At 62.7% G+C, this 55,756-nt stretch carries 54 protein-coding genes and 1 tRNA gene (2 of these 55 running past the window's edge); 22 read left to right on the forward strand and 33 right to left on the reverse strand.

Annotated elements, in window-relative coordinates; genetic code table 11:
• From PSV26_RS21355 to PSV26_RS21370, 4 genes are all read right to left on the reverse strand, one after another.
• A protein-coding gene (locus tag PSV26_RS21355) for a hypothetical protein (RefSeq protein WP_300573937.1) crosses the window boundary here: on the reverse strand, positions 1-106 show its start. The gene continues 383 nt to the left of window position 1, outside the view; 106 of the gene's 489 nt are visible here — the first part of the coding sequence; it begins with the start codon at positions 104-106; its stop codon lies off the left edge, out of view.
• A 66-nt stretch (positions 107-172) separates the two neighbouring features.
• Positions 173-313 (reverse strand): hypothetical protein, encoded by a 141-nt coding sequence (locus tag PSV26_RS21360; protein WP_300573940.1) that lies wholly within the window; start codon positions 311-313, stop codon positions 173-175.
• A gap of 73 nt (positions 314-386) precedes the next feature.
• Positions 387-776 carry a hypothetical protein gene (locus PSV26_RS21365; RefSeq protein ID WP_300573943.1) on the reverse strand — a complete coding sequence of 130 codons (390 nt, stop codon included), beginning with the start codon at positions 774-776 and terminating at the stop codon, positions 387-389.
• Between the two features lie 164 nt (positions 777-940).
• Positions 941-1,504 (reverse strand): hypothetical protein, encoded by a 564-nt coding sequence (locus tag PSV26_RS21370; RefSeq protein ID WP_300573946.1) that lies wholly within the window; start codon positions 1,502-1,504, stop codon positions 941-943.
• A gap of 781 nt (positions 1,505-2,285) precedes the next feature.
• On the opposite strand from PSV26_RS21370, the gene PSV26_RS21375 reads away from it, so the two are divergent.
• The 3 genes from PSV26_RS21375 to PSV26_RS21385 are packed head-to-tail and all read left to right on the forward strand — an operon-like array spanning position 2,286 to position 7,366.
• A complete protein-coding gene (locus PSV26_RS21375; protein WP_300573949.1) occupies positions 2,286-3,206 on the forward strand; it encodes a DUF4007 family protein in 921 nt (306 codons plus the stop codon).
• Positions 3,199-6,534 (forward strand): ATP-binding protein, encoded by a 3,336-nt coding sequence (locus PSV26_RS21380; protein ID WP_300573952.1) that lies wholly within the window; start codon positions 3,199-3,201, stop codon positions 6,532-6,534. Before PSV26_RS21375 ends, PSV26_RS21380 begins: the two co-directional genes overlap by 8 nt.
• Complete coding sequence (locus PSV26_RS21385; RefSeq protein WP_300573955.1) at positions 6,527-7,366, forward strand: phosphoadenosine phosphosulfate reductase family protein; 840 nt, start codon at positions 6,527-6,529, stop codon at positions 7,364-7,366. The genes PSV26_RS21380 and PSV26_RS21385 overlap by 8 nt, the downstream gene beginning before the upstream one ends.
• A 39-nt stretch (positions 7,367-7,405) precedes the next feature.
• Here the strand turns inward: PSV26_RS21385 and PSV26_RS21390 are convergent, their stop codons facing one another.
• Genes PSV26_RS21390 through PSV26_RS21415 form a run of 6 tightly spaced genes read right to left on the reverse strand, consistent with a single transcriptional unit; the run spans position 7,406 to position 20,758 of the window.
• The gene (locus PSV26_RS21390) at positions 7,406-8,488 is read right to left on the reverse strand and encodes a hypothetical protein (RefSeq protein ID WP_300573959.1); all 1,083 of its coding nucleotides are present in this window, start codon (positions 8,486-8,488) and stop codon (positions 7,406-7,408) included.
• 2 nt (positions 8,489-8,490) lie between these two features.
• A complete protein-coding gene (locus tag PSV26_RS21395; protein ID WP_300573962.1) occupies positions 8,491-10,254 on the reverse strand; it encodes an ATP-binding protein in 1,764 nt (587 codons plus the stop codon).
• 8 nt (positions 10,255-10,262) lie between these two features.
• Positions 10,263-11,849 carry a hypothetical protein gene (locus PSV26_RS21400; RefSeq protein WP_300573965.1) on the reverse strand — a complete coding sequence of 529 codons (1,587 nt, stop codon included), beginning with the start codon at positions 11,847-11,849 and terminating at the stop codon, positions 10,263-10,265.
• 46 nt (positions 11,850-11,895) lie between these two features.
• Complete coding sequence (locus tag PSV26_RS21405) at positions 11,896-17,343, reverse strand: FtsK/SpoIIIE domain-containing protein (protein WP_366946022.1); 5,448 nt, start codon at positions 17,341-17,343, stop codon at positions 11,896-11,898.
• Positions 17,340-18,869, reverse strand: coding sequence for a hypothetical protein (locus PSV26_RS21410; RefSeq protein ID WP_300573967.1), 1,530 nt, complete (start codon positions 18,867-18,869; stop codon positions 17,340-17,342). The genes PSV26_RS21405 and PSV26_RS21410 overlap by 4 nt, the downstream gene beginning before the upstream one ends.
• A complete protein-coding gene (locus PSV26_RS21415; protein WP_300573970.1) occupies positions 18,866-20,758 on the reverse strand; it encodes a hypothetical protein in 1,893 nt (630 codons plus the stop codon). Before PSV26_RS21415 ends, PSV26_RS21410 begins: the two co-directional genes overlap by 4 nt.
• A 263-nt stretch (positions 20,759-21,021) precedes the next feature.
• On the opposite strand from PSV26_RS21415, the gene PSV26_RS21420 reads away from it, so the two are divergent.
• The gene (locus PSV26_RS21420) at positions 21,022-21,819 is read left to right on the forward strand and encodes a hypothetical protein (protein ID WP_300573973.1); all 798 of its coding nucleotides are present in this window, start codon (positions 21,022-21,024) and stop codon (positions 21,817-21,819) included.
• Positions 21,820-22,225: 406 nt separating this feature from the next.
• Here PSV26_RS21420 and PSV26_RS21425 read toward each other — a convergent pair.
• A tRNA-Arg gene (locus tag PSV26_RS21425) sits at positions 22,226-22,301 on the reverse strand.
• 205 nt (positions 22,302-22,506) lie between these two features.
• Between PSV26_RS21425 and PSV26_RS21430 the strand changes: the two genes are divergently transcribed.
• Positions 22,507-23,385 carry a c-type cytochrome gene (locus PSV26_RS21430; protein ID WP_300573976.1) on the forward strand — a complete coding sequence of 293 codons (879 nt, stop codon included), beginning with the start codon at positions 22,507-22,509 and terminating at the stop codon, positions 23,383-23,385.
• A 108-nt stretch (positions 23,386-23,493) separates the two neighbouring features.
• Here the strand turns inward: PSV26_RS21430 and PSV26_RS21435 are convergent, their stop codons facing one another.
• Genes PSV26_RS21435 through PSV26_RS21450 form a run of 4 tightly spaced genes read right to left on the reverse strand, consistent with a single transcriptional unit; the run spans position 23,494 to position 26,348 of the window.
• Positions 23,494-24,045: a DUF2946 family protein gene (locus PSV26_RS21435; RefSeq protein WP_300573978.1), complete on the reverse strand. Its 552-nt coding sequence runs from the start codon at positions 24,043-24,045 to the stop codon at positions 23,494-23,496.
• Between the two features lie 5 nt (positions 24,046-24,050).
• A complete protein-coding gene (locus tag PSV26_RS21440) occupies positions 24,051-25,055 on the reverse strand; it encodes an alpha/beta fold hydrolase (protein ID WP_300573980.1) in 1,005 nt (334 codons plus the stop codon).
• A 12-nt stretch (positions 25,056-25,067) separates the two neighbouring features.
• Complete coding sequence (locus PSV26_RS21445) at positions 25,068-25,514, reverse strand: nuclear transport factor 2 family protein (protein WP_300516998.1); 447 nt, start codon at positions 25,512-25,514, stop codon at positions 25,068-25,070.
• A gap of 24 nt (positions 25,515-25,538) precedes the next feature.
• Positions 25,539-26,348, reverse strand: coding sequence for a hypothetical protein (locus PSV26_RS21450; protein ID WP_300573983.1), 810 nt, complete (start codon positions 26,346-26,348; stop codon positions 25,539-25,541).
• Between the two features lie 43 nt (positions 26,349-26,391).
• On the opposite strand from PSV26_RS21450, the gene PSV26_RS21455 reads away from it, so the two are divergent.
• The 3 genes from PSV26_RS21455 (at position 26,392) to PSV26_RS21465 (ending at position 28,523) form a co-directional block, all read left to right on the forward strand.
• Positions 26,392-27,000 (forward strand): LemA family protein, encoded by a 609-nt coding sequence (locus tag PSV26_RS21455; protein ID WP_300516993.1) that lies wholly within the window; start codon positions 26,392-26,394, stop codon positions 26,998-27,000.
• A gap of 63 nt (positions 27,001-27,063) precedes the next feature.
• A complete protein-coding gene (locus PSV26_RS21460; protein ID WP_300573985.1) occupies positions 27,064-27,975 on the forward strand; it encodes a TPM domain-containing protein in 912 nt (303 codons plus the stop codon).
• A 5-nt stretch (positions 27,976-27,980) separates the two neighbouring features.
• Complete coding sequence (locus PSV26_RS21465; protein ID WP_300574317.1) at positions 27,981-28,523, forward strand: TPM domain-containing protein; 543 nt, start codon at positions 27,981-27,983, stop codon at positions 28,521-28,523.
• A 10-nt stretch (positions 28,524-28,533) separates the two neighbouring features.
• Here the strand turns inward: PSV26_RS21465 and PSV26_RS21470 are convergent, their stop codons facing one another.
• The 10 genes from PSV26_RS21470 to PSV26_RS21515 form a co-directional block, all read right to left on the reverse strand.
• A complete protein-coding gene (locus tag PSV26_RS21470) occupies positions 28,534-28,677 on the reverse strand; it encodes a hypothetical protein (RefSeq protein ID WP_300573988.1) in 144 nt (47 codons plus the stop codon).
• A gap of 293 nt (positions 28,678-28,970) precedes the next feature.
• Positions 28,971-29,396, reverse strand: a complete 426-nt coding sequence (locus tag PSV26_RS21475) for a F0F1 ATP synthase subunit epsilon (RefSeq protein WP_300516986.1) — start codon at positions 29,394-29,396, stop codon at positions 28,971-28,973.
• Between the two features lie 3 nt (positions 29,397-29,399).
• Entirely contained in the window at positions 29,400-30,803 is a 1,404-nt protein-coding gene (gene atpD / locus PSV26_RS21480) for a F0F1 ATP synthase subunit beta (protein ID WP_096668774.1), read from the reverse strand.
• A gap of 40 nt (positions 30,804-30,843) precedes the next feature.
• Positions 30,844-31,710 (reverse strand): F0F1 ATP synthase subunit gamma, encoded by an 867-nt coding sequence (atpG, locus tag PSV26_RS21485; protein WP_300516982.1) that lies wholly within the window; start codon positions 31,708-31,710, stop codon positions 30,844-30,846.
• Between the two features lie 53 nt (positions 31,711-31,763).
• Entirely contained in the window at positions 31,764-33,317 is a 1,554-nt protein-coding gene (gene atpA / locus PSV26_RS21490) for a F0F1 ATP synthase subunit alpha (protein ID WP_096668778.1), read from the reverse strand.
• A gap of 61 nt (positions 33,318-33,378) precedes the next feature.
• Positions 33,379-33,909 carry a F0F1 ATP synthase subunit delta gene (locus PSV26_RS21495; RefSeq protein ID WP_300573991.1) on the reverse strand — a complete coding sequence of 177 codons (531 nt, stop codon included), beginning with the start codon at positions 33,907-33,909 and terminating at the stop codon, positions 33,379-33,381.
• 13 nt (positions 33,910-33,922) lie between these two features.
• Positions 33,923-34,393 carry a F0F1 ATP synthase subunit B gene (locus tag PSV26_RS21500; protein WP_096668782.1) on the reverse strand — a complete coding sequence of 157 codons (471 nt, stop codon included), beginning with the start codon at positions 34,391-34,393 and terminating at the stop codon, positions 33,923-33,925.
• Between the two features lie 30 nt (positions 34,394-34,423).
• Complete coding sequence (gene atpE, locus PSV26_RS21505; protein ID WP_096668784.1) at positions 34,424-34,672, reverse strand: F0F1 ATP synthase subunit C; 249 nt, start codon at positions 34,670-34,672, stop codon at positions 34,424-34,426.
• 63 nt (positions 34,673-34,735) lie between these two features.
• Complete coding sequence (atpB, locus tag PSV26_RS21510; protein WP_300516974.1) at positions 34,736-35,593, reverse strand: F0F1 ATP synthase subunit A; 858 nt, start codon at positions 35,591-35,593, stop codon at positions 34,736-34,738.
• Between the two features lie 16 nt (positions 35,594-35,609).
• The gene (locus tag PSV26_RS21515) at positions 35,610-36,110 is read right to left on the reverse strand and encodes an ATP synthase subunit I (RefSeq protein WP_300574319.1); all 501 of its coding nucleotides are present in this window, start codon (positions 36,108-36,110) and stop codon (positions 35,610-35,612) included.
• A gap of 235 nt (positions 36,111-36,345) precedes the next feature.
• Between PSV26_RS21515 and PSV26_RS21520 the strand changes: the two genes are divergently transcribed.
• The 8 genes from PSV26_RS21520 to PSV26_RS21555 all read left to right on the forward strand — a co-directional run bounded on the left by PSV26_RS21520 (position 36,346) and on the right by PSV26_RS21555 (position 42,078).
• Positions 36,346-36,792, forward strand: a complete 447-nt coding sequence (locus PSV26_RS21520; protein WP_300573994.1) for a CopD family protein — start codon at positions 36,346-36,348, stop codon at positions 36,790-36,792.
• 64 nt (positions 36,793-36,856) lie between these two features.
• A complete protein-coding gene (locus PSV26_RS21525) occupies positions 36,857-37,432 on the forward strand; it encodes a DUF2062 domain-containing protein (RefSeq protein ID WP_300516970.1) in 576 nt (191 codons plus the stop codon).
• A gap of 55 nt (positions 37,433-37,487) precedes the next feature.
• The gene (locus PSV26_RS21530; protein ID WP_300518271.1) at positions 37,488-38,405 is read left to right on the forward strand and encodes a D-amino acid aminotransferase; all 918 of its coding nucleotides are present in this window, start codon (positions 37,488-37,490) and stop codon (positions 38,403-38,405) included.
• The gene (locus PSV26_RS21535; protein ID WP_300573997.1) at positions 38,402-38,704 is read left to right on the forward strand and encodes a DUF493 family protein; all 303 of its coding nucleotides are present in this window, start codon (positions 38,402-38,404) and stop codon (positions 38,702-38,704) included. Before PSV26_RS21530 ends, PSV26_RS21535 begins: the two co-directional genes overlap by 4 nt.
• Before the next feature lie 24 nt (positions 38,705-38,728).
• A complete protein-coding gene (gene lipB / locus PSV26_RS21540; protein WP_300573999.1) occupies positions 38,729-39,436 on the forward strand; it encodes a lipoyl(octanoyl) transferase LipB in 708 nt (235 codons plus the stop codon).
• A 24-nt stretch (positions 39,437-39,460) separates the two neighbouring features.
• Positions 39,461-40,465, forward strand: coding sequence for a lipoyl synthase (gene lipA, locus PSV26_RS21545; protein ID WP_300574002.1), 1,005 nt, complete (start codon positions 39,461-39,463; stop codon positions 40,463-40,465).
• Between the two features lie 4 nt (positions 40,466-40,469).
• A complete protein-coding gene (locus tag PSV26_RS21550) occupies positions 40,470-41,159 on the forward strand; it encodes an AraC family transcriptional regulator (RefSeq protein WP_300574005.1) in 690 nt (229 codons plus the stop codon).
• 79 nt (positions 41,160-41,238) lie between these two features.
• Positions 41,239-42,078, forward strand: a complete 840-nt coding sequence (locus tag PSV26_RS21555; RefSeq protein ID WP_300574007.1) for a DMT family transporter — start codon at positions 41,239-41,241, stop codon at positions 42,076-42,078.
• Between the two features lie 32 nt (positions 42,079-42,110).
• On the opposite strand, the gene PSV26_RS21560 is transcribed toward PSV26_RS21555, so the two are convergent.
• From PSV26_RS21560 to PSV26_RS21595, 8 genes are all read right to left on the reverse strand, one after another.
• Entirely contained in the window at positions 42,111-43,424 is a 1,314-nt protein-coding gene (locus PSV26_RS21560) for an ATP-binding protein (RefSeq protein ID WP_300574010.1), read from the reverse strand.
• Complete coding sequence (locus tag PSV26_RS21565; RefSeq protein WP_300574013.1) at positions 43,421-44,110, reverse strand: response regulator transcription factor; 690 nt, start codon at positions 44,108-44,110, stop codon at positions 43,421-43,423. Before PSV26_RS21565 ends, PSV26_RS21560 begins: the two co-directional genes overlap by 4 nt.
• Before the next feature lie 44 nt (positions 44,111-44,154).
• The gene (locus tag PSV26_RS21570; protein ID WP_300574016.1) at positions 44,155-44,619 is read right to left on the reverse strand and encodes a Spy/CpxP family protein refolding chaperone; all 465 of its coding nucleotides are present in this window, start codon (positions 44,617-44,619) and stop codon (positions 44,155-44,157) included.
• Between the two features lie 664 nt (positions 44,620-45,283).
• The gene (ptsP, locus tag PSV26_RS21575; protein WP_300516949.1) at positions 45,284-47,056 is read right to left on the reverse strand and encodes a phosphoenolpyruvate--protein phosphotransferase; all 1,773 of its coding nucleotides are present in this window, start codon (positions 47,054-47,056) and stop codon (positions 45,284-45,286) included.
• Between the two features lie 4 nt (positions 47,057-47,060).
• Positions 47,061-47,330: an HPr family phosphocarrier protein gene (locus PSV26_RS21580; RefSeq protein ID WP_300516946.1), complete on the reverse strand. Its 270-nt coding sequence runs from the start codon at positions 47,328-47,330 to the stop codon at positions 47,061-47,063.
• On the reverse strand, positions 47,299-47,742 hold the full coding sequence (locus tag PSV26_RS21585; protein WP_300516943.1) for a PTS fructose transporter subunit IIA: 444 nt from the start codon (positions 47,740-47,742) through the stop codon (positions 47,299-47,301). Before PSV26_RS21585 ends, PSV26_RS21580 begins: the two co-directional genes overlap by 32 nt.
• Positions 47,739-49,028, reverse strand: coding sequence for an MFS transporter (locus tag PSV26_RS21590; protein ID WP_300574019.1), 1,290 nt, complete (start codon positions 49,026-49,028; stop codon positions 47,739-47,741). Before PSV26_RS21590 ends, PSV26_RS21585 begins: the two co-directional genes overlap by 4 nt.
• Positions 49,028-49,567 (reverse strand): hypothetical protein, encoded by a 540-nt coding sequence (locus PSV26_RS21595; protein ID WP_300574022.1) that lies wholly within the window; start codon positions 49,565-49,567, stop codon positions 49,028-49,030. Before PSV26_RS21595 ends, PSV26_RS21590 begins: the two co-directional genes overlap by 1 nt.
• A 200-nt stretch (positions 49,568-49,767) precedes the next feature.
• Here PSV26_RS21595 and PSV26_RS21600 point away from each other — a divergent pair, with 200 nt between their 5' ends.
• From PSV26_RS21600 to PSV26_RS21625, 6 genes are all read left to right on the forward strand, one after another.
• On the forward strand, positions 49,768-50,973 hold the full coding sequence (locus PSV26_RS21600; protein WP_300574025.1) for a PAS domain-containing sensor histidine kinase: 1,206 nt from the start codon (positions 49,768-49,770) through the stop codon (positions 50,971-50,973).
• A 4-nt stretch (positions 50,974-50,977) separates the two neighbouring features.
• A complete protein-coding gene (locus PSV26_RS21605; RefSeq protein ID WP_300574028.1) occupies positions 50,978-51,637 on the forward strand; it encodes a response regulator transcription factor in 660 nt (219 codons plus the stop codon).
• Between the two features lie 108 nt (positions 51,638-51,745).
• Entirely contained in the window at positions 51,746-52,165 is a 420-nt protein-coding gene (locus PSV26_RS21610; protein WP_300516928.1) for a CBS domain-containing protein, read from the forward strand.
• Between the two features lie 299 nt (positions 52,166-52,464).
• Positions 52,465-53,880 carry a CmpA/NrtA family ABC transporter substrate-binding protein gene (locus PSV26_RS21615; protein WP_300574031.1) on the forward strand — a complete coding sequence of 472 codons (1,416 nt, stop codon included), beginning with the start codon at positions 52,465-52,467 and terminating at the stop codon, positions 53,878-53,880.
• Between the two features lie 120 nt (positions 53,881-54,000).
• Entirely contained in the window at positions 54,001-54,870 is an 870-nt protein-coding gene (ntrB, locus tag PSV26_RS21620; protein WP_300574034.1) for a nitrate ABC transporter permease, read from the forward strand.
• A protein-coding gene (locus tag PSV26_RS21625; protein ID WP_300574037.1) for an ABC transporter ATP-binding protein crosses the window boundary here: on the forward strand, positions 54,860-55,756 show its 5' portion. The gene runs 9 nt beyond the window's last position; only the first 897 of its 906 coding nucleotides appear in the window; its start codon is at positions 54,860-54,862; its stop codon lies off the right edge, out of view. Before ntrB ends, PSV26_RS21625 begins: the two co-directional genes overlap by 11 nt.

Genomic DNA, 55,756 nt, shown 5'->3' on the forward strand with positions numbered 1-55,756 from the left:
CTACGCGACGAGCCAGGTTGCGGTTGCGCCCGTCCTCATGGTTGCAGTTGGGGCAGATGGAGGCCAAAGGCCTGGTTCTGCGATTGAAGAATTGGAAGTAGCTCATTGAGGTTTACCTGGAAGTGGGTTGATGGAGGGGAAAGTGCGTGGAAGGCGGAATGAGAAGTGAAGATCAGGCGGCGGTGTAGCCGCGACGCGCGTCTTCGCGGACGTAGCGTCCGTAACGGACAAGGCCCAGGCCGCAGACGATGCCGCCAAAGAAGGCGATCGCAAAGGCAGCCAGGGTTTCGAGGGCAGAGCTGTTGATGAGCATGATTCCTTGCTTAAAAGTGGGGGTGGGGATACGGAATGAATGGCGGCAGGCGGACGGGGAAAGGGGTGCTGACTCAGTGCCGGGGGTAACCCATGCCCTGGCTGGCCATCTGGTTGGCCAGGGCATAGGCTGCCTGACGGCGGCCTTTGATGGTTTTGGTTTGCTCGCCTTGTAGCCAGGCGTGGCAGGTGCCGAGCAACGCAATGGCATTAGCGAGTTGGTCGCGCAACGCAGCCGCCTCCTGTGTCAGCCCGGAGATGGCGGCCTGAACGTCCTCGCCCAGGCCTTCGAGCTTTCCGGCTTCGAAGGCTTGGGTTTTGAGGGCATCCTGGCTGTTGAAGTATTCGAGGTTCTGCTGTTCAAGATCGTCGGCTGTTTCTGCCAGTGCGGCTGTCAGGCCGTCATCGGCAAGAAAGGCGTAACGTTCCAGTTCCTGGTGGCTGAGGTGGGGGGCGTATCTCACATTGGGTCTCCAAAGTTGGTGGTTGGGATGAATTCGGACATGACTGGGTCTCTGCGGGACACAGACGGTTGTGGTGCGGATTCGGAAGAAACGGGAATGAAAACGGAAAGAGAGAATGCCGACCGTTGCGGTGCGACAGGGAAATACCGAACCGGGGTCAGCCTTTAGAGGTGGACGGTGCTCAGTCCTGGATCCGTACGCGCATTCCGGATCAGTTCACGCATCACGGTCCCGAACGTTTGGGCCTGCGCCTGCAGTGGGAAGTCGGCAATGGTTTCGATGTGCCCGACTTCAAGGTGCAGGGCGACGCTCCAGAAATGCGGATGGGCATTCGCCGGATGTTCATTGGCCTCAAAACGCTCGATACCGTCCTCGCCTTCCACGCAGGGATACACCTCGACGGCGTCGTAGTGATGCAAGGTTAGCTGGGGGCTGGTGAGGCTGAAGTAATCGCCTGCCGCCTTGTCAGTTGCTGGAGGGAGGCGGTATGGCAGTTGGGGCTGCAAAACGGTGGCGCCGCCGGGTAGTTGGTGGTACTCCAGGCCGAGGCCGGAAAGTACCGCCTGGTGTTGACGATCCGAAATGGAGAAGTTGTTGCGCGCCCAGCAGACTGCGCCAATAACGGCTGGGGTTACCAGACCTCTGGGGTTGATGCGCCAGCAAAGATCGCGGTCCACGGTCTGGAGGCCTGCGCCTTCGTTGGGGGGCGCGTAGGGCTTGAAATTCATGGGTTTACTCCTTGAGTGAATTGAGGATGGGACGGCTTCCTTTGCGAAATGAACGGAAGACGATGATGCTTCGCACTGAAAACAGGCTTTACGCGCCGGGAAAAGCATGGTTTGTCTTGCCACTCATGCGTCCGTGCAGTAAGGGTGACCTGGGACCAGGCGATGCGGCATACAGCCCGACCCGGCCGTTGGCCAGTTCGGGAAAGGTTCAATCGAATGGGGCGCGCGATGGATTAGCGTCCTGGCATAGCCCGAACGGTCAATGCGGCTGCAATGAGGACTTGCCGTTGCGGATGGTTTAGACCACGGGACCAAGCCGTCGGATGACAATGAGAAGTTGCCGTCAGAGATAAGTCAAAGCTCTCTGATACATACCAGTGATATGGGCCTAAAAAAATCTGGGATCTGTCGTTGGCGTACCTACGAAAACACGCAATAAATGGCAAATGCTGACCCACCACTGGTCGCACAAAACGGACTGTGAGCGCCCGCGAAATGGGCCGCTGGATGGCATGACTTTGGAATTGCAAGCGCTTGCAAGAGAGTGCACACGCGTGCACAACAGCACCTTGAAATCGCGGCGATATACTGTATATAAATACAGTCTTCTATTTCGTTTTCACTTGTCCTCCGTGTTTCCCCTCTGAAAATGCTGCCTCTCCCACCCCTGCGCGGACCATTTCCGTTTTACTATTTCCCGACCGTGAAGACGTCCGCACAGTCAGTTGGAGGACTCGCGCGGCTCGCCCACTGGCGGGGTTCTCCAGTTTAGAATCTGAAAATGGGGAAAACCAAAAAAACTGCCGGTCCGTCGGCCCACTTCTCTGGGCATGAGACCTTCCCTCTGCGTCAGATGTGGCTCAAAAAGGTGGTCGAGCAGTCGCTCGGGCATGTCGTTTCAAAAAGCACTTTCGCGGATGAGAATGCCATCGCCGAATTCGGCGTGGGCAAAAACATGGTGGCATCGATCCGCCATTGGGCTTTAGCGTGCAACGTCATCACCGAGGGGCCGCCCGATGGCTACACCGTCACAGCCGATGCCGTCGCCATATTTGACGATGACGGCTTCGACCCCTACTCCGAGAATCCCAACACGGCTTGGTATGCGCATTGGTGGCTAGCCGGCAAGGGCAATCGCGCCACGACATGGCATTGGCTTTTCAATCATGTCACCTCCCCCATCTTTTCGCGCGAGGAACTCGAAGCTCCGCTCGCGGAATACGCCCGCGGCCTCGACGCCAATCGCAAGCTGTCGCCCGCGACGCTGTCGCGAGACATAGAGACGTGCATCCGCAGCTACGCGCCGCGCCTCTCGGGGGGCACTCCTGAGGATTACGCCGAGCCGATGCTCGCCGAGCTCGGCTTGATCTACGAGGAGCACCGTGGGCACTTCGCGTTTCGACGCGGTCCCAAGGCCACGCTCAGCGACGGCATGTTCGCATATGCCCTTCTGGATTATTGGGAGAAAGCCGCCCCCGGCCTGAGCTCGCTAGCGTTCGAATCAATCGCTTATGGAGAAGGCTCCCCCGGACGCGTGTTTAAGCTCGACGAAGACTCCGTGGCCGAGCGGCTATTCAACTTGGAAGCGCTCACCAAAAGCGCGCTGTCATGGACCGACACCGCCGGGCTCCGGCAAGTGCACCGCAAAGAAGAGAAGATCGCCGGGCTCAGCAAGGCCATGATCGAGAGGGCGTATGGCTGAGTCTCACGACAAACTCAGCGACATCGTTCGCATCGCTCGGCACTACCAACGCTCCATCCGCATCGACATCGACTATGGCCGGTCCGACGCGTTGGATGGCTACATCTGCCACGGGACCGCCTCAGGCGTCCTCGAAGGCATGTGCCGTCAAATATCAGAGACCAACCAACGGGCCTTTACGTGGACAGGCCCGTTCGGCGGGGGCAAATCCTCTCTCGCGATCGCGCTCGCGAGCGCGCTCGGCCCGAACAAAGCTTTGCGCGCGAAAGCGCGTGAAGTGCTGCGTCTTGATGCGCAGCCGTCATTCGACAAAGCATTTCCTTGCCGCAAAGGCTGGCTCGCCATCCCCATCGTCGGCAAACGGGCGAGCGTCGTCCAAGAGCTCTCGCGGGGCATGCGGAAGGCCCTAGAGGTTGGCAATGAAGGTAAGAAGGCCACAGCGACCGGGCTGATCGCGGATCTGTGCGAAGCGGCAGAATCGAAAGAGCATGACGGGGTCCTCGTCATCATCGACGAGATGGGCAAGTTCTTGGAAGCCGCCGCGCTCGGCGTCGGGGACGACGTGTATTTCTTCCAGGAATTAGCCGAGGCGGCGTCCCGCTCAAAGGGCCGGATCGTCGTGGTCGGCATCCTGCATCAATCATTCAGCCAATACGCCACGCGCCTTGGCATCGACACCCGTGACGACTGGTCCAAGGTCCAAGGACGGTTCACGGATATTCCACTTGTGGCGGCGAGCGACGAAGTGGTCGAGCTCATCGGCAGAGCCATTGTCGCGGACAAGCGTCCCTTCTGGATGCTCAAAGCGTCCAACGCCATCGCCGACTCCATCCGCGCGCGCCGACCTGCCGTGGGAGCCGATTTTGGCGAAGCTCTGAACTTGTGCTGGCCGCTGCACCCCACGATGGCCGCTCTTCTTGGCCCGATCTCGAAGCGCCAATTTGGCCAGAACGAACGGAGCACCTTTGGTTTCTTAGCCTCGGTCGAGCCCTTTGGTTTCCGCTCTTACCTGGAATCGACTTCGCTGGCGACCGCGACCTGGTATCGCCCTGACAACTATTGGGACTACCTACGGGCCAACCTCGAACCCGCGATTCTTTCTTCCCCCGATGGCCACCGTTGGGCGCAGGCCGTCGAGGCCGTGGAGCGGACTGAAGCGAAGACGAGCGACTCCACGTCGCTAGCCTTGATCAAAAGCATCGCCGTGATCGATCTTTTCCGCAACGGCTCCGGACTCGCCGCCGAAGCTAGCGTTCTGGTGTCTGTCCTCTACGACCACTCCAAGAAAAAAGTCGAAGACACGCTGGAGCAGTTGGCCGCGTGGAAGATCATCCTCTTCAAAAAGCACATCAACGCCTGGTCGGTTTTCGAGGGCAGCGATTTCGACATCGAGTCGGCGATTTCGCAGGCCCGTGGCGCGCTTCCCGGCGTTGACTTCGCACTACTGTCGAGCCTGACCAACCTCTACCCGGTCATCGCCAAACGCCACTATCACCACACCGGCACCATGCGTTGGATGAACATGGCGCTCTGCCGGCTGGAAGATGTTGAGAAAATCGCATCGACCTTCAAGCCGCAAAAGGGAGCGTTCGGACAGTTCCTCCTCGCTCTGCCGGGCCGCTCTGCCAATCACAAAACAGCGCTAGGCCAAGGGCAAGAGCAGTCGAGGATCGCGCCATGGCCTATCGCCGTAGGCGTGCCTCCGAACCACGCCCGCATCGAAGATCTCGGCGCGGAGCTCATCGCCCTGCAGCATGTGCAGGCGCGCCATGAGCTTGGCGGGGATAAAGTGGCCCGCCGCGAAGTGCAAGCGCGCCTGTCATCAGTGCGCGCCAACCTCGAAGAGCAACTTCGAGCGGCAGTGTCGCAAGCTACATGGGTGACCGGAGACATGGAGCCGGTGGCTGGGATCAGGCTGTCGCAAATGGCGTCCGACCTAGCTGACGTGGTCTATGAGTCGGCTCCTGAAATTTGGAGCGAACTGGTCAACCGCGAGAGCCCATCGAGCAACAGTGTCAAAGGACGGCGCGACCTTTTGCACCGCATGCTCACCCATGAGGAAGAGGCTGCTCTCGGTATCGAGGGCTTCCCGGCTGAACGCGGCCTCTATGAGACGTTGTTGAAGGCCACGGGGCTGCATCGCCAAGACGCCAACGGCATCTGGCGTTTCATGCCTCCGACCGAAGAGCACTCGCCCACCTTCGTGAAGCTCTGGGACGAGACAAAAAAGATGTTCACGAGCATCGACGCCCGCGTGAAGGCCGTCGAGGTCGCTGCGATGTGGGCGGCCGCGCCATTCGGCGTGCGCAAGGGTGTGGTGCCTGTCTTGTTCGCCGCTTTCTTGCTTGCGCACAAAGGCAACGTGGCGCTCTACAAGGACGGCATCTTCATCCCGAGGCTGACCGACGCCGACATCGACGAATACCTGCAAGACGATAAACGCTTCTCCATGCGCTGGATCGTCATCGATGCAGAAAAGACCGGCATCCTCTCGGGCATCTCCGAAATTCTTGCCCAAGTCGGCGCCGCCTCAGGCGCACGCGATCCGCTAGAAGCTGCTCGCGGGCTCGTGGCTCTGGTCGTTGGCCTTCCCGCGTGGAGCCAGCGGACGCATCGCATCAGCCCGGAAGCGAGGCTCGTGCGCGACACGCTGCTGAAGGCGCATGACCCCCACAAGGTTCTTTTCATTGACCTGGCGGCCATTTTGGAGAGCGCTGGGGGCGATTCCTACGTGAATGCCCTCCGAGGCCCCATCGTCGAGATTTCGGGGGCCTACGACGCCCTTTTGAAGGACATAGAGGCATCCATGCTCGCGGCGCTCGACGCTCCGACGGAGCGGCTCGACCGCCTGCAAGCCAGGGCCTTCGCCGTCGAAGGCGTCACTGGCGACCTGCGCCAAGACGCTTTCGCGGCCAGGCTGTCCAAGCACGATGGCACCAAGGAGAGCATGGAAGGCATCCTGAGCCTGGCCGCGAACAAGCCGCCTCGCGATTGGAACGATCGTGACATCGACGCAGCTCAGCTTGAACTCGCCCAGGCCGCTCTGCGGTTCAGGCAAGCCGAGGCCTTCGTCTCGGTCAAGGGCCGCAAGCCCACCAGCGAGGCTTTCGCGGTGGTCATGGGAGCGGGTGCCGAAACCATCACCGTGTCCAGGGCGTTCTCATTGTCGGAGCGGCACCGGGAAACTGTGGAAGCCATGGCCGACAAGCTGGCATTGGATTTGAAGGCTGGCGGCATGGACACCAACGTGCTCCTGGCCGTATTGGCCCGAGCTGGCATGAGGCTCACTGTCGATGACGACTCAAAAAAGGAGAAATCGCATGGCTGACAAACATGTCCTGGGCATCTCCGGCGGCAAGGACAGCGCGGCGCTCGCGGTCTTCGTCCGGCAAAACCACCCTGAGCTTGATGTCGAGTATTTCTTCACTGACACCGGCAAAGAGCTGCCCGAGGTCTATGAGTTTTTGGGCCGTCTTGAGGGATTTCTGGGCAAGCCGATCCTGCGTCTGAACCCGCGCCGCGACTTTGATTTTTGGCTGCGCGAATATCACAACTTCTTGCCCTCGGCTCAGACCCGTTGGTGCACCCGGCAATTAAAGCTGGCTCCATTCGAACAATGGATTCGCCCGATGCTCAATGCTGGCGACAAAGTCACGACCTACGTGGCGATCCGCTCCGATGAGGAATACCGCGAGGGCTACACCTCCAAGCATGACAATTTGAAAGTAAGCCTGCCATTTCGGGACGCCGGCATCGATAAGCGCGGCGTCATGGACATCCTCGACTCCTCAGGGGTGGGCCTGCCCAAGTATTACGACTGGCGCTCACGCAGCGGCTGCACGTTCTGCTTCTTCCAGCAGAAGATTGAGTGGGTCCGCCTTAAAGAGCGTCACCCTGAGGCTTTCGAAGAGGCGAAGCAGTATGAGAAGAACGCCCTTGAGCACGGCTCGCCCTTCACCTGGACGCAACGCGAATCACTGAGCGAGCTGGAAAAACCCGCCCGCGTCATTCAGATCGTCACCGACTTTGAACGCCGCAAGCAACGCGACATTGCCAGTCGGCCCGTGAACCCGCTACGGCCGGCCACTACCGTAGAAGACATCGACGAAATTTTCGGCGAAGACGAAGGCGGAGGCGCCTGCGTCGTCTGTCACAAGTGAGAAAGCAAAGTCGTCTTGCGCGCTGGGGCAGCAAGTAGGTCAGAGCAGACTCAGATACTTGTCTAAATTGGAGACAGTGATGGACCGAGTATGACCAGACGTTAGAACGGAGAACTCGTCCAGCCTGATGGTGATAGATGTTTTCTTGATCGATTGCAGGGTTGGGTGGGCCGCGTATTTGACGAACAGTTCCACTTGGTAGTCGCCGGAAGGCCACTCATCTGCCTGATACCCTGCCCGTTGAACTGGAACAAACAGAACGGCTTGGCAGACTGAGGACTGCGGAGAGATAGCGAAATCTCCAAATGGACGCCCCATCTGTCGTCGCGCGGCGAACTCCTCTCCTGGTTTCTCGGGAACAACGCGCTCGGGACGGTAGCGCATTTCCCGCGTAGTCGACCACACGCGTAGGAGAAATAGCTCCACGACGGCTGTGGAAGCTCCGCCGTTGACGACTGTAAGCGGGAGTACCAACTCAAAGGCTCGGTTCGAGGCTATCTCGGGTCCGGCGATCTCGATTACGCTCCACAAGACAGCACAGTTCGCGGTCAAGCGTTGACTGACCGCTTGCGGATAGGCGGCAGTGATTCCGCTGAGCAGCCACCCGTCGAACTCCCCGCGCAACATTCGCTTTCCACCTATTGCCGCCTGCAGCATGCGAGCAACGAGTTCGTAGATCAGAGACTCGCGAAGGGGAAGCGGAAGCGGATCGATGGACTTCGCGGTCAGATAGCGATCCACCTTCGTTATGGCTTGATCGAGCAGGGCCAGCGTGTCCATCGACGTGGGCGTTGGCACATCAACACCGTCAAAGGGCGCGTCGTCCAGCACGGCAGCTGCGATCGGTCCGGCCAGCAGCAGCTGGTATCTGTTTGCAGCGTTGGATGCCTTGAGCTCCTTGCACCATGCAACCACGTCGCCTCTTCCGATCTGATTCTTGGATGACTTGACCTGTTGAGCGCAAGTCGAACCATCGGCATACTCCCAGTGGATGTCTACCTTGTCGTTGTCGGAATCAGGCTCAAGCGTGACAGCCGTCCATTGTTCGCCCGCCCAGAACGAGTCGAGCAGGCAGATGAGGGTCTGGACCGCAAATCCGCGGATCGCTTCGCGCCCGCCCATGGCTAATTCTCAAACTCAAAAAAGTCCATGGCCATCCGACCCCACTGCGAACGCGTGTCCTCGATGCCTAGTCGCACCTTCTCGCTTGGGGCTTCGTCCTCCATTCGGGCCCATGCGGCGATGAGCGACAGGACCTCTCTGGCGTACTGAGCCTCTGGGCCCTCCTCCCCCTGGAGCGCCGCGAAGATGCGCGCGTGTACCGGGTGACGACTGTTGAGTGTGACCAAAATAACGCCTCCAGCTGTGGAGACGTCAAAGATGCTGGAGCCCGTAAGATCAGAGTGCCTGAAACGAAACTTAATCTTCTTGGTGACATAGTCCACGGCTAGGTCGTGAGCCTTCGCCTCCTCCACGCCGTCCTGCACGATATCCGCCGTCAGCGCTGACGCGCGATCGCTGGCGGATGCGTGCTCCTCTTTATCGCTCCTGCCGGTGTCACCAACCCTCTCTCTGCGTCTCATCACCGAGTCGGTCGCCGCCTTCTCGGCCTTGTTCTCGGCTCGTTCTTTCGCGGAGTGGATGCGCTCACCTTCTCGCATCTTGGCCACTTGCGTTCGCATGGAATTCAGCAGTTTCTCGATCTCGCGGCTGATGCGGTACATCGCAAGCCGCGGGTCATGATCTTCTTCGAGGGTCTCGTGGTACTCCTTCACATTGAGACCCTCTTCCAGCGCATCCTCCTCGATGCTTAGACGGTGGAATCCTGTAGCTGACTGCTTGTTATTAGTAACGCCAAAGACGTCATCCAAGCCCGGGTCGAACTGCACCTCGATCCCCCACCATCTTTCGCGAGTGTCATAGGAGTTCGTAAAACTGTGGTTAAGCTCCAGCTCTCGCCTTGACCTCACAACGGAGATGCCCTGATTTTTCTGCGCGTGTTGACCGATGGGTTTGGTTCCTCCTTCACGCCGTGTCTCCGGCTTGCAGATCGAAGCCATGATGGTCACAGGGTGTTCCGCGCCTCCATGAGCCACCGTGAGGACCAGCGGCTGTCCGAACGCTACGAAGGCCGGCTTCTGATTGAAGGGAGCGGGAGCGTTCGTTCCGGTCATCAGGTAGAGCGGATCGTTTGGTCTGACGAAGCTTTCGAAGACGCCCGCTTTGGTCTTGCTTTCATAGGCGGCGAGGCGAATTCGCACGGACTTGTCGTTAATGAAGTGTCGGTAGACCCGCCCGCTGATAAATTCGGTGTGTCGCAGCAGGGTCGTACTTTTCTTCCAGGAGATGCGATCCAATTTGCTCCAGACAACCAACGTCCCGTGCTCTTCGATATTGCCTGCGATCAATGAGCGCCACTCGGAGGGCAGTTCAGACGGTTGCGGCTCGGGGACCTCGGTCATCATGCCGTCCTGAATTTCCTGCACATCCAAATAGGCGTGATGAACAGATCCTTGCTGCCATGACCAGACGTCCACCCTCTTGCATTGCGAAATCGAGGAGTTCGGTAAGCCCATCCCGAACTTGCCGATTCCCTTTTGCTGAGCCTTATCAAGGCGCGACCCGTTGCCGAATTGCAGAGCTTTTCTCAGGAGAGAAGTGTTCATGCCACTGGCATTGTCATAAACAGCAAGTCGGGAAATTTGACTCCGGCCGCCGCTCGGCGCTTCGTCAATGCAGATGACCTCGACCTCAGTGCGGGACCCTGTATCTTCTCCGGCCTGAATGGAGTTATCGATGAGCTCTGCGAGAGCGTGAGCGGTGTCGCGATAGCCCGAGCTTCGCATCGCGGAGATCGACAGGTTTTGCGGAATGATGGGAAAGGACATGTGATCTCCTAGGAATCCAGCGTTGACCAAGTGCTCAACGACGTCACCAAGCCGGCGTCGGCCTGCGAGTCGGCTGCAACAATGAGTCTGAGCGTTGGAAGGTTGATATCTCGAGCTTGTACGAGCCGCCCGATCGTTGAAAGGAACGCGGCTCTAGACTTACCCGGTGACGCCATAACGCACAGGGCGATATCTGGGATGGCGCTGCCCACGAGTAGGAAGCCGTGGACGCACAGGACCTTTTCCCCTCTGGAGACAAACCTCTGAAGGGCAAGGGTGCGTGCTGCAGGAGAGTCCTCTAAGGTAATGGATGTGGCTGGCACACCTAGGACGGGTAGAAGGCCAGCAAACAGCCTCGCGCTCGCCGGGGTTGTCGCGTAGAAGACGATGCGTCCCCACTTCTTGGACTCGTCTTTAAGGATCGTCAGAAGGCGCTCATTGCGTTCAACGTTATTGCCGAGCTCGCTCACGTAGGTTTGATCGAAGTCAAGTAAGTCGTCGTCGATGACGTCGGGCGACGCACCTGCCGGGGCAACTGCAGGCGGCGCGATTGTCAGGTGGACAACCGAGCCTTCAATGTCCACGAAGTCGCCCACGTCGCGAAGCAACTGCAATTCGTCATCCGCCGCGACCGTGATGCGACCTCCCGTAAAAGCCGATATCAAAGCACTCCGCGCAGGTCCTGGTGGAATGGCAGCACCTGATGAGGCCAGAATCCCCACCAGGCTGAAGGGTCCGCCAGCCGACAATTTCCGCACGATCTCAGCGCCGACGGGGTGGACGAGGCTCTCAGCGTCTGCGAATACGGCCACCGATGTGACGCCGCCGAGTTTTTCGAGTGCCTGGTCATCCTTGCTGAGCCGGAGAATGTCAATAACCGCAATTGATCCCCCGAGTTGGTCTAAGTCTCGTGCGGGGTGGTCGCCATAAAGCTGAAGCAGGGTCGTGTCGCGCGACCCGAGTTGTTTCCAGACCTCCTGAAGCTCAAGAAAGGCTTCTTCACACATGGCCGCACCCGGTGCCAACCAAATGACAGACCGGTCATCAGCTTCGGAGCGGAAGAGATCGAGCGCTGCGGTGGCGACGAGGCGGAGCTTTCCAGCGCCGAACGGCATGTGCACAAGGATAGAAACTGGTGGATGCGCAATCGCTCGTCGAAGTTCGCGAAATGCGTTTAGTTGGTGCGCGTGGAGCTTGTGGGAAGCGACAGCTTTATGAGATCCCTCGGATGGTTGGGGAAGTACCTCGAGCTCCTCATTCGGCACGCCGTACCATCTACCCAAAAGCTCTAGATTACGTTGTTCGCCGAAGTTGAAGCCCCTCAGTGTTCGGACTGGGGAGATCACCGGCAACTGCAACAGGTCGCACAGGTCACTAGCCTCCGATTGGGTCAGTTGGGCAAGTAACAGACTTCGAATCTCCTGGCTTCGCAAGGCGCCACGATCGCCCTGCACGCTCACAATGAAATAGGCCAACCCCATTGGACTAGTAACATCTGCGCCCACCGTGCCGAGCAATGCCATCGTCGAGGGGGCTAGCAGGGTCGTGAGCGTGGCCGTGTCGTTTCTGGCCAGGTGTTGAACAAGTCGCGTCATCGTGGGTCCACGAGACGAAGCTGTGGGCAACGGGGTATCTGGAGTGTCAGGTGATGCCATGAGCTGGTATTGGCGAGTAGTCTAGGGAAATCGCTGTCACTGCGGCGGTAATGTCATCGTCAGATAAAAAAGGGGCTTGCGCAAAGACCAAGCCTTGTTCGCCATTTAGCTTTGCTGCCATATGCCCCTTGCCGAGTAGCATTTCTGCCCCAGCCCGGTCAAGAGCAATCTTTGAAGTCAGCTCGCTAGCTACTTTTAGGATTAGCCGATTGCCCAAGTTCTCTCGAAGCTGCATAGGCATCACGTCTTTGTCAGGGCGCTGAGCAGCAAAAATCAAATGAATGCCAGCGGCTCGAGCTTTGACACCAAGACGCTGCACGGCGGCGCTCACGGCCTGCTTGTAGCCGTCATCCATCATCCAGTCTGCAAACTCATCATGAACAAGGAACAGCATCGGGAGGCGAGCTTCGGCTTCGGCTTTCGCGTTAAATGTGGTGAGGTCGCGAGCCCTTGCGCCCGCAAAGAGCCGATACCTGCTCTCCATCTCCTCCACCAGCGCTTCGAGAACCACCGTCGCGCGTTCACGCGTCGTGACGATGGGCTCCCTCATATGCGGCAAGTCTTCCAACGCGGAGTAGTCCACGCCCATCTTGGGATCGATGAGGATGATCTGCGCAAGCTGCTTGGGGTTGGTTGCAGCGATGTCCAACAGGATCGCCTGGATGAGCACCGATTTTCCGCTGCCTGTGGTCCCGGCGACGAGCGAATGAGGATCGTGGGAAGACAGGCCGCCAAATTCGCCGCCGAGATTCAAATACAGAAGCGAACCGTTGATCTCTTGGAGACCCAGGACGAACGACGTGTTGATGCCTGCCGCGTTTCGGTTGATCTCGCGCTTTGCCCACAAATCCCAAAGCGACACAGACTGGCGTTTTTCGCCTGCCATGGTCACCACGATCTCTCCTGGCTTGGGCTGGACGGTCACGAGGTTGATCGCGTGTGTAGTGAGCAACTGCATTCGCTTGGCTTCGATGTCTTCCACGCGAAGTTTGTCCGAACCAGCCAGACGCACCAAGCACCCATTGGGCGTGAGCCGGGTTCCCAGCACGGCCGCTTGGAGCCCATAGCCATTGAGAGCTGTTTTAAGCTTGCGCGTCATCTCGTCGGCCCATGCCCCGCGCTCGTCGACTTTGCCAGCCAACGCGGCTGACTTGGATGCGATGAGCTCCGCGAGCGCTTTGGAGCCACTACTGGCGACTTCGGCAACGACGGGAACATCTACGACTGCTGGGACCACTGGGGCGTGCACGAGTGCTGCATCGGCCGGCTCGGCAGGCTTGGCCGCGGGTTCTGGCGACTCCTCCGGCGAAGAGTCGGCGTCGTGGGCATCGACCTCCACTACTTCCGGCATTGGCTCCACTCCGACAGCGAGCAAGTCCATCATCGCAGTCCATGTGACTCGCGCGGCGGGCTCCTTGGCGTCCAAAGCCAGCCATGGCTCCATGGGTCCGAGCTTTGCGCGCACGGACGCCGGATCACCTTTGGCCGCGTAGCTCTCCACGAGGTTGCGAAGCTCTGGGCGGTCGAAGACCTCTTGCCAGGCTTCGACGCCAAGGTCGCTTTCAATGAGGGACTGCTCCGACGCCGAGCCGCCCGTCCCAGCTTCGGCCGAATGAACAAACACGTGCGAATAGCCTCGCAGCGAAATCTTGGCCTTGCCTTCGCGTAGCTCGGAGCGCGCGCGCTCCAGCAGGCCCGAACAGCCAGGCGGAACGTCGGCATCGATGAGCAAGTCGGCCAGGCGCGAAAGCCACACGTCGCGGTCGAGTCGCCCGGGGTCGCCAAAAATGGCGGCGCGGAATGTGGACAGTGTCGTCAGGAGCTGGGCGCGCGAAGACTTCTTAGCCTCTGCGGCGCCCACGGCGGCCACATACTTCGACTCAACCACCGCGATGTGCAGATAGGGCACGCCGTCTCGCTCTTCGACGCAAAGCGCGAGGATGTCCGCGATGCGGTTTTCTTTCTGCGCGAGCCACCCGGCATAGTCGTCGAGCAAAAAGAAGACTGTGAAGGCTTGCGGAGACGAGCTCGACAGCGCCTTGAACTCGCTGTGGATCAGGTAACGGCTCATGACAAGGCCAAGCATCTCGCCAGCAGACACGCCACGCTTGGCCGCCCTCAACACAATGTCACCGGACACCGACAAGGCGTCTTTCTTGATCCTCGCGGCCAGGTCGTCGAACTGCTCAGGCGGCATCGCCAAGCCAAGCTCGGTCAGGCGCCTGCGGGTCAGCACGCTAAGCAAGCGCAGCTCCGACGTAGAGCTCACGATCATGTTGCGACCATTGGTCGAGGCGCGACGATAGCGGACTATGGTGACGCCATTCGCCTGCAGCTGGCGCTTGTCGAGCAGCTCGTCATACGTGGCGACCCACTCTGCGAGCGCATGCGCGTCGCTCAGCGTCTCGCTGAGCGCCTGGCTCTGCACTGAGATGCGTCTAGCCGGCAAGAAGCGCTGTCCATCGACCACGTCGGTTTGGCGAGCGACCGAGCCGACCGCGGCCACGTAGGCCCATCCCGTGGCGGTCTGCCTAGGGCAAGTCAGGAACGTGGTCGATTTCAGCTCGTTCTCGCCTGAGACGCTGCGGTAAGACCAGCGGGACGGCGCGTGTTCGAGGCTTGGCCGTTCGTTCGCCCAATCCACCGGAATCCATTCAGCTGCGGCGGTGCGGGAGACCACGTCGTGAAGGAACGCGATGTCGAAAGGCTTGAAGGTGGCGTTCGCCGTCGAGGGCGTGGCCGACGAGGGAACCACAGCGATGCGCAGCTTCGAGATGAAGTTTTCCGAAGTCTCGCTCACCACCGGCAAGTCGGGGTCGTCTCCGGCTTTGGTGACTAGCTCGGCATACACGCGCCGAAGCTTGGATGGGTCTCGGTGGCGGACAGCCACCGCGCACTGAAAATCCGACTCGGACTGAATCGGCGAGAGCTCGCGCACCACAGCCAGGGGCAGCTCGGCCGCGTCGGCGTTGTAGAGGAGCACGCTCAGATTGGCCGCCTCATGCGGCTGGAGGCCGACATAGCGGGCCAGAAGCTCCTGCACCTGCTTGGCCGCATCTCCGGGATCAACGTCGGTAAGCATGTCCTCGTCGCCACGCACGGGACGCTCGAGCAGGCTGTATCCATTCACGGTGCTGCTCTCGGAGAGAAGCACGGGAGCGCCGCTGCGCTGGACCACGGCGATTTCCGGATAAAACGGATGGGCCAGCTCCTCGGCGAACTCGCGGAAGAAGATGCCTCGGTCGCCAAACAGGACGTTTTGTCCCGCCAGCATGTGGGTGACAAGGCCCGCCACGCGGCGGGTCTTGACCGCCAGAGCCTTCATGCGCTCCGGGTGCCAAGGCGGGATGATGACGCATGGCTGATCGCCCGCGACCCTCACGGTCCCGATGGTGAGAATCTCGGCCACCAGTCGCGAACGGCATACGTCTCCGCGGGCGTGGACGGCAAGAGCCCGAAGCAGCGCCGCGAACGAGTCGGCTTGTTTGAGCACGGCCTCGCCGTGAAGCCCCACGGAAATGAAGTCGTCCATGGCCTTGATGTAGTCCGTTTCGAACTCATCCCAGACCGCGCGCAGCGTGTCGCGCTGATCCGGCGTAAGGCGGCCTTCGTCTGCCAAGTCCTTGATGCGGGACTTGATGTCGGCCCGCAGGCTCTTCATCTTGGCGGGAGGGGGCACAAGCGAACCGGCGTCCCGGGAGAACGTCGCCTCCAAGGTATTGGTGTCGAGCAGCGAAACGCTTTGCACACCACCCTTTTTGCTCACGAGCCGGCGCGGAACCTCGGTGCTTCCCACCGCGCCCTTCTCGCGAAGCCTGCCCATGTCATCGACCAGAGACAGCCCAATGGACTCCGGCTTGAACATCCACAGAAGCTGCGTCTTCTCGATCACCTCCTCCTTGTCGCCCTGGCGCTCCAACAGGGTCACTTCGAATTTGATCTGCGTGGACGCCTTCGCGATGGACACGACTGGTTTGGTGTTTCCCTTGAAGATCGACTGCTCTTTGGCGAAATAGGCAGGGTATTGGAAAAGCGGATCGGGCAAGTCGGCAGTCCCCATTTTCAGGACTTTCCAATCGACCTTGGACCCCATCAGCTCCTTCAAGCCTCGGTGCATTGCGGAGAAATAGGACCCGACGTCATGATTGAACCGCTCGCGCCACTCCTTGCGGCCCTTATTAACAGTGATGCGCAGGAATCGCTCGCCCTTCGGAGAGGCCGAACCCACGATCAAATGGTGGGCCGCGCTGGTAAAGCCCTCGAAAAAGTCCACGCACTCAATGGGCTTGCCATAGATGACTTTTTCCCAGCGAGACAGAAGCTTCGGATCCTGTTCGAGGTAGCGGCGATGAAGATTGAAAAAAGATTCATCCTCTTCATTCCAATCCGACCTCTTTTCGCGCGCCTTCAGGTCTTCAAGGTGCTTGAGCCACTGCGCGTCCAACGCGTCGTGCTCAGCGCAGACATGTTGGAAAAAATGAATCGTCGATTCCGCCAAGCCCTTGAGCTTCTCGCGCGGCTTCTCAAAAATCAGGTGGACGCCGTCGGATTCCCACTCCAACTCGGCCACGGCCCACGCCGTGTCCTTGTCGCCGACTGGAGCGTTGATGAACGCCTCCAAGACGACGCGCGCAGCGTCGGGGATCGCGGCGATGTTCTCCTCGAACCGCTGGCGCATGTCCTCAGGGTCGATGGGCTGGCTGTTGGGGCGTTGCCGCGCAAGGAGCGGCGAGCGGTTCTGATAAAGCTTCTCGAAGGCCTTGCGCCACGGCCCGACTTGCTGCCCGTAGGTCTTGTCGTTGCCGAAAAACGCCGTGTCTCTGGGCAAATCCACGCAGGGAAGAGACCACCCAATGGCGAGGCGGATGGGCAGCCCCTTGGAAGGATGCGACGCCTCCGCGATCTTGGAGCAGAACTCGCCGAGCTGGATAAGGGACATGTCGGTCACCGACACAAGGCCTTTGAGCGCGGCCTGGAACACTTTGCGATCTTCGAACGTGGGAGCGATCGACGCCACATGGCACGTCGCCTCGACCCAGGCCTCCTCATAGGCTCGTAACTCTTTGGCGCCCAACGCGGTGACGTGCCCTAGCGTGTCGGCGAGCCCCTGCTCGTTGCCGTTGGCTGTGAGCAAAGCCTCTTTGTCGGTCCCAGCGTTGCGGACAGCGCCCGCATTCATCAGCGTTAGGGCGGCCTCGGGCAAGTTCTCGCCATCGACCAGCATGCGCGGGATTTTTATGTCGATGCGCTCCGCAAGCTTCCCGTTGCCCAGGACCTCGCGCACGACAGCAGCGATTTGGCTGGGAGCCAACTTGTCAAGGCGAAAGATCGCGGCCGACTCCGGCTGGTCGTTTTGCCCTTGCGTCGCGTTATCGAGGCGGTCATCGAGGATAGTGGCCGCGACGCGCCCGATGATTCTGTCGGCGAGCATCATTGAGCGACCTCGAAAGTAAATGGGTTCTCAACGAATGAGCAGGAGTCCGAAAGGCGCCTCACGAGGCCAAGGCCGACTAGTCGCGCCTCGAGGTTCGCGCGGTTGTCGCTCAATGCCTCTTGGTCCACCAGCTTCTCTTTGACCAAGCGCGCGCCTTCCGCGTCGCCGATAACCATCCCGTAGCGATTTCGAATCTCGCTGAGGAATTCGTCGAACTGCATACGGTCGTCCACCATGGAGATGACCAGCGTTTTGAGCAGCCTGTCGTTGGGCGCGTAGCGGGTGCGCCGAGAAAGGCGACGGGAGCTGAGCCCCACCGCCCTAGACCACGCCGCATGGATCTTTCCGAAATGCTGCTCGTGGCGAGACTCAGCCATCTCGACCAAGATCCGGATCATCACTTCGCCCGTGGTGTCGCCCGTGACCTGCGCGTCCGACCCATTTTCGGGAGGCCACTGAAACCACGACCGCATGAGCGCGGCGCTCTGCGCATTCGGCTCTTCAGACGCGCCGGCTTGAGTCCACTCGTCGGTGAGCCGCACGCTCTCGATGGACGCTCTGATGGCCCGCAAAGACAAGCCCTGGTTGAATTGATACGACTCGCCCGAGAGCGCCCTCACCTTCGTGCGCTCTCGCGACACGATTTCGCAAATCAGCTCGACTGGTTCCACGTCGCCGGACTGCGCTTTGCCGCATTCCAGGAAATAGAGCAGCAGGTTGAGGCCCGCGCTCGCCATCAGATGTTCCAACGCATCGTAGACCGGCATGTCGCGCGAGAGGATCGCCAGCCAGTCTTCGCACAGCCTGTCGAATCTCGGATGCGAGGCGTGGGGCAGGTAGCCCACGGACCGGTCCGATCCGGCCGTCTGAGTCTCGCCTTGAAGCGCCCGGACCAACCTATTCATCGGAGCCTTGCTGTCGAACAGCCTATTAATCAATTGATCCCCAAGCGCGGCGCCATTTTTCGCCCGGCTCAGCATGAGATAGAGCAGCTCGCCCGTGCGGGCGAAGAACCGTCTGTCGTTGGACGCCCCACCGTCGGCGTCGATGCGCAAGTCCTCGTAGAGAGCGTCTGGACCGAAGGGAAAGACGAACTTGGAGCTCCACCGCTTGTTGCTGCGCGCCTCGAACGAAGAGGACCTGAGCAGCTCGACCGCTTTGGCGAAATCGTCGAACGTATTGAACACCTTGCGCAGGTAGCTCATGTCGCCGTTTTCCAACTTCGCGCAATCATCATTGAAACGGTCCGTCCACTGGTTCCACTTGTCTTCGTCGGACACCTCTTTGGAGCGGATCGTCTCGATGTAAGGATTGTTGAACAGCAAAGAACGCAGCCTGATTTGTCGCTGGGGGCGATACGTCACATCACCCGTCGCAGGCGGACGCAGGGGATTGGCCCGGTTGGAGGCAAGCACGCCCAGGAATTCCAGAACGGCCAAATGCGGGAGCTGCTCGTCGTAAAGACGGTGGCCCCAGATGTGCTCATCGACCGCGAATTTCTCGACCTCTTTGATCGGCGGCCTCATGACGCGGCCCTCACCGACACACGGCGCGACAACCCCAAGCCGCTTTGCTCCACGTCGATGAAGTTGAGCGCGAGCGAACCGTCGTCAGAGCCGGGCTCGTCCTCTTCAAGCAGCATGCGCTCGCGCAGCAGCTCCTCTTTGCGTAGAAGCTTAGCTTTGAATGCGAGCATGTCCTCCAAGCATTCGTTCGAAAAACTGCCCGGCAGAGCTCCTTCGGCGACCCGGCACAGGAACTCGAAGCGCACGGGCGTCAGAGCAAACGACGCGGGGTGGACTTCGCCTTGGGCAAGCGCGACATCGATGGTCGGCCTGGCCGTCAGCGGGTCGAGGCGGATGCGCATGCCTTTGCCGCCTTGCCTCTTGGCCGGAGCCTCGGTGTCACAGAGCACGCTCACTCGAGATTGGGAAAAGCCGCCGGAGCTGGCCACGAACAATTTGTCGTCGTTTTCAATTAGCAGTCCAGTCATCACTCGGTTGAGTCCTTTGACCAGCCGCGCCCTAACGCCATCGGACACCGCTCCGCCACCGGCGAGAAAGTCCACCATCGAGAGATAGTCTCCCGCGAACCTGAAGGCGGTCATGGGCCAGTGGCCGTATCCAGGCTCGCCATCGGGCACGGTGAAGAAGAACCGGCGCCTCTGCGTCTGGAGGCGCGCGAGGAACTCGGACGCACCGGACTCCAAACGCGCTGACTCCTCGCCCTCCAAATAGCTGTCGAGAGCCGCCAGGTAGCCTGGCGTTGCGCCGTAGACGGGATCGGACCTCATAAGCCTGTCGAACGTCGCTGTGAGCTGGGGATCATCCGCGCCATAGACCATCAGGCCGTCGGCCGCGTTTGTGGTCTCGGAGCCGATCCCAAACGCGGCAAGCGCCCGAAATACCGGCCGGCTCATAGCCCTTCGCAACGGCAAGTTCGCGCCGAACGCGTTGTCGTAGAGGCTCGCATGCTCGATCAGGTTCGCTTTTTGGATTTTGGGCACATCGGAACAGGTCATCAACCCTTCCTTGGCATCAGGGTGGCCCAAAACCATGTTCGCAGCCAAAGCGAGCATGTCCCGCACCGGCAAATGCCATCCATTGACGCGGGCGACCTCGACAACGTCGCCAAGCCGCTTTGAAAAGCGGCCTTTATCGTTAGCGCCCAGCAAGCGATTGCGATTTTCATAGATTGGGCAGACAGCGCCGCCCTCCTGCTGCGAGCATCCGCCGCAGTTGCCCCAATCGGGATGGTTCGCCACGGCGGACAGCACTTCGCCCAGGGTTTCCCGATGCGTTGCGCGGGTCAGGTCAAAGATAGCCAGGCGGGCCGGTGCCTCGCTAGCTTGAAGAAATGCGTCTTGAATCGGCTTGCGAAGCGGATGGGTCCTGCCCTGCCGGATGCCTAGATCGCGCAGCCGTTCCAGGATTTGCCCATGATTGGCGGCGACGACTAAGAATTTTGCGTCTTGCGAGCCCAGAACGGATTCCTCCAACAGCGCCAGGGCGGCGTCGCTTTGCTCCGGTGTCAACTCGCTCAAATCCTTGATGAAGGTGGCGACGCGGCCGTCAGCGAGAGTCACCTCTTTGACTGCGGCAGGACTGGCCCAATCATGGGGCGAGCCGCCGAGCTCTGTCCACAGGCTGCGGCAATGGTAAGTCTTACCATCCCCGGCGGTGCCGGCGATGAGGATGGAGCCACGGTCGTCAGAGGCGAGGCGCCTCTTGATCTTTTCAAGTTCCGGGCTAGAAAGCGTGATGGGCGCGACCTTGGCTTTGCCCAGCGCGCCGGTGACGTATTCGTCGAACAAAGTCGTGTTGTTCGGAGTGGGGCCATACGAGCGCAGGAATTTGATCCATGCGTTGGACGGCCCAGGGCTCGAAGCTTGGACTTCGCCCGGTGTTTTGATCATTAGCTTGCTCTCCATTCCAAGCTGGCGCAAAGTGCAGCTTAGCCTTCCTCTTGAGCCTCTCGGCCCTTTCATTCTGCGTTTACCACCATTATTGCTCGCAATGCCCCACGGATACGCAGATGAGTAGGAATGAGCCATGACCGAGATGACTCACCTGTCTCTAGTATTCTCCAGAGCTTCACCAATTCTGTAATGCTGTGCCTAGGTATTCACATGCCCTGGCTCTCAACAGTTGCGCAGTTAGGGACTAACCCGTATACCCCATGCCCAAATTCACTGGACTGCGATTTTTCCCCGACAGCACTAAAGTAATATTTCTCGACTTGGAATATTACGTCCCACCAAGCGACAGGGCGAGGAAGACACCGACAGGCATGCTGTTCTCACCGTTCCGGCCGGGACACCTGGTACTGGGCGGTACGTTCATGACCTATTTCCCCATGCATGATCGCTTCATACCGCCAGTCTCGATCTGGTCATGGAAAGAAGGCTCGGAAAAGGCTGCGCTTGCCAAAATCTTCGCCTTGCTTCAGAAAGAATGGCACGTTGTGGAATCTAAAGAGGGTCTCGGCTCCTTGATGCTGTCCGGAATTGGAATCTCGCACAGCGACGTACCGACCTTGATTTCCAAGCTGGTGATAAATCAGGTGGCCGACCCGGTTCGCATCACGGACGTGATGTGTGGCTTCCGGCAAATCGACCTGACGACGGCGACCTACTGCCAGTTCGCCTTCAACAACAGCTACTTCGCTTATCCCAAGACCAAATCGCAGCTTTATCAAAAATACCTTGATGGGAAAAGCCTGGAATCTGGCAAGTCGGTTTGGGAGCTTTACGAAGCCAAGAATTTCAGAGCTATAGAGGACCGATGCATAGAAGAAGTGACTGATGCACTAGCCATCTATCGGGCAATGTTTACGCTGAAGAAGAAGACAGACTCTGCACTGGATAAGCTCAAAGGGTTTCAAAAAAATCACCCTGAACTTTTTGGCACTCCCCGCGCGCTACCAGAAGCCGCGAAGCACAGTAACGGCGTGGACGATACAGCGTCCCGGTCCTGAGCCTCTGGACGAGCGCCGGATGTTATGGAACTATCCAAGCCCGCTCACCTCGCCGGATATCACTAATTGCGGCGCAGGGCCTGGGCGACCCGTCTGAGAAAAAACAATGGTGTGAGCATCGGTGGGTACACCTTCCGTTGAATAACGGCGTAAATAGATCTAGATCTGCCCCAACCGGATAGCTTGATGGTAGAAAGGTTGGTAGAAGAAATGAAAAAGCGCCCCGGAGGGCGCATGTTCATTAGCTTACTGGCGGAGAGGGTGGGAGCCGAATCCGGCCAAGCTTCTCCCGCGAGAGCCAACCGTCAAGCGCGTTCGAGGTACGCCCAACCAAGTTTGCTTACATGGGCGCTTACATGTGAGGCCCCGAATTTCAGACGGAGAGTCTAAATTGTGGATTTTCTATTGGTGCGGCTGGCGGGGATCGAACCCACGACCCTTGGCTTCGGAGGCCAATACTCTATCCACTGAGCTACAGCCGCAACGCTGAAAACATGGCCCCTGCCGGCGTTTTGCAACGGGTGGGTGACCGGCAAGTGCAAACGCCGGGCGAACTGCACTTGAGGAAGAGCACGATTCTATCAGTCGGATAGGGCGCGTCCGGGATTTACAGGGGTGACGGCTATAATCAAAGGTTGTCGAATATGAGTTGCTTTAGTTACCGATATTTAGTTTTTTGAGGAAGCCATGAGCGCAAACGATCCAACGACGGCCCACGAAGAAGACCACTCAGGCCCCATCAAAACCCCCAAGCAGCTCCTGCTTGCCGTCTTTTTCTCCTTTGTCGTCCCGATTTTTGCCATCATCGCGCTGGTGTATTACGTGACATCGGACAACAAGCCTGCCGCCGGCACCGGAGATCCTGAGAAAGCCGTGGCCCAGCGCATCCAGAAAATCGGCATGGTTGAAATCCGCGATGCCAACCGTCCGCTGAAAGCCGGCAGCGAAGTGTATGCAGCGCAATGCGCTGCCTGCCACGCCACCGGGGCAGCCGGCTCACCCAAGTTTGGCGACACAGCCGCCTGGACGCCACGGATCAAGACCGGCTTCGAAGCGCTTTGGAATTCCGCCCTCAAAGGCAAGAACGCCATGGGTCCCCAAGGCGGCGGCGACTTTGACGATGTCGAAATCGGCAGGGCCGTGGTGCACATGGCCAATGCGGCTGGTGCGAAGTTTGCCGAGCCGCAAAAAGCCGCAGCCCCCGCAGAGGCAGGCGCTGCAGCAGCGCCTGCCGCGCCCGCGGCACCTGTAGCGGCTCCCGCGGTGGCGGCTGCGCCCGCAGCGCCCGTGGTGGTGGCTGCCGCCGCACCTGCCGCAGCGTCCAAGGCCGGCGCCGGCGAAGCGCTGTACAAGCAGGCCTGCATTGCCTGCCATGCTTCAGGCGTTGCCGGTGCTCCCAAGTTCGGCGACAAGGCCGCCTGGGCGCCGCGTATCCAGACCGGTCTGGACATGCTGACGGCCAGCGTGATCAAGGGCAAAAATGCCATGCCGCCCAAAGGAGGTTCTTCTGCCTCCGACGCAGATATCCGGGCGGCCGTTGAGTACATGGTCAGCGCAGCCAAATAAGCGACATCAGCCTCTCCCGAAAAAGCCGGTCTTTGGCCGGCTTTTTTATGGACAAAACAGGCTCAAGCCCTTGATCTACAAGCGCAGGCAGCTACCAAAACAATAGCATCAAACGATCTGATGGTGATGCGCGGCCGGGCTGCGCACATAACCGAAACGGGACGGCAAGTCGCGGATGACCGCCTCCACAGGCACCCACAGGCCCTGCTCGATCGCCTCCGACGCCTGCATCATGTCCTGGGTATGCACCAGGCCAAAACCCAGGTCGGTTTCCAGATAGAGCCTGCCGTGTTCATCGAGAAAGCAGCGCTGCACGCGCGCGGGCCGGCCGGTGTGTGCCGTCACTGGAAAGTCCGGTGCACTGCCGATACGCCAGACCAGCGGCGTCGCCTCGAGTTCGACATAAACGCGTTGCGGACCGTTCTGGAAAAACCACTGGCCGGCAGCGTCACCTTCGTAGTTGCGGGCGATGAAGTCGATCAGCTTGTCGTGTTTGAGCAGCGAACCCTTGCCCGCCGCCGCTCCGCCGGCAAAAGGGCCTGCCGCCTGGGCCTGGTCATCGCGCATGTACCAGTTGCCGCGCGCGTCCAGGCCCAGCCAGCCGTAGCAATGCGGAACGTTGGGCCACTTGGCAATGGCCTGGCGAACAATGTCATCCATGCGGCCTATTTTGCCCCGCTTGCCGTTGCGCCGAGCTGCGCCGCGAAAAAACCGCACACCGCCTCGGGCATGGCGCGCACATGGCCCGGAAACGGCGCGGACGGGAAACCGACGTGGCCGCCCTCGCGCGGCTGCCACAGGGTCACCGCCGCGCTCACGTCGCCGGCCTGCGGCAGGCTGGCCGCCGGGATGAAGGGATCGTTGAGGGCATTGAGCGCCAGCGCCGCAACCGCGATGCGCCGCATGTGCGGTTTGGCCGAGGCGCGCGCCCAGTAGTCTTCGGTGTTCCTGAACCCGTGCAGCGGTGCCGTGACGATATTGTCGAAGGCATACAGGTCACGCGCCGCCAGCAGGGCTTCGGCACTGAAAAGGCCCGGGTGCTGCTCCAGCTTCTTCAGCGCCTTGGGCACCATGGAGTTCAGGAACATGCGGGTGTAGACCAGGCGGTTGAAACCCCGGCCGATCGCATGGCCGCTGGCCGCCAGGTCCAGTGGGGAGCAGACCGAGGCGACGGCGTCCACCACAGTGCCCGCCGAAGTTTCCATTTCGGCCGCCCAGCGCATCAGGGCATTGCCACCCAGCGAAATACCGACGGCAAACAGCGGACCGGCGTGGCCGGCCCGAAAGCGCCGCAGGATCCAGTCAATCTCCTCGAAGTCACCCGAGTGGTAGGCGCGCGGCGCGCGATTGAGCTCGCCCGAGCAGCCGCGAAAATGCGGCACGGCGCAGGCCCAGCCGCGCACGCGGGCGACATCGGCAAACGCCTCCGCATAGTGACTGGCAGAAGACCCTTCCAGGCCGTGAAAGATCACCAGCAGGGGTTCCTGCCCTGCCCCGGCGCCCGCGCTGGCATGGCGTGCGAAGTCCACATCGACAAAATCGTCATCCGGCGTGGTCCAGCGCTCCCGGCGAAAGCTCGGTGCCTCGGCCAGATAGCGCTGCGAACGCAACGCGGCATAAATGGTCTGCAGGTTGCCGCCGGGCAGCCACCACGGTGCGTCGTAAAACATCGTTCCCCGCCCTCAGTGCAACACTTGCGGGCTGTCCGAGACTTCCTGCATCTCGCGGGGCGTGCCGGGGCTGGCATGGTGTGCCACCAGACGCCAGCCCTGGGCCGTCTTGTGGTAAACGTTGGTCGCGATCACGTAGGCATGGCGCGGCCCTTCCTCGGTCATGACCTCGATGCGTTCAAGCACGCTGTGCACGCTGGCGCCCATGGCTTCGATCTTGCGGACTTTTTCGGGATGCGCCCGAATGCTGCCGTTGGCAAACATGGCGTCAAAGGCAGCGCGTATCGCACCCGCGCCCACGTGACGGGGCCCGCCGGGGTGGACACAGACAATGTCGTCTTCGTCAGCCCAGCAGGCCATCAGCCGGTCGATGTCACCGCCTTGCAGCGCCTCGTAAAAGGCCGTTTCGATGTCATCGGCGTTGCCGGTGCTGGCGGGGGAGACTTTGGGTTTTCGCATGGATGGCTATCAGGGTGTGCGTGTTCAGTGCGCCAGGGCGTCTTGCCCTGTATTAAGCCACGCCTGCACGACATCCTGCATGTGGGGCGCCTGCACGGCCTGCCACAACAGTTCAGGCGTCACCACGTGGATGCCCGCGGGCAACACGCGCAGGACCAGATCCAGAAATTCGGCCAGCCTGACGGGCCGCACAGGCTGCGCTGCGGCCGGGATCATGTACCTGAAGGTGGACAGCATCCAGACGGCGAGCTTTTCCGGCAGACTGCCGCCCCGCGGCGCCTGCTGCTTCTGTGCAGAACGCACGAGCAGCACCCGCTCGAACCCCAGCGCAGCCACCTGCTGCTCGTCGAGGCTGGCTAGGCCGTGGCGCAGCGCCTGCGGCAACCGGCCCGGCGCGTGGGGGAGCACCAGCACCAGGGTCTGGACGCCACACCGCCTGAACCACTGCGCCAGCGCCGGCAGCTGCGCCGGTTGCGGCGTCCAGAGCGCGCGCTCGCGGTCGTGGTACAGCCGTGGCGGCTCGAACATCACCACCCCGGTCTGCACCGGCAGCGGTCGCACCGGCCAGGCAGCGATGTCATCACCGCGCACCGCCGCGATCGTGACCTGCGCCAGCCCGGTACTCATCGGCTCGTGCGCCAGCACGTACGTGTGCGCAAAGCCGCCGCTACCGGCCAGCCGGCGCAGGACCTCGCTGCCCAGCGCACCCGTCGCGCCGGCCACGATCAGGCCGGGCCGGGCCAAGGCCGCAGCGGAAGCCGGCCGCAAAGAGGCCTGCAACACCTGTTGCGGATCAAGGGCCTGGAGGGAGTAGACGAGAGGGCGTGGCGACATTCGACTATGGTAGTGTTGCAGCTTGCACATTTGGAGGCTTGCCATGAAATCACACTTTTTCAGCCGGGGCCTTGCCGGCCTCTTCACCGTTGTGGCCCTGCTTCTGTCAGGCTGTGGCTACAACGATTTCCAGCGACTTGACGAGCAGACCAAGTCGGCCTGGTCGGAAGTTCTCAACCAGTACCAGCGCCGCGCCGACCTGGTGCCCAACATCGTTGCCACCGTCAAGGGTGAGGCCAATTTCGAGCAGGAAACCCTGACCAAGGTCGTGGAAGCCCGGGCCAAGGCAACCTCCATGCAGGTGACGCCGGAAACCCTGAACAACCCTGAGGCCTTTGCAAAATTCCAGGCGGCCCAGGGCGAGCTCAGTTCTGCCCTGTCACGCCTGCTGGTGGTGACGGAAAACTACCCCAACCTCAAGGCCAACCAGGGATTCCAGGACCTGCGCGTTCAACTGGAAGGGACCGAAAACCGCATCACCGTGGCGCGCAACCGCTACATCCAGGCGGTGCAGGCCTACAACGTGCTGGCACGCAGCTTTCCGAACAACCTGACGGCCATGGTGTTCGGCTACACCGTCAAACCCAGCTTCAGCGTGCAGAACGAGGCACAGATCTCGACGCCGCCGACCGTGGACTTCAACAAGAAATAAGCGAGCAGCGTCTTGCCTTCCTTGCACCGCCCTCTGCTTTGCTTGCCCGGCCGAGCCGCGGTCGTGGCATCAGCGCGCACCGCGCTGGGCCTGCTGCTGTCCACGGTCCTGCTGTTCATTGCCCCGGCAACGTGGGCTCAGGATGTGTTGCCTGTGCCCGCCTTGACGGCGCGCGTGATCGACAGCACCGGAACACTCGATGTCGCGCAGCGCCAGGCGCTGGAGGCCAAACTCGCGGCTTTTGAGCAGGCACGCGGCGCGCAGGTGGTGGTACTGATGGTGCCGACCACCGCGCCGGAAGACATCGCCGCCTACGCGCAGCGGGTCGGCGACAGCTGGAAGATCGGACGCAAGGACGTCGGTGACGGGCTGTTGCTGGTGGTGGCAAAAAACGACCGCAAGGTGCGCATCGAAACCACCAAGACGCTGGAGGGCGCCATCCCCGACCTGGCGGCGCGCCAGATCATCGACCGCGCCATCACGCCGCGTTTCCGTCAGGGCGACTTCGCCGGCGGGCTGGACGCGGCCGCCGACCAGATCATCGCCCTGATTAGCGGGGAGAACCTGCCTGTGCCCGAGGCCCAGGCCGGCAGCGCTGGCGGCAAAGGTTTCAACTGGACCGACATGGCGGTGTTCCTGTTTTTTGCGGTTCCGATAGGGGCCCGGCTGATGTCGGGCGTCTTCGGACGCAAGCTGGGCGCCATGGTGACCGGCGGTGCGGTCGGCGGCCTGGCCTGGTTTTTCACCAGCAGCCTGCTGATTGGCGGGGTCGCCACACTGATCGGCGCGGTGTTCGCGCTGATCGCCAGCGTGGGCTCTCTGGGCTCCGTCGGGCGGGCGGGACGCTCCTCCGGCTGGGGCGGAGGCGGCTTTGGCGGCGGCAGCAGCGGTGGTTGGGGTGGCGGCGGTGGCGGCGGCTTCAGCAGCGGCGGCGGCGGTAATTTCGGCGGCGGCGGCGCATCGGGGAGCTGGTGAACATCATGATCAGCAAGCTCAAGGTCCTGTTCCGGCACCTGTGGCTGGACGCCTCCGACACGGCACGCGCGATTCCGCCGGATCTGCAGGAGCGGCTCGCGCAGCGCGTGACCGCCAGCGAAAAGCGCCATAGCGGCGAGATCCGCATCTGTGTCGAGTCTTCACTGCCCGCCAGCTACCTGTGGCGGTTGGGCGGCAACACCCCCATCGGCGCCCTCATACGCGAACGCGCGTTGATGATGTTTGGCAAGTTGCGGGTCTGGGATACCGAGCACAACAACGGCATCCTGGTTTACCTGCTGCTGGCAGAGCATGCCATTGAAATTGTCGCCGACCGCAGTGTGGCCCGGCATGTCAGTCCGGACCAGTGGCAGGCGATGGTGGCACGCATGGCCAACGCCTTCCGCGAGCGCCGCTACGAAGACGGATTGACGCAGGCTCTGGAAGAATGTTCGGCCTTGCTGATGCAGCACTTTGCCGTGCCGACAGGCCCTGGCGGTGCCGAGCCGGGTCCCAACGAACTGCCCGACACCCCCCTGCTTCGTTAAGCTGGTGGGCTCAGGGCACCATGAGCACACCCAGGGCGGCGACCACAGCCACCAGCACGAGAAGCCGCTTCAGCCACACGTGGAGCAGACGCCTCACGTTGCGCCCGGGCTCCAACTTCTCCGCCCACGTCAAACTGTCCAGAATGCTGTCCATTGGTGTCGCCTTGTCTTCCGGTTGAGCTCCTCGAGACGATAGCGCCCGCCGGCGCACTTCGCCGGCCCTTCTGGTGTCCAGCTGTTACAGCAACTCCTGATTTGATAGCTGGCTACGCCTGCCCCATCTGGGGAAAGCGTCAATCCGGCAAGAAAACAAGTGCCTCAAGTGCAGCGCATCCACAACAGCCAGTCGCGCCCGGCGCCGGACCTCGGCCCGGGCAGGAAACGGGGCACACCCATGAAAAAAGCCCCGGCCTGGCGGACGGGGCTTTTGATGGGGGGCGATTCCGCTTATTTTTTCTGGCGGTACCTGCGCAAGGCTGCAATCTGCGCGGCCATCACGACCAGTTCGGACTGGGCCATCGCGATGTCAATATCGGTTTTGGCGTTTTTCAGTGCTTCCTCTGCGGAAGCCTTGGCGGCGGAGGCCTTGGCTTCGTCGAGGTCCTTGCCGCGGATGGCGGTGTCGGACAGCACCGTGACACAGTGAGGCTGCACTTCGAGCAGGCCGCCAGCCACGAAAACAAACTCTTCCGAGCCATCGGCCTTTTCAATACGCACAGCACCGGGCTTGATCCGGGTGATCAGCGGCGTGTGGCGGGGGTAGATACCCAGCTCGCCCGCCTCGCCAGGCAAGGCCACGAATTTGGCCTCGCCCGAGAAGATGGACTCTTCCGCGCTGACAACATCGACATGGATGGTGTGTGAGGTGTCCATGACTTAGACCTTCTTGGCCTTCTCGAACGCCTCGTCAATCGTGCCGACCATGTAGAAAGCCTGCTCTGGCAGGTGATCACACTCGCCGGCCACAATCATCTTGAAACCGCGAATGGTTTCAGCCAGGGTCACGTACTTGCCAGGTGACCCGGTGAACACTTCAGCCACGTGGAAAGGCTGCGACAGGAAACGCTGGATCTTGCGGGCGCGGGCCACGGCCAGCTTGTCTTCAGGTGCCAGTTCGTCCATGCCCAGAATCGCGATGATGTCGCGCAGTTCCTTGTAGCGCTGCAGCGTACCCTGCACGGCACGGGCCGTGGCGTAGTGGTCTTCACCGACGACGTTCGGGTCGAGCTGGCGGCTGGTCGAGTCCAGCGGGTCCACGGCAGGGTAGATACCCAGCGAAGCGATGTCACGGGACAGCACCACGGTGGAGTCCAGGTGGGCAAAAGTGGTCGCAGGCGATGGGTCGGTCAAGTCATCGGCGGGCACGTAAACGGCCTGGATGGAGGTGATCGAACCGACTTTGGTGGAGGTGATCCGCTCTTGCAAGCGGCCCATTTCCTCGGCCAGCGTCGGCTGGTAACCCACGGCGGAAGGCATGCGGCCCAGCAGCGCGGACACTTCGGTACCGGCCAGCGTGTAGCGGTAGATGTTGTCCACGAAAAACAGCACGTCACGGCCTTCGTCACGGAAGGATTCGGCAATCGTCAGGCCGGTCAGCGCGACGCGCAGACGGTTGCCTGGGGGCTCGTTCATCTGGCCGTACACCATCGCAACCTTGGACTCGCCGAGGTTCTCGAGATTCACGACGCCGGAGTCGGCCATCTCGTGGTAGAAGTCGTTGCCTTCGCGGGTACGTTCACCCACACCGGCAAACACGGACAGACCCGAGTGCGCCTTGGCGATGTTGTTGATCAGCTCCATCATGTTCACGGTCTTGCCGACGCCGGCGCCGCCGAACAGGCCGACCTTGCCGCCCTTGGCAAACGGGCACACCAGGTCGATCACCTTGATGCCGGTTTCCAGCAGTTCCTGCGAAGGGCTGAGTTCGTCGTAAGCCGGGGCCTTGCGGTGAATCGGGGCGGTGAGTTCCTGGCTGACGGGGCCACGCTCGTCGATAGGCGCACCCAGCACGTCCATGATACGGCCCAGTGTGGCCTTGCCCACCGGCACCGTGATGTTGGCGCCGGTGTTGTACACCACGTTGCCGCGGCGCAGGCCGTCGGACGTGCCCAGCGCGATGGTGCGCACAATGCCGTCGCCCAGCTGCTGCTGAACTTCCAGCGTCAGCGCGGAGCCTTCCATCTTGAGCGCGTCATAGATCTTGGGCATCTGGTCGCGCGCAAATTCCACGTCCACCACAGCACCAATACACTGAACAATCTTGCCTTGAGCCTGAGCCATGATTGAGTCCTTTTCCGTTCTTTAAATCTTGAATCGCGGTTTAAACCGCTGCGGCACCGGCGACGATTTCCGAAAGTTCTTTCGTGATCGCCGCTTGACGCGTTTTGTTGTAAACCAATTTGAGTTCGCCAATCACGCTGCCGGCGTTGTCCGTGGCGGCCTTCATGGCGACCATGCGGGCCGACTGCTCGGACGCCATGTTCTCGGCGACCGCCTGGTAAACCAGCGCTTCGACGTAACGGACCAGAAGGTCATCGATGACCGTCTGTGCATCAGGCTCGTAGATGTAGTCCCAGCCGTGCTGATCCTTGTCAGCCTGCAGCCGGTCTGCCGTCAGTGGCAGCAACTGTTCGACCACGGGCTCCTGGCGCATGGTGTTGATGAAGCGGGTGTAGCAAAGGTAAACCGCATTGATCTTGCCCTCGCTGTACGCATCCAGCAGCACCTTGACCGGCCCGATCAGCTTGTCCAGATGGGGTTTGTCGCCCAGCTGCGTCGCATGCGACACCACCTGCGCGCCGATCCGGTTCAGAAAGCCCAGGCCCTTGTTGCCGATGGCTACTGACTGGATGCCCTGACCCGCCGCCTGCATTTCCTTGAGCTTGACCGTGACCTGGCGCAGCAGGTTCGTGTTCAAACCGCCGCACAGGCCCTTGTCCGTCGTGACCACGATGAAGCCGCCGGCCTTGGCATCGTTGACCTGCATGAAGGCATGCGTGTACTCGGGGTTGGCCTGGGCCAGATTGGCCGTGATGTTGCGAATCTTGTCGCTGTAAGGTCGGGCGGCGCGCATCCGTTCCTGCGCCTTGCGCATTTTGGAGGCCGCCACCATTTCCATGGCTTTGGTGATCTTGCGGGTGTTTTCCACCGACTTGATCTTGCCGCGTATTTCCTTGCCTGCTGCCATATTGCTTCCTAAATGGTTTCTAAGCCCGGGGCTTTGATGTCTTCAGGTCCGGATCAGGCAAACGACTTCTTGAACGCAGCCACGGCCGTGGTCATTTCTGCCTCGGCGTCCTTGTCCATCGCCTTGGCCGCTTCGAGCTTGGCCATCAGTGCAGCGTGCTTGTCCTTGAGGTAGCTGTGCAGGCCGGCTTCAAAAGCCAGGACCTTCTTGACCTCGACATCGTCCATGAAGCCCTTGTTCACTGCGAACAGCGTGGAGGCCATGTTGGAGATGGACAGGGGCGAATACTGCGCCTGCTTGAGCAGTTCCGTCACGCGAGCACCGCGATCCAGCTGCTTGCGGGTGGCCTCGTCCAGGTCGGAAGCGAACTGCGCAAACGCAGCCAGCTCACGGTACTGGGCCAGGTCGGTACGGATACCGCCGGACAGGTTCTTGATCAGCTTGGTCTGGGCCGCACCACCGACGCGCGACACCGAGATACCGGCGTTGATGGCGGGGCGGATACCGGCGTTGAACAGGCTGGTTTCAAGGAAAATCTGGCCGTCGGTGATCGAGATCACGTTGGTCGGCACGAAAGCGGACACGTCGCCCGCCTGCGTTTCGATGATCGGCAGGGCCGTCAGCGAGCCGGTCTTGCCCTTGACTTCACCCTTGGTGAAATCTTCGACGTATTTTTCATTCACGCGGGCGGCACGCTCGAGCAGGCGGCTGTGGAGATAGAACACGTCGCCGGGATAGGCTTCGCGGCCTGGCGGACGGCGCAGCAGCAGCGAGACCTGGCGGTAAGCCACAGCCTGCTTGGACAAATCGTCATACACAATCAGCGCGTCCTGGCCGCGGTCGCGGAAGTACTCGCCCATGGTGCAGCCGGAGTAGGCGCTGACGTACTGCATGGCGGCCGATTCGGAAGCCGATGCTGCCACGACAATGGTGTAGTCCATTGCGCCGGCTTGCTCGAGCGAACGCACCACGTTCTTGATCGACGAGGCTTTTTGGCCAATCGCGACGTAGACGCAGGAGACGCCCTGGCCCTTCTGGTTGATGATGGCGTCAATCGCCACAGCCGTTTTACCGGTCTGGCGGTCGCCAATGATCAGTTCGCGCTGGCCGCGGCCGACGGGCACCATGGAGTCGATGGACTTCAGGCCGGTCTGCAGGGGCTGGTCCACCGATTTACGGGCAATCACGCCCGGTGCGACCTTTTCGATCACGTCGGTCATCTTGGCGTTGATCGGGCCCTTGCCGTCGATAGGCTGGCCGAGGGCGTTGACCACGCGGCCAAGCAGCTCGGGGCCGACCGGCACTTCCAGAATGCGACCCGTGCACTTGACGGTGTCGCCTTCGGCGATGTGTTCGTATTCACCCAGAATCACCGAGCCGACCGAGTCGCGCTCAAGGTTCAGCGCCAGGCCGTAGGTGGGGGTGCCGTCCGCCGTAGGAGGAAATTCCAGCATCTCGCCCTGCATCACATCGGACAGGCCGTGGACGCGGACGATGCCGTCGGACACCGACACAACGGTACCCTGGTTACGGATGTCGGCACTGACAGTCAGGCCTTCGATACGGCTCTTGATCAGTTCAGAAATTTCTGCGGGATTGAGTTGCATGACTCTTTCCTTCTTTCTATGTTGTTGGCTAAAAACCAGGGTGCTGCGTCTTGGCGCGAGCTCAGGAAATCAGCGCCACTTTCATTTGCTCTAAACGGGCTTTCACCGAGGTGTCCAGCACCTCGTCACCCACCACGACACGCACGCCTCCGATCAGGGCCGGCTCCAGCTCCACCGTGAGGTTGAGCTTGCGGCCAAAGCGCTTTTCCAGCGTTGTCGCCAGATCGGCCAGCGCACCACCGTCGAGCGCGAAGGCGCTGTACACGGTGGCATCGGACGAACCGCTCTTCGCATTTTTCAATGCACGGAACTGGCTGGCAATTTCCGGCAGAACGCTGATGCGGCCGTTGTCGATCACGGCGCGCAGGAAGTTCTTCGCTGCTTCCGGCAGCGTCGCCTTGACAACACCGGCGATCACGTCGAACGTCTGGTTCGCCGTCACGCTGGGGTTGCCGGCAAACTGCTGCAACTGGACATTGCTTGCTACAGTCGCCAGCTCATCGAGCCAGGTCGAGGTGCCGCCCAGGTCAGAGCCGGAAGCCTTGAACAGGGCTTCAGCGTAAGGTCGGGCAATGGTGGCTAGTTCGGCCATGGTGACACCCCTCTCAAAGTTCGGTCTTCAGGCGGCCCAGCAAGTCAGCATGCACGCCGGCATTGACTTCCTTGCGCAGAATCTGCTCGGCACCCTTGACAGCCAGTGCGGCGACCTGCTCGCGCAGGGTCTCACGGGCCTTGACGGTTTGCTGCTCGGCCTCGACCTTGGCAGCGGCAATGATCTTGTTGCCTTCTTCCGCAGCCTTGGCCTTGGCCTCTTCGATCATGGACTGGGCGCGGCGCTCCGCTTCAGCCAGGCGCACGGCCGACTCATTGCGCGACTTGGCAAGCTCTTCTTCCACGCGCTTGTTGGCGACGGAGAGTTCGGACTTGGCCTTGTCGGCTGCAGCGAGGCCTTCAGCGATTTTTTGGGCACGCTCGTCCAGCGCTTTCGTAATGGGCGGCCACACAAATTTCATTGTGAACCACACCAGGATCGCGAAAACAATCGCCTGGACGAACAGGGTTGCATTAATACTCACGGCAACGCCTTTCTGTCGGGGTTGTGACGATTACTTCAGCACAAAGGGATTGGCAAACGCGAACATCATCGCGATACCGACACCGATCAGGAACGCGGCGTCGATCAGACCTGCGAGCAGGAACATCTTGGTTTGCAGTTCATTCATCAGCTCAGGCTGGCGGGCAGCGGCTTCGAGGTATTTGCTTCCCATGATGCCGATGCCGATACATGCGCCGACAGCGCCCAGGCCAATGATCAGGCCAGCGGCCAATGCGACGAGACCGAGAACGTTTTCCATTTAAAGCTCCTATGGATTTAAGTTAACTAACAAACAAAAGAAAGAAAAACCAGACTGACAAACTCAGTGATGATCGTGGGCCTGGCCCACATACACCAGGGTCAGCATCATGAAGATGAAGGCCTGCAAGGTGATGATCAGAATATGGAAGATGGCCCACACGGTGCCGGCCAGCACATGACCGATCGGCAGCAGGATGCCCGGCAGCGACATGGCGGCAGCACCACCCATCAGGGCGATCAGCATGAAGACCAGTTCGCCGGCGTACATGTTGCCGAACAGTCGCATGCCATGCGACACGGTCTTGGCAATGAATTCGATGATCTGGAACACAAAATTGAAGGGCCACAGGATGGGATGCGCGCCAAATGGCGCACTGACCATTTCATGGAGCCAGCCGCCGAAACCCTTGATCTTGATGTTGTAGAAAATGCAGATCAGCAGCACGGAGACCGACAGGCCCAGGGTGACGGAAAGATCGGCGGTCGGCACGACGCGCATGTAGGCGTGGTGCGGATCGTGGCCGGTGGCTGCAAAGACCAGCTCCCAGATCTTGGGCAGGAAATCGACAGGCAGCAGGTCCATCGCGTTCATCAGGAAAATCCAGACAAACACGGTCAGCGCCATGGGCGCGATCACCTTGCGGCTTTGCGCGTTGTGGATGATGCCCTTGGCCTGGCTGTCGACCATCTCGACCAGGATCTCCACGGCAGCCTGGAAGCGGCCCGGCACGCCGGAAGTCGCCGCGCGTGCAGCCTTCCAAAGGAAAAAGCTGCCAACGATACCGAGCAGCAAGGCCCAGAAAATGGAGTCGAGGTTGTACACCGTGAAGTCAATGACACCGCTCATTGGCTTGTTCTGCCAATGGGTCAGGTGGTGACCAATGTATTCGCCGGCGGTAGGTCCGTTTGCAGAAGCCATCTATCTACTCGTCTCGTTAAGTTGGGTGGATACCGGGGCGCTTTGGCTTGAACCAGAGCACACCCCAATACACTTTCATCGTCACTATCAGGCCCGCCAACATGGCAGGCCAGCTCAAATCTTCAATCAACCGCGGCGCTGCAAACAACATCGCGATCGTCAGGCCAATCTTGACCATTTCCCATAAAAAGAACCCGAGTACCGCAGCGCCCGCATTCATGGAAGACACCTTGCTGGTCAGCCCTCGCACAAAAAGCGCCGCAGGGATCACCACCGCCAGCGCGCCGTAGAACGCCGACCATGCCACGCTTTGTCTTCCCGTCAGGGCCCAGGCAACACAGGCCACAAGGACTCCGGCTACCAGTTGCCCGGCCACCACCCACCAGGGCGACAGCGAAGGACTGGCTTCGCGCAGCTTCTGCGCTTCGTCGCGCGTCAGCGGCTTGAAATTTTCTTCGCCCGCCTCAGTTACCTGAGTCGGAGCCTTTGCCGCCGGAAGAACCACCGAATCTGTCATTTTGACCATCACAAATTACGAACAGGTTACGGGCCGGTTATTAGCAAAGCCCTTGATTATACGTAGAAACCCACCCATTCCCGAAAGCCCCTGCGCCAAACTGTGGCGACAGGCATGGCCGCATGGTCCGAAGGGGGACGTTTTGCAGGCGACAATCCGTTTTCCCGTTGCTGCCACTCCCGCCACAGACGGGGCATTCCCGCCCTTGCAGTACGCTTTTTTGAAAGTCCCTCGCATGCCTGCCTTGATGAAATTTCTCCACATCGCCGCCGCCATCGTGTGGCTGGGCGGCATCAGCTTCATGCTTTTTGCGTTGCGGCCCGCCGCCGCGGCGCAACTGGCGCCGCCGCAGCGTCTGCCGCTGATCGCACTGATCCTGCAGAAGTTTTTTGTGCTGGTCTGGCCCGCCATCGCGCTGCTGCTGCTGACCGGCCTGGCCATGCTGCTGCCGGTCGGCATGAAAAACGCACCGCCGGGATGGCACCTGATGTTCGGCATCGGCCTGCTGATGTTCGCGCTGTTCGGCCATCTTTATTTTGGTCCCTTCCGGCGCCTGAAACTGGCTGTTGCCGCCGCGGACTGGCCCGAAGGCGGGCGGCGTGTGGGCCAGATCGCCACCCTGGCCATGAGCAACCTGGTGCTCGGCGCGCTGGCGATTGCGGCAGTGATTTTCTGGGCCTGAGTGTGCGGGCATCCCGCGGGATGACAAGGCACGAAGCGCGATGCCCATCGGTCAAGGCCCGGCCATGAGAACGCACAAAAGAAAAGTCAGCCCGCCAACACCTTCGTGGACAGACCGCTTCACCAAGGGGATCAGCCGCGAGACACTGGCGGCCCACCCGTGGCTCAAGCCGGTGGCGCACCACCTGCGCGAGCCCGGGCTCTGGCATGTGCAGCACGAGGCCGTGGCCCGCGGGGTCGCCATCGGGCTGTTCTGGGCCTTTGCATTGCCGGTCGCGCAGATCCTGGTGGCCGCCGTTCACTGCATCTGGTGGCGCGGCAACATCCCGGTGGCAGCCGGCGTGACGCTGATCACGAATCCCTTCACCATCGGCTTCTGGCTCTGGCTGGCCTACAAGCTGGGCAGCCTGATGCTGGGGATGGCCCCCCACGAGGTGGCGGCGGGCAGCGCGGCGCTGGAAGCCGCTTCGGCGAGCGCCGGTTTCGATGTCATGGGCTGGCTGGAGCGCTTTGGCTGGCCCGCCGTGCTCGGCATGGGCATTTTTGCCGTGGCCGGCTCGGCCGGCGGCTATGTGCTGGTCAAGCTCATCTGGCGCTTTCGCGTCTGGTTCAAGCGGCGCGTCCAGCGCCATGGCCGCTAGCGCCGGACACGGTCTGCGCGACAATCCCTTCACCCCCTTTTTTTGGAACGACATGATGAGCACTTCCAGCCCCGCAGCGATCACGGCCCTGCCCGCCACACCGTGCTACCTCAACGGCGAATACACCGCCCTGCGGGACGCCAGGGTCAGCGTGATGGACCGCGGCTTCATCTTCGGTGACGGCGTCTACGAAGTGGTGCCGGTGTATGCCGGCCAGCCCTTCCGCTTTGCCCAGCACATGGCGCGGCTGGACCGCAGCCTGGCGGAGCTGCGCATCGTCAATCCGTTGTCCCATGCCCAGTGGCACGAGGTCACGCTCAAGCTGGTCGCCGACTACGCGCTGCAGATGCACACCGCGCCGGAAAAAACCGACCAGCTGGTCTACATCCAGATCACCCGTGGCGTGGCGCTGCGCGACCATGTGATGCCGCCCGACCTGACACCCACGGTGTTTGTCATGACCAACACCATGAAGCCCCCGACGCCCGAGCAGCGCGCGCACGGCGTGGCCTGCGTTACCGCTGACGACTTCCGCTGGAGCAAGGCCCATATCAAGAGCACCAGCCTGCTGGGCGCGGTGTTTGCGCGCCAGATCAGCGCCGACGTGGGCGCCGTGGAAACCGTGATGTTCCGGGACGGCTTCCTCAGCGAAGCCGCCGCCTGCAACGTCTGGGTCGTCCAGGGCGGCAAGGTGCTGGGCCCGCCCAAGGACAACCTGGTGCTCGAAGGCATTCGTTACGGCCTGATCGAGGAAATCTGCCGCGATGCCGGCATCCCGTTTGAACTGCGCCGGGTCAGCCGCGAGGAAGTTTTTGCCGCCGACGAACTGCTGCTGTCGTCGGCGACCAAGGAAGTGCTGCCCGTGACCTCGCTCGACGGCCAGGCCGTCGGCAGCGGCCAGCCCGGCCCGGTTTACACCAGGCTGCACGCGGCCTACCAGCGCGCCAAACAGGCGCAGACGGACAAGACATGAACACCCCACCGAAACCGCCCGCGCCAGGCGAAACACCGCGCCAGGAATCGCTGATCGAGTACCCCTCGCTGTTTCCCATCAAGGTCATGGGCGAAAAAGTCGACGGGCTGGTCCATGCCATCACCCTGGTCGCCCAACAGTTCGACCCCGCGTTTGACGCGACCACCATCGAGCTGCGCGAAAGCAAGGGCGGCAAATACCTGGGCGTGACCATCACGGTCACCGCCACCTCCAGAGAGCAGCTCGACGAGTTGTACCGCACGCTGTCCTCCCACCCTATGGTCAAGGTGGTGCTCTAAGGCACCCGCTTGCAAAGACCCGCCATGTCCTTTGATGTGCGCCAGCTCGGCCGGGTCGACTACCTGCCCACCTTTGCAGCCATGCAGGCCTTCACCGCCAGCCGCCGTGAAGTTGCGAGCCAAACAGGCCTCCAGCCCAATCAGGACTTGCGCGACCAGCTATGGATTTGTGAGCATCCACCGGTCTACACACAGGGGCTGGCCGGCAAGCCTGACCATCTGCTGGCGCCCGGCGACATTCCGGTGGTGCAGACCGACCGCGGCGGCCAGGTGACTTTTCACGGCCCGGGCCAGGTGGTGGCCTACCCCCTGATCGACCTCAAACGCGCCGGGTATTTCATCAAGGAATATGTCTACCGCATCGAAGAGGCCGTCATCCGCACGCTGGGGCATGTCGGCGTGACCGGCCACCGCGTCGCCGGTTCGCCCGGTATTTATGTGCGTCTGGACGATCCAGCCTCGCATGCAGCGCTGACCGGCCCGCGTGATCCGCTGGACCCGTTTCGCGGCCTCGGCAAGATCGCCGCGCTGGGCATCAAGGTCAGCCGGCATTGCACCTACCACGGGGTCGCGCTGAATGTGGCGATGGACCTCGAACCCTTTTCCCGTATCAACCCCTGCGGCTACGCCGGGCTGACCACCACCGACCTTTCTACAATCGGGGTATCGGCAAGCTGGCAAGAGGCGGCAGATGTGCTGGGCCAAAAGCTCATGACCTATCTGGCCCCCTGAAGCCACCCCCCAAGGCAAACACCCATGAGCACCCCAGAAACTGTCAATCCTGTTGTTCGCGACGTCCAGAGCCAGGAGACCTACAACCCGCTGGCCAAGCAGAAGGCGGCGGCCAAGCTGTCGCGCATCCCGGTCAAGGTGGTGCAGGGCGAGCTGCTCAAAAAGCCCGAGTGGATTCGCGTCAAGGCCGGTAGCCCGAGCACGCGTTTTTACGAGATCAAGCAGATCCTGCGCGAGAACAAGCTCAACACCGTCTGTGAAGAAGCGTCCTGCCCCAACATTGGCGAGTGTTTCGGCAAGGGCACGGCCACCTTCATGATCATGGGTGACAAGTGCACACGCCGCTGCCCGTTCTGCGACGTCGGCCACGGCCGGCCCGATCCGCTGGACGTCAACGAGCCCGAGAACCTGGCCAAAACGATTGCCGCGCTCAAGCTCAAATACGTGGTGATCACCAGCGTGGACCGCGACGACCTGCGCGACGGCGGCAGCCAGCATTTTGTCGACTGCATCACACGCATCCGCGAACTCTCGCCGGGCACTACCATTGAAATCCTGGTGCCCGACTTCCGCGGCCGCGATGACCGCGCGCTGGAGATCCTGAAAGCCGCGCCGCCTGACGTGATGAACCACAACCTGGAAACCGCGCCGCGCCTGTACAAGGAAGCACGCCCCGGTTCGGACTACCAGTTCTCATTAAACCTGCTGAAAAAATTCAAGGCCCTGCACCCCGGCGTGCCAACCAAGAGCGGCATCATGGTCGGCCTGGGTGAAACCGATGAAGAAATTCTGCAGGTCATGCGGGACATGCGTGCGCACAACATCGACATGCTGACCATCGGCCAATACCTCGCACCGTCGACCAGCCACCTGCCGGTGCGCCGCTACGTACACCCCGACACCTTCAAGATGTTTGAGGCCGAGGCCTACAAGATGGGTTTCACCCACGCCGCCGTGGGCGCCATGGTGCGCAGCAGCTACCACGCCGACCAGCAGGCCCATGCCGCAGGCGTGGCCGATACCCTCTGACACCATGACCTCGCCGCAGGGCCCGCTGTCGCTGCGCCACTACGGCGCCTCGCACGGCAGCCATGCGCACACGCACTTCCAGATCCTGCTGGGTCTCCACGGTGTGCTCGAGCTGGAAGTCCAGGGCCGCGGCCAGCGCATTGGCACGGGCCAGGGCTGCGTGATAACGCCCGGCGAACGCCACGACTTTGAAGCCCGCAGCGGCAGCCGCTGCCTGGTGCTCGACACGACACACGCCGGATGGGCGCATTGCCCGCCCCAGCCTGCTCAGCCGGCGCAGACCCTGGCGCTGGCCCACTACCTGGCGCAAGCCCTGCAGCAAACAGACAGCCTGGCGCAGCATTACGGCCCGCTGCTCCTGCTGGATGCCTGGCGCCTGCACAGCCCCGCAGCCAGGCGTCATGAGCGCCCGATTGACTGGGACCAGCTCGCCGGCTGGGTTCAACACCACCTGCACCAGGCACTGAGCGTGGCGCAACTGGCGCAACAGGTTTTTCTGAGCCCCTCGCGGTTTGCAGAGCGCTGCCGGCGGGAGACCGGGCTCAGCGTGATGCAGTGGCTGCGCAGCCAGCGGCTGACGCTGGCCGTGCAGCTGCGCGGCAGCGGCCTCAGCGTGGCCGAAACCGCGCGGCGTTGCGGCTACCAGTCGCCCTCGGCATTGACCGCCGCCTTGCGCCGCGTGCGGTCTCACTGAATAGCCAGACCGTGGCCTTGCGACGGCAAACCCTGCTTGCGCGACGATGCCGCAGGCGGCGCCCGACTATGCTTGCGCCATGCCCGCCAATCTCTACGCTTTGGGCGCCATCGCCCTGTGGGCCAGCCTCGCCTCGCTGGGCGTCTCGCTGCGCCACGTTCCGCCCTTTCTGCTGACCGGCCTCGCTTTGCTCGCAGGCAGCCTGCTGGCGCTGCCCTTTGTCCTGAAAGATCGGCAGCAGTGGCACATCCCGGCCAGCACGCTGCTGCTGGGCGTCTACGGCCTGTTCGGTTTTCATTTCCTGCTGTTCATCGCGCTGCGCCATGCGCCGCCGGTTGAGGCCAACCTGGTCAACTACCTGTGGCCGCTGTTCATGGTGGTGCTGGCGCCGCTGTTCCTGCCGGGTGTGAAGCTGCGCGCCGGGCATGTGGTGGCAGCGTTGCTGGGTTTTGCCGGTGCGGCGGTCGCCATTCTGGGCGCGCGCATGGGCGCTGCTGGCGGCGGCTGGGCCTGGGGCTACCTGCCGGCGCTGGGCTCGGCCTTCATCTGGGCCAGTTATTCATTGCTGACAAAACGGGTGCCGGCGTTTCCGACCGCGGCCATCGGCCTGTTCGGCCTGGTCTCGGGCCTGCTCTCGCTGCTGTGCCACTGGGCGCTGGAGCCGTCCGTGGCCCTGTCGGGGCGCGACGGGGCCCTGATCGCGGTGATGGGGCTGGGCCCGCTGGGCGCGGCCTTTTTTCTCTGGGACCGGGCGCTCAAGCTCGGTGATGCGCGGCAGATCGGCATTTTGAGTTATCTCACGCCGCTGGGCTCCACCGCACTGCTGATGCTGGTCAGCGGCCGTGCGCTGAGCTGGAGCATTGGCCTGGCGGCGGCCATGATCATCGGGGCCGCCGTATTGGGAACACGAAGCAAATAGGGCCGCAGCCCTTGCTGGTCGTGCGCCAGCAGCTACTCTTTCAGTAGCAACTGAACACACAGGCCGGGCGCTGCGTTGTCCACCTGCAGCCGGCTGCCGTGCGCCTGTGCCACCAGCTTGCACAAATACATGCCCAGCCCGACACCGCCGGTGGCGCGTTGGCGCGCGCTGTCGGTGCGAAAGAATGGTTCGGTCAGCTGCGCCAGCTGTGCGGCATCCACACCCGGGCCGAAGTCGCGCACCGCCAGCAACACGCCGCCGTCCTGGCGGGTGAGCGTGATGCGCGGCGGCTGATCGGCCTCCGCGCTGTAGCGCAGGGCGTTGTCGAGCAGGTTGCGCAGTAGCAGTCGCATGCGCATGCGGTCCAGCGCCAGCGTGGGCAACCCGGCCGGCAGATCCAGCGTCACCGTCGCAGCCTCGGGCATGTCGGCCACCACCTCGCGCACCAGCGCGGCCAGGTCCACCGGTTCGCGCTGCAGCGTCGCATGCGGGCTGGCCAGGCGTTCGCTTTCGAGCAGGTCGCTGATCAGGTCGCGCATGTCGCCCAGGTCACGCAGCAGCGCGGCGCGCTCGGGCTCGCCTGCGCCGCTGCCGTCGGGCGTGGTGGGCAGCAGTTCGGCATTGAGGCGCGCGCGGGTCAGCGGCGAACGCAACTCGTGGCTCAGCGCCAGCAGCAGGCCGCGTTTGGCGTCCAGCATGCCCTTGATGTCCTGCGCCATGGTGTTGATGCGCTGCGCCAGGTCGCCCAGTTCGTCGCGCCGGCGCAGCGGGATGGGGGTGTCGAAGTCGCCGTGGCCGAAGCGCTCGGCCCCCGCGCCTATGTCGTCCAGCGGCCGCAGCAGGCGCCGCACATACGCATAGGCCGCCGCAATCAGGGCCAGCAGCAGCGCCAGCGTGATCCAGCCGACCGGGCTGTGCGGCCCGCGCTGCCAGGGCACGGTGCCCAGGCCAAAACTCACGCGGTGACCGTCGGCTGTGGGGCGGCTGAGCCAGTCCCCTGCGCGGCCGCCAAAACCGGCGCGCTCACGGTGCTCCGGCCGGTCCGGGTGCGACTGCCAGTTCACCCGCGGCCCTTCGATGCGAATCGCAATCGGCAGACGTTCTGCCAGCGCCTGCGCTTTGGCCACGTCGGGCGGCGTGCCAATCTCCTGCACCAGCCGGTCCATGTAGTCCGCCACCAGCGGTCTGGCGGCATCGCGCCAGCCGGTGGAAAAAATCCGCTGCATGCCACCCATGAACACGGCCGCCATGGCCAGCGCCAGCAGCAGGAACACCGTCACCAGTTGCAGCCGCAGCGAATGACGCCAGCGCCGGCGGGTCACCGGCGCAGTCTCGGGGTGCGTCATGGCGCCGCCGCCTTGCCGACGGCCAGCGTGTAACCGGCGTTGCGCAGGGTCTTGATGCAGTCGAGCGGCTCCAGCTTCTTGCGCAAGCGGCTCACCACGATGTCCACGGCGCGGGTGTAAAGGTCCGCCTCGTGGCCGCGCAGCCGGTTCAGGATGTCGTCGCGGCTGAACACCTTGCCAGGCTCGGCCGCCAGCAGCGCGAGCAGCTCGAACTCGGTGCCCGTCAGGTCCACCGGCTGCCCCTGGCGCAACACCTCGCGCGCCTCCAGGTCGATGACCAGATCCTGGAACACCCGGCGCGGCTGGCGCGCCGGCCCGGGCGCCTTCCGCTGGCGCCGCAGGATGGTCTGCAGGCGCGCCACCAGCTCGCGCGGCTCGAAAGGTTTGGGCAGGTAATCGTCAGCGCCCAGCTCCAGGCCGACCACCCGGTCCATCACGTCGCCGCGCGCGGTCAGCATCACCACCGGAATGTCGCTTTCCTTGCGGATCTCGCGGCACAGCGCGAAACCGTCCATCTCGGGCAGCATCACGTCGAGGATGGCCGCGTCGTAAGCCGTGGCACGCAGCATGGCCAGGCCCTGTCCGGGTCGCAGCGCGCTGTCGAGCACCAGGCCGAAACGCGCCAGGTAAGTCGCCAGCGGCGCGGCCAGGTGTTCGTCGTCGTCGATCAGCAGGATGCGGGGCATGGGGCCATCATAAGAACTTTGTCCCCGGCCCCGCGTCCTGCAGCTCACCCATGGCGGCCCCAGCGGCGGCCACGCTCCATGAACTCGCGCACCTTCTGCTGCTGCTCGGGGCGCAGGTTGTCGAAGAAGTCGGCGGCAGCGGCAATCACCGCCGGGCTGCCCGCCTGCAGGGCAGCGGTTTTTTCGTCAATCAGCTTTTTGGCGCCAGGCTGGTCCAGCTTGCTGCCGGCAAACAGGGCGCGCATGTCGGCGCGCGGGTCGGTGGCGCCACGCAGCGCCGCGCGCTGGGCCTGCAGCTTGTCGGCCAGCACCGCCAGCTTCTGCTTTTGCGCCGCGTCCAGCTCCAGCCGGGAGCCGATTTTTTCGACCATGCGGGCGCGCGATTCCGGCGAAGCCTCGGTGCCGGACTGCCAGCCGCCGGGACCGCGGTGAGAACACGCCCCCAGGCTGCCGACGATGAGTGCGCCGCCGAAGAGGCCTAACAGGGTTTTCTTGATGAAGCGTTTCATGAGGTGCCCTTGCAAAGAAGTGAATGAAGACCTGCATGGTGCGCGTGTCGGCGGCGCGAGTGGTTTCACGCCGGTTGCGCTGTGTTTCGCTTTGTTTCGACATCGAAGTCGCTTCGGCATCACGCTGCGCCTGCGGTCCGCTGTGGACAGTAGGAGCGACTCCCCACTCCCTCCCCCCGCCCCTCCCTCGCCCCGCTGGGCGATGGAGGGGAGCTTCATTTGGCCGCGTGTGCTGCTGCCACGTGCATACATGACAGTCCCGTGAGTTAGCCATGACGCGCTTCGCGCGTCATGGCTCCCCGCATCCGCATCCGATCCCGATTCATTCCCCCACCCGTCGGGCTGGGCCGAGCAGCGCAGACGGAGGCGGGATGAGGGCGGCAGTTGTCCGAGCGAAGCGAGTTCTGCCGACCCCCGCCGGAGTCGAGCAGCGCAGGTTGCCTGGAGCGAAGCGGAAGGACCCGGACCATCGGGTCGCCTTTTCTTTGCTTCCTTTCTTTTGGCGACGCAAAAGAAAGGGAGTCGGCCGCCGGGCCGAGACCCGGCCAGCAGGCAAGCCTGACATGTTGAGGCAACGGCGGCTTCGGCAAGCTTAGCCTTCCCTACAAACAAAATCCGGCCGTAGCCAACACCCCACAAGCGCCAGCAGCTATTATTTCAATAGTTAAATCGACTGCAACATGGACGCCGGGTCTTCGCTGTCCAGCACCTGCGCGGCCCAGGGGGCGAGCTTGCTGGCGTCGGCACGCAGCACCTGCTGCTTGACGGCCAGGATCTGCGAGGGATGCATCGAAAAGCTGCGCAGGCCCAGGCCCAGCAGCAGCCGCGTCATGCTGGTGTCGCCGGCCATCTCGCCGCAGATGCTGACGCCCTTGCCCTGCGCGTTGCACTCGGCAATGGTGTCGGCGATCAGGCGCAGCACCGCCGGGTGGCAGGGGTCGTACAGGTGCGAGACGGCTTCGTCGGCGCGGTCGATCGCCAGCGTGTACTGGATCAGGTCGTTGGTGCCTATCGAGAGGAAGTCAAAGTATTTCAGGAACAGCTTGAGCGTCAGTGCAGCCGCCGGGATTTCAATCATCGCACCCAGCCGCACCGGCCCGTAGGCCACACCCTTGTTGTCGAGTTCGGCGCGGGCATGGTCGATCAGCGACAGCGTCTGGCGGATTTCGCTGCCGTGGGCCAGCATGGGCACCAGCAGGTTGACCTGGCCGTGCACCGCCGCGCGCAGGATGGCGCGCAGCTGCGTCAAAAACATCGGTGGGTCGGCCAGGCTCCAGCGGATGGCGCGCAGACCCAGCGCCGGGTTCAGCTGGCCGTCCTGCGCCCGCCCCGCGAGCTTGTCCAGCGGCTTGTCCGAGCCGATGTCGACCGTGCGGATCGTGACCGGCAGGCCCCGCATGCCTTCGATGGCCTTGCGGTAAGCCAGGTACTGCTCCTGCTCGCCGGGCAGGTTGCCGGGCCGGCCCATGAAAAGGAATTCACTGCGGAACAGGCCCACGCCCACAGCCCCGACCGCCACGGCGCCGTTGGTGTCGTCGGGCATTTCGATGTTGGCGAGCAGCTCGACCTTCTGGCCGTCGATCGTCAGCGAAGGCGTGTGTTTGAGCCGGTTCAGGCGCTGGCGCTCGAGTTCGCCCTGGCGCTGCTTGAAGCCGTATTCGGCCAGGATGATGGGCGAGGGATCGACGATCAGCACACCGGCGTCGCCGTCGATGATGACCCAGTCGTCCTGCTCAATCAGCTGGCTGGCGCTGCGCGCGCCCACCACCGCCGGAATGTCCAGACTGCGCGCCACGATGGCGGTGTGCGAGGTCTTGCCGCCCACGTCGGTCGCAAAACCCACAAACAGGCTCTGCTTGAACTGCAGCATGTCGGCCGGCGCGATGTCGTGCGCAATCAGCACCAGCGGCACGTCCATGGTGTCGTCCAGCAGCAGGTCCTGCTGGCGCGGCAGGCGGTTGGCGGCAGACTGCGCGGCCGGCAACACCGGCGAGGCCACACCCTTCATGAACCCGAGAATGCGTTCGACCACCTGCTCCAGGTCGGCCTTGCGCTCGCGCAGGTACTCGTCTTCCATCTCGTCGAACTGCCGGGCAATGATTTCGTACTGCGTGGTCAGCGCCCATTCGGCGTTGTAGAGCCGGTCGACAATCCAGTGCTTGACGCCGCTGATCAGCTGCTCGTCCTGCAACAGCATCAGGTGCACGTCGAGCAGCGCGGAGAGCTCATGCGGCGCGTCCTTGGGCAGGTCGCGCTGCACCCGGGTGATTTCCTCGGACACCGCATCGCGCGCCACGCGCAGGCGCTGGATTTCCTCCACCGTCTTCGAGGCCTCGATGAAGTAATGCGCCACGTCGGCCCGGCTCGACGCCACCAGCACGGCGCGGCCAATCGCCACCCCGCGCGAGACAGCCAGACCGTGGACCGAGAAAGTCATCTAGTTACTCGCCTTCACCAAACTTGTCGTGAATCAGGGCCAGCAGCGCGTCCATCGCCTGCTGCTCGTCGGCGCCGTCGGTTTCGATGTCCACGGTGCTGCCGATGCCGGCGGCCAGCATCATCACGCCCATGATGCTTTTGGCGTTGACGCGGCGCTCGCCTTTGGAGATCCAGACCTCGCAGGGGAAACTGCCGGCGAGCTTGGTCAGCTTGGCCGAGGCGCGGGCGTGCAGGCCCAGCTTATTGTTGATGGTCGTGGTGGTCTTGATCATGGTTTCTGCGTACCTGGTTCTGCGGTGCGGTGATGGCCACCTGCATGACGCCCTGCGTTCCACCCAGCACCGCCCGGGCCACCAGCGCGTCCAGCGGCTCGTGACGGTAGGACACGGTGCGCAGCAGCATGGGCAGGTTGACGCCGGTGATGAGCTTGGAGTGCACGCCATCGACCAGCTTCTGCGCCACATTGCAGGGCGTGGCGCCAAACACGTCCGCCAGCACCAGCGCGTGCGAGGTGCCCATCTGTTTGAACACAATGCGCGCCTGTGCCAGGGTTTCTTCGGGCGGCATGTTGGGCTGCACGTCCAGCGCGGCCACACTGGCCGGGTTGTCGGGAAAAACATGCAGAACGCATTGCCGCAGGGCCGAGGCCAGCGGAGCATGGGCGATGATGAGAATGCCGTTCATTGCGTTGAATTATCGGGGGTGGGGTCTGCTTTGGCGCCGTGGAAGAAGGCATACGATGCGAGACAACAACACAAAAACACGGCCAGCGCCGCCTGGAAGCTGGCCACGTCGGCCAGCCCCATGGCCTGAAAAACGTCGATCAGCAGGCCGATGCCCCACTGCATGACAAACACGCCGGCAAAAATCACCAGGTTGTAGGCGGTCAGCGCGCGACCCGCGAGCACCTGCGGAAACGCCATGCCCACCGCCGGCTGGGCCAGGCCCAGCACACTGGAGCTCATGCAGAACAGCGCCCAGCCGGCCCAGCCGGTGGCCGGCCCGGCCGCAATATTTCCGGCGAGCACCAGCAGGCTCACCGGCACACCCCAGGTGATCAGGCGGTTGGCGCTCCAGCCATGCTGCGAGAGCCACGGGTTGACCAGCCCCCAGGCCCAGAACGTGACCAGCATGCAGGCATTGATCCAGAACAGGCCGGTGGCCGCCTGCAAGGGCGTGTAGCCCGCGACCCGGACCATCCACGGCCCGGCCCACAGGGTCTGCATCGCGATCACGCCGCCATAGTGGAAAAAGGCCACCGGCGACATTTTCCGGAAATAGGGGCTGCGCCAGACCTGGGCGTAACCGGCCTGCGGATGCGACACATGGGGAGAAGCCGCCGCGGAAGCGAGCTTCCAGGACGGGACCACCCAGGCAATTGCCGCCATCGACAGCAGGATCAGCGTCGCCAGAATCCAGAACAGCGGGCGCCAGCCGGTCAGCGGCATCAGCCACTGCACCGGCAGGGTGGACGCCAGCATGCCCACGGAGCCGGTCATCAGCATCCAGGAGTTGGCGCGCAGCAGGGTGCCTGCGTCAAACCAGCGGCGGTATCCGGTCAGCGGCGCCATCAGGCAGGCGCTGACGCCCATGCCCAGCAACACGCGGGCAATGAGCAGGCTGGTGAAACTGGTTGCCGCTGAAAACGCCAGGCAGGCCAGCACCGCCAGGCTCAGAAAGCACAGGATCACGCGTTTGGGGCCGTGCCGGTCCAGCCAGGTGCCCAGCGGCAACTGGGTCACGGCAAAACCCAGAAAATACCCGCCGGCCAGCAGCCCCAGGTCGCGCGCATGCAATGAAAACTCCTGCGTGAGCACCGGCGACAGCGTGGCCGTGATGGCCCGTACCAGCGTCGAACAGAAGTAAGCTGCGGCAAACGCCAGAAACACAACCATGCCGGCGCGCCGGCTCAGCAGGCCAGACGCAGCAGCGGCGGCCGGCAGGCGCCCGGCGTCCCGAACGGCGCCCATCAGCGGGGGCTTCCGGCGTCCAGCTTCAGGCTGGAGAAAAAGGTCTCGGCCACCTCGGGGTCCATCTTGTCGGCGTAGATCACCGCCTGAAAAACCTGCCGGCCCTGGGAAAAATACGCCGCCTGGCTTTGCACCGCCCGGCCGTCGGCGCGCTGGCCGCTGGCCCGCACCAGCACCGCCGGCAGCGGGTCCGCGCCGGGCAGCTTCAGCGGGCTGGTCTGGCCGCCACCTGCGGCCTTGAGGTTGGCCAGCGTCGCAGTTTGCCAGCCGGCCAGCACGGCTGCCGCCTGCGCCGCGTCGTCCAGCGTGGCCACCGCGATCGCAAACGTGGCATCGCCGGCATCGCAGCCCAGCATGGCCAGCTCGGTCGGCCGCCCGCCCAGCGGCACGCTGCGCTCGGCCTTGTCGGGTTTGCAGGGCAGCAGCAGGGCCAGCGCGGTGTTGTCCGGCCGCACTTCGCGCCAGTTGAAAACCGGGTTGCACGCCGCAAGCAGCAGCAACAGGCCGGCCGCCGTCACGCGGATCATCAAGGAAGCCATCGAGGGGGTCATGAAAAGGGAAGGCGGGGACATGGTCTTGGGGAAAGGGGAGCTCTGACTTTACAGGGATTCGCCAAAACCACCTGTTTTGGGGCAATCCGGCGGGGCAGCCCGGCGACGCACCGATTTGGCGCCTGGGCAGCGCAGCCCTGCACAACACTGCGCACCAAGCTGGGCACGATGTTTGCTCACCCCCTGCCATGTTCGCCGAAACCGCCCCGCTGTCCGCCCCCATGCACCTGCCCGGCGCCGACCAGCCGGTCTGGCGCGACAAGCTGTCGCAGTTGCTGGAGTCCACCGGCGAAGGCATTTTCGGCATCGACATGGACGGCTGCTGCACCTTCATCAACCGCGCAGGCGCCGAGCAGCTCGGTTTTGCCCCGGCCGAGGTGCTGGGCAAAAACATGCACGAACTGGCCCACCACAGCCATGCCGACGGCGCGCACTACCCCGAGCACCTGTGCCCCATCTTCAACGCCTTCCGCATGGCCCTGCCCTGCCGCATCGACACCGAGCTGTTCTGGCGCCGCGACGGCAGCGCGTTTGCGGTCGAGTATTCGTCCTACCCCATCGTCGATGGCGGCGTGGTGCAGGGCGCGGTGGTCACCTTCGTCGACATCTCGGCACGCAAGCGGGCCGAGGAGGCCCTGCGCCATGCCAACGATGTGCTGGAGCAGCGTGTCAGTGAGCGCACACAGGCGCTGTCCGAGGCGCTGCAGCAACTGCGCGAACTCTCGGCCTACACCCACACGGTACGCGAGGAAGAGCGCACCCGCATCGCACGCGAGGTGCACGACGAGCTCGGCAGCCTGCTGGTGGCGCTGAAGATGGACGTCGGCTGGCTGGACAAACGCCTGGGCGAGCAGCAGCAGCGCGAACCGGTGCAGGCGCAGGCCATGCGCGACACCATGCGCAGCAAGTGCCAGAACATGGGCCGGCTGATTGAAGCCGCGGTGGACAACGTGGGCCGCATCATCACCGACCTGCGCCCCAGCATCCTGGACCACCAGGGCTTGTGGGCCGCGCTCGACTGGCAGGCGCACGAGTTTGTGCAGTCGGCTGAACTCGAGCTCGACTGGCAGATGGACGTGGAGCAGGCGGTGCCGCTGCCCGAGCCTTCGGCCATGGCGGTCTTCCGCATCTTCCAGGAAATGCTCAGCAACGTCGGCCGCCACGCGCAGGCGAGCCGCATCGCCATCACCATCCTGGCCACGGCCGGCGAGATCAGCATCAGCGTGCACGACAACGGCCGGGGCGCCGCGGCGGCGGCCTTCGAGGCAGCCACTGCCTACGGCGTGATGGGCATGCGCGAGCGCGCACGGCATTTGGGCGGTACGCTCGAAATTACAAGCCAAATCGGCCTCGGGGCCTTGTTCCACCTGCGCATCCAGCTCCCAAAATCATAGCGTCATGACTCCCCTGAACATCCTGATCGGCGACGACCACCGCATCGTGCGTGAGGGCCTGAAGCAGGTGCTGGCCGACGCGCCCGAGATCGCCGTCGTCGCAGAAGCCGAGACCGGCCCCGACATCCTTGCCAAAGTCGAGGCGCTGGGCGGCCACGCCGGGCTGGCTGCCGTGCTGCTCGACATCGCGCTGCCGGGCCGCGACGGCATGGACGTGCTGCAGGCCCTGAAAAAAGCCTGGCCGCAACTGCCGGTGCTCATGCTCAGCACCTACCCCGAGAAGCAGTACGCGGTGCGCTGCATCAAACTGGGCGCGGCCGGCTACCTGAACAAAAGCGCCCACCCGGACGACATGATTGCCGCGGTACGCAAGGTGGCCGGCGGCGGCCTGTACGTGTCGGCCCTCACCGCCGAGGCGCTGGCCAGTGCGGTGGGCGGCAGCGGCGGGCGCAGCGGCGCCGAAGCGCTGTCGCACCGCGAGCACCAGGTGTTCCGCCTGCTCACGGCGGGCAAGTCGGTGGGCGAGATCGGCGCTCAACTGGGCCTGGCGTCCAACACCGTCAGCACCTACCGCCTGCGTATCCTCGAAAAAACCGGCACCAAAAACGACGTGGAACTGGCGCTGTACGCCGAGCGCCACGCCAGCACGCCGGCCGGCGCCTGAGCCGCGCGCTTGTCCTACGGCCACTTGGGTGCCTGCTGACTGCCGGCCCACTCTCCGCACGCCATGCTGGTCACACGGCGCCGCCGGCACCACCCAAGGAGAATTTTCATGACCACCGTCACCGACGTGATGACCCGCAATGTGCGAACCCTGACCCCCAGCGACACCGTGGCCGCAGCCGCCAAGGCCATGGACGAACTCAACGTGGGTGTGATCCCCGTGTGCGAGGGCGACAAGCTGCTCGGCGTGGTGACCGACCGCGACATCGTGGTGCGCGCCGTGGCGCAAGGTCTGGACGGCAACACGCCGCTGAGCAAGGTGATGAGCCGCGACGTGCGCACCGCCCGCGAAACCGACGACCTCGACACCGTGCTCGCCGACATGGCGTCCAGCCAGATCCGCCGGCTGCCGGTGCTGGACGGGGCTGAGCGCCTGATCGGCATCGTTTCCATCGGCGACATCGCGGTCAAGGGCCAGGACGAGGAAGACGTCGGCCAGTCGCTGGGCGAAATTTCCGCGCCGGCGTAAGCGACCGCAGCGGGCCGCAGGCCGGCACCCTGCGCCAATTTGGTGCAACGCCGGGAACCAGCGACGCGGCGGTGAGGCGACGCGGCGCTGGTGAGGTTTTACAACAGCCATCCAGGCCCCTCAAACGCCCGCGCACCAGCTCGCGGGGGCTTCATGGCGGCCCGCCCGGGCCGGTTTTGTAGTGCCCGCCCTACACGGCGTCATGCCATCAACAGCGAAATGCGGCGCAGGCCGCCTTCCCGGCCAAAGTGGCCCGCAGCTTGCAAGACAGCCGCATCTTCAACTGAAAGGTGCGCGCCATGTCCGACTACTTCTCGCCTTACGACGCCGACCAGCCCCTGATGCTCAAGTGCAGCTGCGGCAAGGACCATACGGTGGCCGACCACCACGCCGCTGTGGCTGCCGACAGCGCCGCCATCGAGTTGCGCCGCCGCAGCCAGACCAGCGAGTTCGAGGCCTACTCCAACGAGTTCATTGAAGCCACCCTGGTCAAGGCCCTGTTCCCGCAGGACGAGGTGCGCCGCCGTTTCCTGCGCGCCGTCGGCAAGGGCACGGCGATGGCCGCGATTGCCAGCGTGCTGCCGGTCGGCACCATGCAGGCCCTGGCGCAGGACGCCGGCAAAAAACCCGGCACGCTGGAAAAAACCAACCTGAAGATCGGCTTCATCCCGATCACCTGCGCCACGCCGTTGATCATGGCGCACCCGCTCGGCTTTTACCAAAAGCAGGGCCTGAATGTTGAAGTGACCAAGACCGCCGGCTGGGCGCTGATCCGCGACAAGATGATCAACAAGGAATACGACGCGACGCACTTCCTGTCGCCGATGCCGCTGGCGATTTCCATGGGCCTGGGCTCGAACGCCACGCCGATGAACGTGGCGACCATCCAGAACATCAATGGCCAGGCCATCACGATGGCGCTCAAGCACAAGGACAACCGCGACCCGAAAAACTGGAAGGGCTTCAAGTTCGCGATTCCCTTCGAGTTCTCGATGCACAACTTTTTGCTGCGTTACTACCTGGCCGAAGCCGGCCTGAACCCCGACACCGATGTGCAGCTGCGCGTGGTGCCGCCGGCCGAGATGGTGGCCAACCTGCGCGCCGGCAACATCGACGGCTTCCTCGGCCCCGATCCTTTCAACCAGCGCGCGGTGTACGAAGAAGTCGGTTTCATCCACGTGCTCACGCGTGACCTGTGGAACGGCCACCCCTGCTGCGCCTTCGGCACCTCTACAGAGTTCATCCAGAAGAACCCCAACACCTTTGCCGCGCTCTACCGCTCGGTGCTGACGGCCGCCGCCATGGCGCGCGACCCGAAGAACCGCGAGCTGATCGCCAAGGTGATCGCCCCGGCCCAGTACTTGAACCAGCCCGAAGCCGTGATCAACCAGGTGCTGACCGGCAAGTTTGCCGACGGCCTGGGCAACATCAAGAACGTGCCCGACCGCGCCGACTTCGACCCGATGCCGTGGCAGTCGATGGCGGTGTGGATGCTCACGCAGATGAAGCGCTGGGGTTATGTGAAGGGCGAGGTCAACTACAAGCAGATCGCCGAAAAGGTCTTTCTGATCACCGACGCCAAGAAGTACATGAAAGAGCTCGGCCAGCCAACGCCCGAAGGCGCATATCCGAAATTCAAGATCATGGGCAAGGAGTTCGACGCGGCCAAGGCGGATGCGTATGCCAAGGGATTTGCCATCAACAAGATGGGATGAGCACTTACTCCCTCTCCCGCCGGGAGAGGGTGGGGGTGAGGGTCCGCCCCCTCCCTCACCCCAGCACTCTCCCACGGGGCGAGGGGGAAAGACTGGCTCCAACACGAAGCAAATGACTCCATGAATATTTTCAAAACCCTGGGCTTCCGCGCAGCCATCGTCTCCATCGTGATCTTCGTGGCCTTCATTGCCATCTGGTCTGCCGCAACGATGGCGCCGGCCAGCAGCGGCGGCAACGCCACCGGCATGACGGCCGAGCAGATCGAATACCAGAAGATGATGGGCAAGGACCCGGGCGCCGGCAAGGCCTCGGGCTTCCCGACACCCGGGCAGATGGGCAAGACCTTTGTGGACCAGCTCAGCGACCCGTTCTACGACCGCGGCCCCAACGACAAGGGCATTGCCATCCAGCTCGGGCATTCGCTGGGCCGGGTGGCATTGGGCTTTCTGCTGGCCTGTCTGGTGGCGATTCCTTTGGGCTTTGTCATCGGCATGTCGCCGCTGCTGCGCCGCGCGCTGGACCCCTTCATCCAGGTGCTCAAACCGATCTCGCCGCTGGCCTGGATGCCGCTGGCGCTGTACACCATCAAGGATTCGTCCACCTCGGGCATCTTCGTGATCTTCATCTGCTCGGTCTGGCCCATGCTGATCAACACCGCCTTCGGTGTGTCGGCCGTCAAGCGTGAATGGCTCAACGTCGCCAAGACGCTGGAAGTCAAGCCGCTGCGCAAGGCCTTTCTGGTGATCCTGCCGGCCGCCGCGCCGACCATCCTGACCGGCATGCGCATCTCCATGGGCATCGCCTGGCTGGTCATCGTCGCCGCCGAGATGCTGGTGGGCGGCACCGGCATCGGCTACTTTGTCTGGAACGAATGGAACAACCTCTCGCTGACCAACGTGATATTTGCCATCGTCGTCATCGGCGTGATGGGCATGCTGCTGGACCTGATGTTTGCGCAGATGCAGAAGTGGGTGACCTATGCTGAATAATCCCGCACCCGGCGGCGCCTCGGGCCGCCCCTTCCTGCAGGTCGAGGGCCTGGCCAAGTCTTACCCCGGCACCAACGAGCCGGTGTTCGACGAGGTCAACTTCAGCATCAACCGTGGCGAGTTTGTCTGCATCATCGGCCACTCGGGCTGCGGCAAGACCACCATCCTCAACGTGCTCGCAGGGCTGGAAACCGCCAGCGCCGGCCATGTCTTCATGGACGGCCGCGAGGTCGCCGGCCCCAGCCTGGAGCGCGGCGTGGTGTTCCAGGGCCACGCCCTCATGCCCTGGCTCACCGTGCGCAAGAACATCGCTTTTGCGGTGCGCTCCAAATGGCCGGACTGGACGTCTGCCCAGGTCGATGCCCATGTACAGAAATACGTGGCGCTGGTCGGCCTGTCCGGCGCCATCGACAAAAAACCCTCGGCACTGTCGGGCGGCATGAAGCAGCGCGTCGGCATTGCGCGCGCCTTTGCGATCGAACCCAAGATGCTGCTGCTCGACGAGCCTTTCGGCGCGCTCGACGCGCTGACACGCGGCACCATCCAGGACGAGCTGCTGGCCATCGTGCGCGAGACGCAGCAAACGGTGTTCATGATCACCCACGACGTGGACGAGGCCGTGCTGCTGGCCGACAAGATCCTGCTGATGAGCAACGGCCCGCAGGCGCGTGTGGCCGAGATCGTGCGCAACACCATGCCGCGCGACCGGCAGCGCGCCACCGTGCACCACGACCCGCAGTACTACCCGTTGCGCAACCACCTGGTGGACTTCCTCGTGGCGCGTTCCAAGGATTTGTCGCACGGCAAGGCGCCGGCGCACCCGCCCACGGTGGAACCCGGGCGCGGCGCGCTGGCCGACACGCCGCCTTCCGTCACCCTGAAAGCT

It is taken from the genome of Polaromonas sp. (genome assembly GCF_029945685.1).
Classification (GTDB): Bacteria; Pseudomonadota; Gammaproteobacteria; order Burkholderiales; family Burkholderiaceae_C; genus Polaromonas.

Excerpts from the sequence above, each read along its gene's own strand:
- PSV26_RS21360 (WP_300573940.1), bottom strand. The coding sequence starts at position 313 with ATGCTCATCAACAGCTCTGCCCTCGAAACCCTGGCTGCCTTTGCGATC.
- PSV26_RS21370 (WP_300573946.1), bottom strand. The coding sequence starts at position 1,504 with ATGAATTTCAAGCCCTACGCGCCCCCCAACGAAGGCGCAGGCCTCCAG.
- PSV26_RS21375 (WP_300573949.1), top strand. The coding sequence starts at position 2,286 with ATGGGGAAAACCAAAAAAACTGCCGGTCCGTCGGCCCACTTCTCTGGG.
- PSV26_RS21380 (WP_300573952.1), top strand. The coding sequence starts at position 3,199 with ATGGCTGAGTCTCACGACAAACTCAGCGACATCGTTCGCATCGCTCGG.
- PSV26_RS21385 (WP_300573955.1), top strand. The coding sequence starts at position 6,527 with ATGGCTGACAAACATGTCCTGGGCATCTCCGGCGGCAAGGACAGCGCG.
- PSV26_RS21390 (WP_300573959.1), bottom strand. The coding sequence starts at position 8,488 with ATGGGCGGGCGCGAAGCGATCCGCGGATTTGCGGTCCAGACCCTCATC.
- PSV26_RS21395 (WP_300573962.1), bottom strand. The coding sequence starts at position 10,254 with ATGTCCTTTCCCATCATTCCGCAAAACCTGTCGATCTCCGCGATGCGA.
- PSV26_RS21400 (WP_300573965.1), bottom strand. The coding sequence starts at position 11,849 with ATGACGCGACTTGTTCAACACCTGGCCAGAAACGACACGGCCACGCTC.
- PSV26_RS21405 (WP_366946022.1), bottom strand. The coding sequence starts at position 17,343 with ATGATGCTCGCCGACAGAATCATCGGGCGCGTCGCGGCCACTATCCTC.
- PSV26_RS21410 (WP_300573967.1), bottom strand. The coding sequence starts at position 18,869 with ATGAGGCCGCCGATCAAAGAGGTCGAGAAATTCGCGGTCGATGAGCAC.
- PSV26_RS21415 (WP_300573970.1), bottom strand. The coding sequence starts at position 20,758 with ATGATCAAAACACCGGGCGAAGTCCAAGCTTCGAGCCCTGGGCCGTCC.
- PSV26_RS21420 (WP_300573973.1), top strand. The coding sequence starts at position 21,022 with ATGCCCAAATTCACTGGACTGCGATTTTTCCCCGACAGCACTAAAGTA.
- PSV26_RS21430 (WP_300573976.1), top strand. The coding sequence starts at position 22,507 with ATGAGCGCAAACGATCCAACGACGGCCCACGAAGAAGACCACTCAGGC.
- PSV26_RS21435 (WP_300573978.1), bottom strand. The coding sequence starts at position 24,045 with ATGGATGACATTGTTCGCCAGGCCATTGCCAAGTGGCCCAACGTTCCG.
- PSV26_RS21440 (WP_300573980.1), bottom strand. The coding sequence starts at position 25,055 with ATGTTTTACGACGCACCGTGGTGGCTGCCCGGCGGCAACCTGCAGACC.
- PSV26_RS21445 (WP_300516998.1), bottom strand. The coding sequence starts at position 25,514 with ATGCGAAAACCCAAAGTCTCCCCCGCCAGCACCGGCAACGCCGATGAC.
- PSV26_RS21450 (WP_300573983.1), bottom strand. The coding sequence starts at position 26,348 with ATGTCGCCACGCCCTCTCGTCTACTCCCTCCAGGCCCTTGATCCGCAA.
- PSV26_RS21455 (WP_300516993.1), top strand. The coding sequence starts at position 26,392 with ATGAAATCACACTTTTTCAGCCGGGGCCTTGCCGGCCTCTTCACCGTT.
- PSV26_RS21465 (WP_300574317.1), top strand. The coding sequence starts at position 27,981 with ATGATCAGCAAGCTCAAGGTCCTGTTCCGGCACCTGTGGCTGGACGCC.
- PSV26_RS21470 (WP_300573988.1), bottom strand. The coding sequence starts at position 28,677 with ATGGACAGCATTCTGGACAGTTTGACGTGGGCGGAGAAGTTGGAGCCC.
- PSV26_RS21475 (WP_300516986.1), bottom strand. The coding sequence starts at position 29,396 with ATGGACACCTCACACACCATCCATGTCGATGTTGTCAGCGCGGAAGAG.
- atpD (WP_096668774.1), bottom strand. The coding sequence starts at position 30,803 with ATGGCTCAGGCTCAAGGCAAGATTGTTCAGTGTATTGGTGCTGTGGTG.
- atpG (WP_300516982.1), bottom strand. The coding sequence starts at position 31,710 with ATGGCAGCAGGCAAGGAAATACGCGGCAAGATCAAGTCGGTGGAAAAC.
- atpA (WP_096668778.1), bottom strand. The coding sequence starts at position 33,317 with ATGCAACTCAATCCCGCAGAAATTTCTGAACTGATCAAGAGCCGTATC.
- PSV26_RS21495 (WP_300573991.1), bottom strand. The coding sequence starts at position 33,909 with ATGGCCGAACTAGCCACCATTGCCCGACCTTACGCTGAAGCCCTGTTC.
- atpE (WP_096668784.1), bottom strand. The coding sequence starts at position 34,672 with ATGGAAAACGTTCTCGGTCTCGTCGCATTGGCCGCTGGCCTGATCATT.
- atpB (WP_300516974.1), bottom strand. The coding sequence starts at position 35,593 with ATGGCTTCTGCAAACGGACCTACCGCCGGCGAATACATTGGTCACCAC.
- PSV26_RS21515 (WP_300574319.1), bottom strand. The coding sequence starts at position 36,110 with ATGACAGATTCGGTGGTTCTTCCGGCGGCAAAGGCTCCGACTCAGGTA.
- PSV26_RS21520 (WP_300573994.1), top strand. The coding sequence starts at position 36,346 with ATGCCTGCCTTGATGAAATTTCTCCACATCGCCGCCGCCATCGTGTGG.
- PSV26_RS21525 (WP_300516970.1), top strand. The coding sequence starts at position 36,857 with ATGAGAACGCACAAAAGAAAAGTCAGCCCGCCAACACCTTCGTGGACA.
- PSV26_RS21530 (WP_300518271.1), top strand. The coding sequence starts at position 37,488 with ATGAGCACTTCCAGCCCCGCAGCGATCACGGCCCTGCCCGCCACACCG.
- PSV26_RS21535 (WP_300573997.1), top strand. The coding sequence starts at position 38,402 with ATGAACACCCCACCGAAACCGCCCGCGCCAGGCGAAACACCGCGCCAG.
- lipB (WP_300573999.1), top strand. The coding sequence starts at position 38,729 with ATGTCCTTTGATGTGCGCCAGCTCGGCCGGGTCGACTACCTGCCCACC.
- lipA (WP_300574002.1), top strand. The coding sequence starts at position 39,461 with ATGAGCACCCCAGAAACTGTCAATCCTGTTGTTCGCGACGTCCAGAGC.
- PSV26_RS21550 (WP_300574005.1), top strand. The coding sequence starts at position 40,470 with ATGACCTCGCCGCAGGGCCCGCTGTCGCTGCGCCACTACGGCGCCTCG.
- PSV26_RS21555 (WP_300574007.1), top strand. The coding sequence starts at position 41,239 with ATGCCCGCCAATCTCTACGCTTTGGGCGCCATCGCCCTGTGGGCCAGC.
- PSV26_RS21560 (WP_300574010.1), bottom strand. The coding sequence starts at position 43,424 with ATGACGCACCCCGAGACTGCGCCGGTGACCCGCCGGCGCTGGCGTCAT.
- PSV26_RS21565 (WP_300574013.1), bottom strand. The coding sequence starts at position 44,110 with ATGCCCCGCATCCTGCTGATCGACGACGACGAACACCTGGCCGCGCCG.
- PSV26_RS21570 (WP_300574016.1), bottom strand. The coding sequence starts at position 44,619 with ATGAAACGCTTCATCAAGAAAACCCTGTTAGGCCTCTTCGGCGGCGCA.
- ptsP (WP_300516949.1), bottom strand. The coding sequence starts at position 47,056 with ATGACTTTCTCGGTCCACGGTCTGGCTGTCTCGCGCGGGGTGGCGATT.
- PSV26_RS21580 (WP_300516946.1), bottom strand. The coding sequence starts at position 47,330 with ATGATCAAGACCACCACGACCATCAACAATAAGCTGGGCCTGCACGCC.
- PSV26_RS21585 (WP_300516943.1), bottom strand. The coding sequence starts at position 47,742 with ATGAACGGCATTCTCATCATCGCCCATGCTCCGCTGGCCTCGGCCCTG.
- PSV26_RS21590 (WP_300574019.1), bottom strand. The coding sequence starts at position 49,028 with ATGGGCGCCGTTCGGGACGCCGGGCGCCTGCCGGCCGCCGCTGCTGCG.
- PSV26_RS21595 (WP_300574022.1), bottom strand. The coding sequence starts at position 49,567 with ATGGCTTCCTTGATGATCCGCGTGACGGCGGCCGGCCTGTTGCTGCTG.
- PSV26_RS21600 (WP_300574025.1), top strand. The coding sequence starts at position 49,768 with ATGTTCGCCGAAACCGCCCCGCTGTCCGCCCCCATGCACCTGCCCGGC.
- PSV26_RS21605 (WP_300574028.1), top strand. The coding sequence starts at position 50,978 with ATGACTCCCCTGAACATCCTGATCGGCGACGACCACCGCATCGTGCGT.
- PSV26_RS21610 (WP_300516928.1), top strand. The coding sequence starts at position 51,746 with ATGACCACCGTCACCGACGTGATGACCCGCAATGTGCGAACCCTGACC.
- PSV26_RS21615 (WP_300574031.1), top strand. The coding sequence starts at position 52,465 with ATGTCCGACTACTTCTCGCCTTACGACGCCGACCAGCCCCTGATGCTC.
- ntrB (WP_300574034.1), top strand. The coding sequence starts at position 54,001 with ATGAATATTTTCAAAACCCTGGGCTTCCGCGCAGCCATCGTCTCCATC.